General features: G+C 51.9%; 53 protein-coding genes (2 of these 53 running past the window's edge). 23 read left to right on the forward strand and 30 right to left on the reverse strand.

The window, feature by feature from the left end; genetic code table 11:
- Positions 1-803 carry the 3' portion of a CDP-glycerol glycerophosphotransferase family protein gene (locus tag VSR74_RS08505; protein WP_347794261.1) on the forward strand. The gene continues 256 nt to the left of window position 1, outside the view, so 803 of the gene's 1,059 nt are visible here — the last part of the coding sequence; its start codon lies beyond the left edge, outside the window; it ends in the stop codon at positions 801-803.
- 34 nt (positions 804-837) lie between these two features.
- On the opposite strand, the gene VSR74_RS08510 is transcribed toward VSR74_RS08505, so the two are convergent.
- The 10 genes from VSR74_RS08510 to VSR74_RS08555 are packed head-to-tail and all read right to left on the reverse strand — an operon-like array spanning position 838 to position 10,269.
- Positions 838-1,230 (reverse strand): adenylyltransferase/cytidyltransferase family protein, encoded by a 393-nt coding sequence (locus VSR74_RS08510; protein WP_347794262.1) that lies wholly within the window; start codon positions 1,228-1,230, stop codon positions 838-840.
- Positions 1,231-1,243: 13 nt separating this feature from the next.
- Positions 1,244-2,188, reverse strand: coding sequence for a hypothetical protein (locus tag VSR74_RS08515; protein WP_347794263.1), 945 nt, complete (start codon positions 2,186-2,188; stop codon positions 1,244-1,246).
- Between the two features lie 26 nt (positions 2,189-2,214).
- Positions 2,215-3,621 carry a glycosyltransferase family 2 protein gene (locus VSR74_RS08520; protein ID WP_347794264.1) on the reverse strand — a complete coding sequence of 469 codons (1,407 nt, stop codon included), beginning with the start codon at positions 3,619-3,621 and terminating at the stop codon, positions 2,215-2,217.
- 5 nt (positions 3,622-3,626) lie between these two features.
- Positions 3,627-4,070 (reverse strand): flagellar export protein FliJ, encoded by a 444-nt coding sequence (fliJ, locus tag VSR74_RS08525; protein ID WP_347794265.1) that lies wholly within the window; start codon positions 4,068-4,070, stop codon positions 3,627-3,629.
- A gap of 9 nt (positions 4,071-4,079) precedes the next feature.
- Positions 4,080-5,399 carry a flagellar protein export ATPase FliI gene (gene fliI, locus VSR74_RS08530; RefSeq protein WP_347794266.1) on the reverse strand — a complete coding sequence of 440 codons (1,320 nt, stop codon included), beginning with the start codon at positions 5,397-5,399 and terminating at the stop codon, positions 4,080-4,082.
- The gene (gene fliH / locus VSR74_RS08535; protein WP_347794267.1) at positions 5,386-6,144 is read right to left on the reverse strand and encodes a flagellar assembly protein FliH; all 759 of its coding nucleotides are present in this window, start codon (positions 6,142-6,144) and stop codon (positions 5,386-5,388) included. Before fliH ends, fliI begins: the two co-directional genes overlap by 14 nt.
- A gap of 3 nt (positions 6,145-6,147) precedes the next feature.
- The gene (locus VSR74_RS08540; protein ID WP_347794268.1) at positions 6,148-7,179 is read right to left on the reverse strand and encodes a flagellar motor switch protein FliG; all 1,032 of its coding nucleotides are present in this window, start codon (positions 7,177-7,179) and stop codon (positions 6,148-6,150) included.
- Positions 7,151-8,836 carry a flagellar basal-body MS-ring/collar protein FliF gene (gene fliF / locus VSR74_RS08545; protein WP_411914231.1) on the reverse strand — a complete coding sequence of 562 codons (1,686 nt, stop codon included), beginning with the start codon at positions 8,834-8,836 and terminating at the stop codon, positions 7,151-7,153. Before fliF ends, VSR74_RS08540 begins: the two co-directional genes overlap by 29 nt.
- 10 nt (positions 8,837-8,846) lie before the next feature.
- Positions 8,847-9,215 (reverse strand): flagellar hook-basal body complex protein FliE, encoded by a 369-nt coding sequence (fliE, locus tag VSR74_RS08550; protein WP_347794269.1) that lies wholly within the window; start codon positions 9,213-9,215, stop codon positions 8,847-8,849.
- 19 nt (positions 9,216-9,234) lie between these two features.
- Positions 9,235-10,269, reverse strand: a complete 1,035-nt coding sequence (locus VSR74_RS08555; protein ID WP_411914232.1) for a sigma-54 interaction domain-containing protein — start codon at positions 10,267-10,269, stop codon at positions 9,235-9,237.
- Between the two features lie 515 nt (positions 10,270-10,784).
- On the opposite strand from VSR74_RS08555, the gene VSR74_RS08560 reads away from it, so the two are divergent.
- Genes VSR74_RS08560 through VSR74_RS08590 form a run of 7 tightly spaced genes read left to right on the forward strand, consistent with a single transcriptional unit; the run spans position 10,785 to position 17,083 of the window.
- A complete protein-coding gene (locus tag VSR74_RS08560) occupies positions 10,785-11,666 on the forward strand; it encodes a FliM/FliN family flagellar motor switch protein (protein WP_347794270.1) in 882 nt (293 codons plus the stop codon).
- Positions 11,659-12,057, forward strand: a complete 399-nt coding sequence (gene fliN, locus VSR74_RS08565; protein WP_347794271.1) for a flagellar motor switch protein FliN — start codon at positions 11,659-11,661, stop codon at positions 12,055-12,057. The genes VSR74_RS08560 and fliN overlap by 8 nt, the downstream gene beginning before the upstream one ends.
- Positions 12,054-12,809, forward strand: a complete 756-nt coding sequence (fliP, locus tag VSR74_RS08570) for a flagellar type III secretion system pore protein FliP (RefSeq protein ID WP_347794272.1) — start codon at positions 12,054-12,056, stop codon at positions 12,807-12,809. The genes fliN and fliP overlap by 4 nt, the downstream gene beginning before the upstream one ends.
- A gap of 2 nt (positions 12,810-12,811) precedes the next feature.
- Positions 12,812-13,084, forward strand: a complete 273-nt coding sequence (gene fliQ, locus VSR74_RS08575; protein ID WP_347794273.1) for a flagellar biosynthesis protein FliQ — start codon at positions 12,812-12,814, stop codon at positions 13,082-13,084.
- Positions 13,085-13,090: 6 nt separating this feature from the next.
- Positions 13,091-13,864 (forward strand): flagellar biosynthetic protein FliR, encoded by a 774-nt coding sequence (gene fliR, locus VSR74_RS08580; protein ID WP_347794274.1) that lies wholly within the window; start codon positions 13,091-13,093, stop codon positions 13,862-13,864.
- Positions 13,864-15,000: a flagellar biosynthesis protein FlhB gene (flhB, locus tag VSR74_RS08585; protein WP_347794275.1), complete on the forward strand. Its 1,137-nt coding sequence runs from the start codon at positions 13,864-13,866 to the stop codon at positions 14,998-15,000. The genes fliR and flhB overlap by 1 nt, the downstream gene beginning before the upstream one ends.
- Positions 14,987-17,083: a flagellar biosynthesis protein FlhA gene (locus VSR74_RS08590; RefSeq protein WP_347794276.1), complete on the forward strand. Its 2,097-nt coding sequence runs from the start codon at positions 14,987-14,989 to the stop codon at positions 17,081-17,083. The genes flhB and VSR74_RS08590 overlap by 14 nt, the downstream gene beginning before the upstream one ends.
- A 63-nt stretch (positions 17,084-17,146) precedes the next feature.
- Here the strand turns inward: VSR74_RS08590 and VSR74_RS08595 are convergent, their stop codons facing one another.
- Positions 17,147-18,121 (reverse strand): lysozyme inhibitor LprI family protein, encoded by a 975-nt coding sequence (locus tag VSR74_RS08595; protein ID WP_411914240.1) that lies wholly within the window; start codon positions 18,119-18,121, stop codon positions 17,147-17,149.
- Between the two features lie 183 nt (positions 18,122-18,304).
- Here VSR74_RS08595 and VSR74_RS08600 point away from each other — a divergent pair, with 183 nt between their 5' ends.
- Positions 18,305-18,562 carry a hypothetical protein gene (locus VSR74_RS08600; protein ID WP_347794278.1) on the forward strand — a complete coding sequence of 86 codons (258 nt, stop codon included), beginning with the start codon at positions 18,305-18,307 and terminating at the stop codon, positions 18,560-18,562.
- Positions 18,563-18,657: 95 nt separating this feature from the next.
- On the opposite strand, the gene VSR74_RS08605 is transcribed toward VSR74_RS08600, so the two are convergent.
- Positions 18,658-20,211 (reverse strand): peptide MFS transporter, encoded by a 1,554-nt coding sequence (locus tag VSR74_RS08605; RefSeq protein ID WP_347794279.1) that lies wholly within the window; start codon positions 20,209-20,211, stop codon positions 18,658-18,660.
- Positions 20,212-20,678: 467 nt separating this feature from the next.
- Between VSR74_RS08605 and VSR74_RS08610 the strand changes: the two genes are divergently transcribed.
- Positions 20,679-21,869, forward strand: a complete 1,191-nt coding sequence (locus VSR74_RS08610) for an L-dopachrome tautomerase-related protein (protein WP_347794280.1) — start codon at positions 20,679-20,681, stop codon at positions 21,867-21,869.
- A 171-nt stretch (positions 21,870-22,040) separates the two neighbouring features.
- Positions 22,041-22,925, forward strand: a complete 885-nt coding sequence (locus VSR74_RS08615) for an SDR family oxidoreductase (RefSeq protein ID WP_347794281.1) — start codon at positions 22,041-22,043, stop codon at positions 22,923-22,925.
- Between the two features lie 37 nt (positions 22,926-22,962).
- On the opposite strand, the gene arsC is transcribed toward VSR74_RS08615, so the two are convergent.
- From arsC to VSR74_RS08645, 6 genes are all read right to left on the reverse strand, one after another.
- Entirely contained in the window at positions 22,963-23,391 is a 429-nt protein-coding gene (arsC, locus tag VSR74_RS08620) for a glutaredoxin-dependent arsenate reductase (RefSeq protein WP_347794282.1), read from the reverse strand.
- A gap of 12 nt (positions 23,392-23,403) precedes the next feature.
- A complete protein-coding gene (locus VSR74_RS08625; RefSeq protein WP_347794283.1) occupies positions 23,404-24,693 on the reverse strand; it encodes an arsenic transporter in 1,290 nt (429 codons plus the stop codon).
- A 56-nt stretch (positions 24,694-24,749) separates the two neighbouring features.
- Positions 24,750-25,088, reverse strand: a complete 339-nt coding sequence (locus VSR74_RS08630; protein WP_347794284.1) for a metalloregulator ArsR/SmtB family transcription factor — start codon at positions 25,086-25,088, stop codon at positions 24,750-24,752.
- 168 nt (positions 25,089-25,256) lie between these two features.
- Positions 25,257-25,781 (reverse strand): 2-oxo-tetronate isomerase, encoded by a 525-nt coding sequence (locus VSR74_RS08635; RefSeq protein ID WP_347794285.1) that lies wholly within the window; start codon positions 25,779-25,781, stop codon positions 25,257-25,259.
- 12 nt (positions 25,782-25,793) lie between these two features.
- Positions 25,794-26,240, reverse strand: a complete 447-nt coding sequence (locus VSR74_RS08640; protein WP_347794286.1) for a DUF421 domain-containing protein — start codon at positions 26,238-26,240, stop codon at positions 25,794-25,796.
- Between the two features lie 9 nt (positions 26,241-26,249).
- The gene (locus VSR74_RS08645) at positions 26,250-26,753 is read right to left on the reverse strand and encodes a hypothetical protein (protein ID WP_347794287.1); all 504 of its coding nucleotides are present in this window, start codon (positions 26,751-26,753) and stop codon (positions 26,250-26,252) included.
- 139 nt (positions 26,754-26,892) lie between these two features.
- On the opposite strand from VSR74_RS08645, the gene VSR74_RS08650 reads away from it, so the two are divergent.
- Positions 26,893-27,285 (forward strand): YdeI family stress tolerance OB fold protein, encoded by a 393-nt coding sequence (locus tag VSR74_RS08650; RefSeq protein WP_347794288.1) that lies wholly within the window; start codon positions 26,893-26,895, stop codon positions 27,283-27,285.
- Between the two features lie 41 nt (positions 27,286-27,326).
- On the opposite strand, the gene betT is transcribed toward VSR74_RS08650, so the two are convergent.
- Positions 27,327-29,360, reverse strand: a complete 2,034-nt coding sequence (betT, locus tag VSR74_RS08655; RefSeq protein ID WP_347794289.1) for a choline BCCT transporter BetT — start codon at positions 29,358-29,360, stop codon at positions 27,327-27,329.
- Between the two features lie 128 nt (positions 29,361-29,488).
- Between betT and betI the strand changes: the two genes are divergently transcribed.
- The 10 genes from betI (at position 29,489) to VSR74_RS08705 (ending at position 41,433) form a co-directional block, all read left to right on the forward strand.
- The gene (gene betI, locus VSR74_RS08660) at positions 29,489-30,076 is read left to right on the forward strand and encodes a transcriptional regulator BetI (protein ID WP_347794290.1); all 588 of its coding nucleotides are present in this window, start codon (positions 29,489-29,491) and stop codon (positions 30,074-30,076) included.
- A 13-nt stretch (positions 30,077-30,089) separates the two neighbouring features.
- Positions 30,090-31,562, forward strand: a complete 1,473-nt coding sequence (gene betB, locus VSR74_RS08665; RefSeq protein WP_347794291.1) for a betaine-aldehyde dehydrogenase — start codon at positions 30,090-30,092, stop codon at positions 31,560-31,562.
- A gap of 13 nt (positions 31,563-31,575) precedes the next feature.
- Complete coding sequence (betA, locus tag VSR74_RS08670) at positions 31,576-33,258, forward strand: choline dehydrogenase (RefSeq protein WP_347794292.1); 1,683 nt, start codon at positions 31,576-31,578, stop codon at positions 33,256-33,258.
- Between the two features lie 722 nt (positions 33,259-33,980).
- Positions 33,981-34,547, forward strand: coding sequence for a fimbrial protein (locus tag VSR74_RS08675; RefSeq protein ID WP_347794293.1), 567 nt, complete (start codon positions 33,981-33,983; stop codon positions 34,545-34,547).
- Positions 34,548-34,722: 175 nt separating this feature from the next.
- The gene (locus VSR74_RS08680; protein ID WP_347794294.1) at positions 34,723-35,421 is read left to right on the forward strand and encodes a fimbrial biogenesis chaperone; all 699 of its coding nucleotides are present in this window, start codon (positions 34,723-34,725) and stop codon (positions 35,419-35,421) included.
- 31 nt (positions 35,422-35,452) lie between these two features.
- A complete protein-coding gene (locus tag VSR74_RS08685) occupies positions 35,453-37,891 on the forward strand; it encodes a fimbria/pilus outer membrane usher protein (RefSeq protein ID WP_347794295.1) in 2,439 nt (812 codons plus the stop codon).
- Positions 37,892-37,906: 15 nt separating this feature from the next.
- Positions 37,907-38,983 carry a fimbrial protein gene (locus VSR74_RS08690; protein WP_347794296.1) on the forward strand — a complete coding sequence of 359 codons (1,077 nt, stop codon included), beginning with the start codon at positions 37,907-37,909 and terminating at the stop codon, positions 38,981-38,983.
- A gap of 199 nt (positions 38,984-39,182) precedes the next feature.
- Positions 39,183-39,968: a hypothetical protein gene (locus VSR74_RS08695; RefSeq protein ID WP_347794297.1), complete on the forward strand. Its 786-nt coding sequence runs from the start codon at positions 39,183-39,185 to the stop codon at positions 39,966-39,968.
- Positions 39,969-40,058: 90 nt separating this feature from the next.
- The gene (locus tag VSR74_RS08700; RefSeq protein WP_347794298.1) at positions 40,059-40,778 is read left to right on the forward strand and encodes an EAL domain-containing protein; all 720 of its coding nucleotides are present in this window, start codon (positions 40,059-40,061) and stop codon (positions 40,776-40,778) included.
- Positions 40,753-41,433: a hypothetical protein gene (locus tag VSR74_RS08705; protein WP_347794299.1), complete on the forward strand. Its 681-nt coding sequence runs from the start codon at positions 40,753-40,755 to the stop codon at positions 41,431-41,433. Before VSR74_RS08700 ends, VSR74_RS08705 begins: the two co-directional genes overlap by 26 nt.
- Before the next feature lie 67 nt (positions 41,434-41,500).
- On the opposite strand, the gene VSR74_RS08710 is transcribed toward VSR74_RS08705, so the two are convergent.
- The 11 genes from VSR74_RS08710 to VSR74_RS08760 form a co-directional block, all read right to left on the reverse strand.
- Positions 41,501-41,842 (reverse strand): colicin V synthesis protein, encoded by a 342-nt coding sequence (locus tag VSR74_RS08710; RefSeq protein ID WP_347794300.1) that lies wholly within the window; start codon positions 41,840-41,842, stop codon positions 41,501-41,503.
- A 38-nt stretch (positions 41,843-41,880) separates the two neighbouring features.
- Entirely contained in the window at positions 41,881-42,222 is a 342-nt protein-coding gene (locus VSR74_RS08715; protein WP_347794301.1) for a colicin V synthesis protein, read from the reverse strand.
- 203 nt (positions 42,223-42,425) lie between these two features.
- Complete coding sequence (locus VSR74_RS08720; RefSeq protein WP_347794302.1) at positions 42,426-44,585, reverse strand: peptidase domain-containing ABC transporter; 2,160 nt, start codon at positions 44,583-44,585, stop codon at positions 42,426-42,428.
- A 14-nt stretch (positions 44,586-44,599) separates the two neighbouring features.
- On the reverse strand, positions 44,600-45,853 hold the full coding sequence (locus VSR74_RS08725; RefSeq protein ID WP_347794303.1) for an HlyD family secretion protein: 1,254 nt from the start codon (positions 45,851-45,853) through the stop codon (positions 44,600-44,602).
- A 17-nt stretch (positions 45,854-45,870) separates the two neighbouring features.
- Positions 45,871-47,190 (reverse strand): TolC family outer membrane protein, encoded by a 1,320-nt coding sequence (locus VSR74_RS08730; protein ID WP_347794304.1) that lies wholly within the window; start codon positions 47,188-47,190, stop codon positions 45,871-45,873.
- A gap of 10 nt (positions 47,191-47,200) precedes the next feature.
- Positions 47,201-47,863 carry a LuxR C-terminal-related transcriptional regulator gene (locus VSR74_RS08735; protein ID WP_347794305.1) on the reverse strand — a complete coding sequence of 221 codons (663 nt, stop codon included), beginning with the start codon at positions 47,861-47,863 and terminating at the stop codon, positions 47,201-47,203.
- Between the two features lie 299 nt (positions 47,864-48,162).
- Positions 48,163-48,894, reverse strand: coding sequence for a fimbrial biogenesis chaperone (locus VSR74_RS08740; RefSeq protein WP_347794306.1), 732 nt, complete (start codon positions 48,892-48,894; stop codon positions 48,163-48,165).
- The gene (gene stbD, locus VSR74_RS08745) at positions 48,860-50,188 is read right to left on the reverse strand and encodes a fimbrial usher protein StbD (protein ID WP_347794307.1); all 1,329 of its coding nucleotides are present in this window, start codon (positions 50,186-50,188) and stop codon (positions 48,860-48,862) included. Before stbD ends, VSR74_RS08740 begins: the two co-directional genes overlap by 35 nt.
- Positions 50,185-52,803 (reverse strand): fimbrial outer membrane usher protein, encoded by a 2,619-nt coding sequence (locus VSR74_RS08750; protein ID WP_347794308.1) that lies wholly within the window; start codon positions 52,801-52,803, stop codon positions 50,185-50,187. Before VSR74_RS08750 ends, stbD begins: the two co-directional genes overlap by 4 nt.
- Positions 52,781-53,512 carry a fimbrial biogenesis chaperone gene (locus VSR74_RS08755; RefSeq protein ID WP_347794309.1) on the reverse strand — a complete coding sequence of 244 codons (732 nt, stop codon included), beginning with the start codon at positions 53,510-53,512 and terminating at the stop codon, positions 52,781-52,783. Before VSR74_RS08755 ends, VSR74_RS08750 begins: the two co-directional genes overlap by 23 nt.
- A gap of 99 nt (positions 53,513-53,611) precedes the next feature.
- Positions 53,612-54,145 carry a fimbrial protein gene (locus tag VSR74_RS08760; protein ID WP_347794382.1) on the reverse strand — a complete coding sequence of 178 codons (534 nt, stop codon included), beginning with the start codon at positions 54,143-54,145 and terminating at the stop codon, positions 53,612-53,614.
- 851 nt (positions 54,146-54,996) lie between these two features.
- On the opposite strand from VSR74_RS08760, the gene VSR74_RS08765 reads away from it, so the two are divergent.
- On the forward strand, positions 54,997-57,671 hold the 5' portion of the coding sequence (locus VSR74_RS08765) for an autotransporter outer membrane beta-barrel domain-containing protein (protein WP_347794310.1). It continues 619 nt past the right edge of the window; the window shows 2,675 of its 3,294 coding nt (coding positions 1-2,675); the start codon lies at positions 54,997-54,999; its stop codon lies off the right edge, out of view.

The raw sequence follows: 57,671 nt of genomic DNA on the forward strand, positions 1-57,671 counted from the left end.
ATCTACAGTATCTTGAAAAAACGGCAGATATTCATATACGCACACTGTACGGCCTGGCGAAAAATCAGTGGAATCATGCCGAATGGAATACTCAGTATGACTATATTTTATGCTACAGCCACTATACGCAGGCATCCTTGCAGTGTGGCGATAAAGCCATCGTGGTCGGCAATCCGCGTTTTGACGACTGGCATAATAAAACGTATCAAAAAGCGCTCCCGTCTGAATTAAACATCAACCCCGCCAAACCGACGCTGCTTTATGCTCCGACCTATGGCGATCTCAGTTCTCTTCCCCACTGGGCGGAAAAGCTGGGGCGTTTACGTCAGGAGTACAATATTATTGCCAAACTGCATCATGGCACCCTGTACCGGGAGAGTGAGCGTAGCGCCCTGAAGCTGGCGCAGCGTTATCTGAAAAATATCGTCAGCGATAATGACCTGACGCTGACCCTGCTCGAACAGGCCGATTACGTCGTCACCGACAACAGCGGCTTTATTTTTGATGCCATCCATGCCGACAAAAAAGTGATTCTTCTTAACTGGAAGGAGATGGGGAAATTACTGGCCGATAACGCGTCTTATAGCTCCCCCGACAGCCCGGAACAGAAAGTTCGTGCATACCTGCCAGTTGCTGAAGATATGCAGGAAATACGCGACTATTTATCAGCAGACTGGCCCTGGGGCGAAATAGCGCCCGCGCTGCAAAACATTAAAACCGAATATTGCGATGCCTTTAATGATGGAATGGCCGGACTTCGCGCCGCGCTGGTCATTATTGAAGCGCTACGCGAGCAGCGTTAAAAAAGATCGGGCCACGATATCGTGGCCTGATGGTTCAGAGATGTTTAATGACTTCAATCACCGCCGTTGTGGAAACGGCGGGCGTGCGAGGGAGATAAACCACCTTCACCGAGTCGCAGAGATGATCAAATTTTCCCTGCCAGTCATCTCCCATCACTAAGGTATCTGCGGCGTAGCGTTTAATATATTCCGCCTTTAATTCCAGAGACTCCTCAAGAAAGACCGCATCAACATATTTTATTCCGGCAACAATCGACAGCCGCTCCTGTTCTGCATAGATGGGATAACGCCCTTTTTTTTGGTAATTCAGGGCATCCGATGAGACGCCCACCACCAGCCGTCCGCCCAGCGCTTTTGCCCGGCGCAGAATATGCAGGTGGCCGACATGAAACACATCAAACGTGCCAAAGGTAATGATATTTGTCATGTGCGTCAGGCCATTACAGCAGAGACAGCCCGCATAACAGGCTGTAATCCGCCGTGGTATCCCCTTTTGGCGGGAAAGGATGCTGCTGTTTCCACGCTTCGAATGCGCTCACCAGCATCGCTGCCTCTTCTGCCGTCAGTTGATGGTTATCAGCGCTGCGAATAGCGCAGAGCATTTTGATGCAGAAAAAATCACGCGCCAGGGCGAGGAATGCTTCACCGTAGTTGTCGCAGGCAATGCCCGGGAAAACCTGATGGTAGAGCTGATAAATCAGCGCATTCGTCAGGATCCACGGCTGTTCATCAAACAAGGTGATCGCCTGCCATTGGGCAGCCATCGCCTGATGACGCTCCGCCAGGCGTGAAGGCGAGAGGATCGCCAGTTCGCTCAGCTTCAGCGCCATCGCCATTTTTTCGGCCATCGGCACATCCAGATTCAGGCGAATCGCTCCCATCTCTTTTAACGCCGCCACCTGGTGCTCAGGAATGGCGGGCAACAGGGCAAACTGCTGTGCCAGCACGCCCTTCTCCGCCAGGTCAGCAAGTTGTTCAGCCATCGCGCTTAACAGGGCGGGCTCCTGCTCACCCTGGTCTCGATACTGCTGCGCTTTACTCAGCAGCACGCCGATTGCATAAAGACGCCCTTCCAGCGTCAGCGCCGGATGGATTGCCAGGTTAATACAGTGCTGATTCAGCGCTTCATGCCAGGCATCCAGTACGGTTTCACTCTCCGCGGGTTTCGGTTCAGTGTGCAGTACAAAGGCTTCCGGGTTAAGCAAGGCCTGGCGGGCTGCCGTCTCGCAGGCGAGATTCAGGCTTTCGCGCTGCTGATTTTTCAGCCTGATGCTGACATACGGAAAACCGGGCTGCGCGTGGCGGCAGGCCAGGCAAGTGCAGGCACTCTCCTGCGCCGCATAGCCTTTAACAAACTCAGGGTGATAATGTTCGATCGATTCCATCTTGCTCTCTCAGGGGCATAATCTGTTTAACGGTGTTTACGGAAAAACCAGTGTGTGCAATCAACCACCTCGCCGCTTTGCGGGTCAGGGTGGTGATGTAAAAAGGCGAAGCCAGGGCTAAAGCCCAGCCAGACGTCGCCACGATTCATCACCGCCGCCCAGCAGCGATCCAGACTGGCGTTCAGTTCAATTCCCTGGCGGTAAGCGTTTAACAGCTCAGCGTAATAACCGGCGTTCACCGCGTAAGCACAGCCGCAGCCCGCGTTAAAGATCCGCGCTACGCCTGGCATGGCCTGCGTAGGGGTAAAATTCTCATAGCGTGCGCCGAGGGTAAGCCCCTGCCAGGCGATGTGCTCCAGCCCGTTGAGCAATTTATTCACGTAGAGAACCGTATTCTCTTTTTTGACAAACTGAATATCGGCATCCAGCAGCAGGACGTTGCGCCAGCCCTTTTGCTGCGCCTCTTCCAGCACCTGGCAGTGGGTTTTCAGTTCCACATCCTGCTTCATCACCAGCCACAGTTGTTCCGCGCGGATACCAAACGCCAGCAGCGCTTCACAGCGTTTTTCCAGTTCAGCGGAGTCTTTGTCATCAAACAGCAGCGCGATTTTTTCAAATACCGCCCAGTTCACCTGGGTATTGACCGGGGCATTGCTCAGTCGGCGGTAGTGCGCCAGTAAATTCGGGTCGCTGACAAAATCCTCAAGGGTAAGATCCACCGGCTGAGAACTGCTCATGACAAAATCTTTATCGTAGGTGTTCTGGCTGTGCGAAATGCACAGAATGGCCTGTTTCGGGTCTATCTGATGAACTGGCGTGGTAAAACCATTGAGGAACGAGGACTCTTCCGCCCGCGTTGCCGTATCGTCATAGCGATGTTTTTTCAGGTAATTACGATGAAAACCGAACGTACCATTCAGCGCATGATTCGGGCCGAACGCATGGGTAAGATAAATTTTATTCAGGTGGCTGTACCAGATGTAGATCTGATCGGAGGCGGAGAAACGGGCGTTATTCTCCTGCATTTGCGCCACCTGCCAGGAGATTTTATTTGGCGGATAGTAGTCGTCATCGTCGAAACAGAGGATGTACTCCCCTGTAGCCAGGTCGTTGAGCATATTGCGCTTTTGCCCCAGCACCAGCCGCTCTTCGCTGTGAATATAGCGCACATTGGGCAGCGCCGGGTCAACCATCATCTCAATCAGGTCGGCATTGCTTGTCGGCGAGTCGTCGAGGATCACCAGCTCGCGCCTGTCGGCCGGATAGTCCTGGTACTGCCAGATGTAGAGCAAATAGGGCAGAAATTCACGGCGGTTATACGTTGGGCAGACAACGCTGACAAACGGTGTGCGCTGAGGCGATGACGCCTGCTGGCGCTTCATCAACGCGTCCATTAGCGTGGCGCCGCGCGGAGGATTTTTTATCGTAGACATAGTTCTTATCGCTGTCGTGATACGCGTTGCTGACGCAGCCAGCACTGGGTGGAAAGAGAATCGGTGGTTTTCTGTTCGCGACGCAACTGGGCGGTCTGACGATCGACGCGTTTCGCATCCAGCACCAGTTCAAGGCTTTTTTCCCGTCGCGACTCGGACAGCAGATTACCCTGAAGCTTCTGCGCCTCCAGTTGTGCCAGCGCCTGTTCCTGCTTCTGCCAGTCAATGACGCGCTGAATATTGTGTTTATATTTTGCCTGGTTAAACATCATGGCCGCGCTGCCGCCCTGGGTGGTTGCCAGTTCACCCGCCAGTGAAGTCAAGGTGGCGATATTTTTCTCGAAACGCTGGCAAATCTGATTCTGTGAAGCCAGTTGGCTGCTTAAATCATCCACCGCACGGCTGCGCAGCAGGTGAAGTTGCTCAAGCGTTGAGATCAGTTTGTTCATGGTTCAGCCCTATCCTGCCTGCGCCAGCGCGCACAAATCGTCGACCACGGCGGCAATAGGCGCCGGGTTCTGCACTTCCTGCTGTAAAAATTGGTTGATGGCCGGAGATAAGCGCACGGCTCTGTCCGCCAGCGCATCCGCGCCAGCCACATATCCGCCAAGGGGGATCAATGGCTTAATGCTTTGATATTCCGCGTAAAGCTGCTTCAGGGTGCGTGCGGCAAGCTGGTGCTCGCGCGGCGTAATCTGGCTCATACAGCGGCTGATCGACTGGCCGATATCAATGGCCGGATAGTGTCCGGCTTCCGCCAGATGGCGCGAGAGGACAATGTGCCCGTCCAGTACCGCGCGGGCGCAGTCCACAATCGGATCCTGTTGATCGTCCCCCTCCGCCAGTACGGTGTAGATTGCGGTCATCGAGCCTTCGCCTTCGCTGTTGCCCGCGCTCTCAACCAGACGGGGGATCATGCCAAATGCCGACGGCGGATAGCCTTTCGTCGCGGGCGGTTCGCCAAGCGACAGGGCAATTTCACGCTGCGCCATGGCGTAGCGCGTCAGGGAGTCCACCAGCAGCAGAACGTCTTTACCTTTGTCGCGATAGTAGCTGGCGATGGTATGGCACAGTTCGGTGGCTTTAATACGCATCAATGGCGATTCATCCGCCGGGGCGGCGACAATCACCGATTTCGCCAGCCCTTCGGCCTGCAAGGCGTTTTCAATAAACTCCTTTACTTCACGCCCGCGCTCGCCAATCAGCCCGACCACCACCACTTCCGCCTGGGTGTAGCGGGTGATCATTCCCAGCAAGACACTTTTACCGACGCCGCTACCCGCCATCAGGCCGACGCGCTGGCCTTTGCCGATGGTCAGCAGGCCGTTAATCGCGCGCACGCCGACGTCCAGCGGTGAATCCACCGGCTGGCGTTTCAGGGGATGAATTTGCGGCAACTGCTGCGCCAGCGGGGTATCGCCGCCGAGTTTTCCGTTGCCATCCAGCGGCTCGCCCAGACCGTTGACCACGCGCCCGAGCCACTGATCGCCAATCATCACGCCGTCGCTTTTCCCGGCGGGAAAAACGCGCGCCCCGGCAATCAGCCCGGAAGGCTGTTTGAAGGGCATCAGATAAGTGACCTCACGGTCAAAACCGACGACCTGCGCATCCATCGTTTCACCGTCCACGCCTTCCACGTGGCAGAGCTGACCGACGGCCAGACGACAACCGACGCACTCCAGCAGAATACCGTTAACACGTACCAGCCGACCCGCGACACGCGCCAGATCGATCTGTTCAATCGACTTCAGCGCCTGTTCGAAATCAAGGCTGCTCATGGGTCGTATCCGCCAGCAGATTCTCTTTCAGCACCTCGACGCACTGGTCGAGACGGTGCTGGCAACCGACGTCCATTTCGGTGGTATCCGTCACTACGCGGCATTCGCCAGGCTCAAGCGTAGCGTCTGCCGAAAGCCCCCATTCGCGGGCTTTCTCCGGCTCAGCTTCGCTAATACGCTGAAACTCTTCGCTGTTGAGCAACACGCGCACCTGCTCTGGAGGCTGTGGCAGGCTGGTCAACGCCTCCTCCACCAGCGCCAGCAACTGCGTGGGGTGCAGCGCCAGTTCACAACGAATCACCTGGCGGGTGACTTTCTCCACCAGTTGGAGCAGCTCTTCGCGACGGCGCTGTTCGTAACTTTCCAGATAGTGCTTTACGTCGGCAGTGATGCGTTCGAACGGCGCGGCGGCGTCGATAAACTGCTGGCGCGCCTGCTGTTTACCTTCTGCCAGTCCTTTGCGCATCCCCTCGTCAAAGCCCAGACGCACGCCCTCCTGATAGCCTTCCTCTTTCCCTTCCGCCATGCCCTGGGCAAATCCCTGGTTCATGCCGTCGTGAAATCCCTCTTTCATCTGTTGCTGATATTCCGCCGGGTCGAGAGTGCGAGTGCCCTCTTCTTCAGGCGGCGTGCCGGTCTGAAGCCAGCGTTTACGCAGCGGCGGAAATTTATGCAGGCGCGGCTTCACCACCGCCTGTCGGCGTGGGGTTAAGGCATCCAATGGCAGGTTTCGGCGTTTAAACATGGCTTAATCCACCGTCTGCTCGGCAAAGAGCTGTACCTGAATCTCACCCTCTTCGGCAAGCTGGCGTACCACCTGCATGATCTCTTTACGCACCTGCTCAATGCGGCTGACCGGCACCGGCCCCAGGCGCGCGGTAGTACTTTGCAGCAGCGTCACCTGGCGTTTCGGCATCACGTTGAAAATAGCCTGACGCAGCACCGGCTCGGTGCCTTTCAATGCCACCGCCCAGTCTTCAAGCGGAATTTCATCCATCAGATGCTGCAACGTCGCTGGCGTCTGACGGCTGAGGATGTAGAACTCGTACATCTCATCTTTGAGTTCATCCACCACTTTCTCATCGCGCTCGCGCAGTTGATCCAGCAGTAGCTGCTGGTTGCTCGGAATACGGTTGACGATGTTGGCCGCGTGTTTAATGCCGACCACCTTCGAGCCATGCTCTGAGAGCACGGCGACGCCGCGATCGATCAGGCGGTCAAGCTCGTCAATGACGTCGCGGTTGATATCATCCAGACGCGCGATACGATAAATGATCTCGTCCTGACGCTCGCCTGGTAGAGCATCCAGCACGCTGGCAGCAATATCCGGCGGCAGAAACGCGAGGAATACCGCCTGAAGCTGTAAGTGCTCCTGGTCGATCAGCGCCGCCAGTTGCGGGGTATCAACCCATTGCAAACGCGCCATGCGGTAGCGAATTTCATCACCGTAGATGCCGTTGATGACGCTACGGGCGATTTCCCCGCCCAGCGCTTTCTCCAGAATACTGCGCAGATAAGTGCGCGATGCGCCGTTGATGCCGCTTTGTTCGCGGTAATCGGAGAAGAAGTTATTCATCGCCTGCCGCGCCTGATTCACCTTCACGTCATGCAGGCGCGCCATGGTTTCGCTCAGCAGAACCACCTCTTCGCGATCCATCTTACGCATGACCTGCGCGGCCGCTTCTTCACCTACGCTCAGTAGCAGGATCGCCGCCTGCTCCAGGCGGCTACGCCCGGCCTGGCTGGCATTATCATTCTGATTTGGTCGTGCTTCGCTCATTGCTGTTGATCCATTGTTTCAGTACGTCTGCTACGCGCTCGGTTTCGCTCTGCGCCAGCACCTGGAGATATTCCACCTTCGCTTCCAGACCAGAACTCTGCGGCGGCAGGTTGTCATCATTATTGAAACCAACTTTCGGCAGGCCAGCCGCCAGGCCGTCTTCCGTCGTGACCATTTCATTGGCCAGCAACACCTGGTCTTTGTGGGCTTCGCTATCAATCGCCACAAGTTCACGGCGGCTAAAGCGCTGCGCCAGCGGGCGCACGCCAAACAGTAAGGTGAGCAGCGCCAGCAAGGCGATGCCGCCGTTCTGCCCCCAGAATTGCGTCGCCGGATCCTGCCACCATTTCAGTTCAGGCATCACCTGGCTTTCCGGTGCGGTAAAGGCCAGCACGTCCATCGTCAGCACATCGCCGCGCGATTTCTCAATACCGGCGGCGCTTTCCACCAGACGCGTCATTGAGGCGAGTTGTTCCGGCGTGATTTTCGCCAGCGCAGGCGCCGTCTGGTTCAGGGCAACGGCGACGTTAAGTTTTTCCAGCTTGTAAGCCGGGTGGCGGATGTGGCGAATATCGCGGTCAAAAGCATATTTACGCTGCTGTTGGCTGCGGCTGGAAAGCGAACGCGGGTCGGAACCGGTCGTCGTTGTGGCATTGGCTTCAGGCTGCGCGCCTGCGGCCTGATTTGCTGCCGCTTCCGGCGCCTGATTCACCGGGCGATTGCTTAGGGAGCCCGGAATGCCGAACGCCATCTCATTGGTGGTGTTTTCCGAGGAGAGTTGTTCATCGCTGATGCGCGGGTCTTTCCCCAGACGTTCCTGGGTCTCTTCCACGCGGCTCAAATTCACATCGGGCGCTACACTTATCCGGAAATTGCCCGCGCCGACCAGCGAGGTCAGCAGGCTGGCTATATTCTGGCTGGTATCCGCGCGGATACGCTGCACCGCGTCATTACCGGCGCGATTGCCTGCCAGTGCGCCATCCGGCCCTTCGATCCCCGCAGACAACAAATTGCCCTCCTGGTCGACAACGCGCACGTTCGCAGGCTGCATGCCCGGAACGCTGCCCGCCACCAGTTGTACAATCGAGCCGACCTGCTGTTCATCAAGCTGTTTGCCGTAGCGCAGTTGCACCATCACCGAAGCGCTGCTGCCTGGTTTATTGGCGAGGACAAAAGAGCTGGCTTCGCTGATCCCCAGATGCACACGGGCGTTTTCCACCGCATCCAGCGCCATAATGCTTTTCGCCAGCTCGCCTTCCATGCTGCGCTTGTAGCGCACATTCTGGATAAACTGGCTGCTGCCGAGCATCTCTTCTTTGTCCATCAGCTCATAGCCATCCGGCGTCACTGCGCTGATGCCTTTGGCCGCCAGCGCCATGCGCGCCTGAGACAGTTTGCTTTCGCTGACCAGAATCTGGCCGTTGTCCGGGTTAATGCGATAAGGGATGGTTTCCGCCCCCAGCACCTCAACCACCTGAGCAACCGGCAGATGCTCCTGCGAGCCATACAGGGCGACATAGCCCTGATTGCGGTTCCACAGGGAGAGTACGATGGCGAGCGCCAGCACGCCGCCGCCAACAATGGCCAGCAGTTGCGTTTTGTTCAGCCCGGAGGGCAATGACATAGCGGGAAGACGAGATTTGATCTTGTTTAACACGATAAAAACCTTAGAGCGGAGTATTCATCACTTCGTCCAGCGCGCTGGTGAGTTTATTGCGCACCTGCATCATGGCTGAGAAGGCTACGCTTGCTTTCTGACTTTCGATCATCGCACCGGCTAAATCGTCGCTTTGACCCATTTCGATAGCTTTTTGCTTCGCGCCAGCGCTGTGCTGCACAGCATCGACGTTGTCGATAGCGTGATTCAGCACCTGGCCGAAAGAGAGACGTTCGCTGGCAGCAAAAGTTGTACTGGCGGGTTGAATCGCCGCCTGACTCTCAAGCGAGCCGGCTCCGGCCAGCGCGGCGGTCTGCTGCATGCGGCTCAGAATTTCAAGCTGCGTGGCATTCACGCCTGTTGCATTTATTACATCCATGACTCAATCCTTCCTGGCTTCAGGAGTAACACTCAAAATCGATGCCTTCATCGCGCATTGAGGCGAGGCGATAACGCAGGGCGCGCGGGGTGATACCTAAAAATTCGGCCGTTTTCGACTTATTGCCTTTATGGCGCTTCAGCAGGTCGATGATGTACTGATACTCCGCCAGGCGACCATGCAGCTTGACGTCGCGGATCGCCGATGCGCCGCTATTATCCTGTTCGCGGTAAGCAGGCATCATATCGATGGCGGGCGTTTCCGGCAGTCTGACGCGAGCGACCAGGCCAAAATCTGCCGCACTCACCTCTTCACTGTTGCTTAAAATCATCCCGCGCTGGATAACGTTTTCCAGCTCACGCACATTGCCCGGCCAGTCGTAGCCCAGCAGTGCGGCGCGGGCATCGTCGCTCAGGCGCAGATTGCCTTTGTGGAAGGCGCGGTACTTGGCGATAAAACGCTGGGCCAGCGGCAAAATATCCTGTTTGCGTTCACGCAGCGGCGTAATATGAATTGGCACTACCGAGATACGATAAAAGAGATCCTGACGAAAACGCCCTTCGGCAATTTCCTGCTGCAAATCTTTATTGGTGGAAGCTATCAGGCGAATATCCAGCGGAATGCGTTTATGGCTACCAAGGCGTTCCACCTCTTGTTCCTGTAATACGCGCAGTAATTTCGCCTGTAGCGCCAACGGCATATCGCCAATTTCATCAAGCAATAACGTGCCGCCATTTGCCTGTTCAAATTTACCGGCGACGCTTGCGACTGCGCCGGTAAACGCGCCTTTTTCGTAGCCGAATAAAATCGCCTCCAGCATACTTTCCGGAATCGCGGCGCAGTTGACCCCAACATAAGGGGAATCACTACCACAGGCATGTTCGTGTATATATTTCGCTACGCACTCTTTGCCCGTTCCTGTTTCACCAGTAATAAGCACTGAAACATTATAGTTAGCAACACGGCGGGCCAACGACATGACGTTAACGCTGGCTGGAGAAACGGCGATAAAACCGTTTTCATTGCGTTCTTCACGCTCAATGATAATGCTCATCAGGAGTACCAACAGAAAGAACAGAATTAAAATAATGGACTGCAAAACCTTTATTAACCACATCACCAAAAAATTACCAAACAACATAAATAATAAAACAAAAACGAAATGTTAATAAAGATAAGTAGTTTGTTATACTTTCTTAAACTTACGCCATCCAGGAAAGTGAGCGCAGTATAGCGAGGGGGTAGGAATTGTCTTGTTTTTAATGGGTATTAAAACTTTAATCTATACTTATCAAGTAGTTATAAAAAACATTAATCACGTCAAATAGCGATAAATAATAGATTAATAACTCATACACGCTTGCAAATAATAGCCTACAATTGTCTAATCACTGTCCCTGATAAATGGTATACGCACCTTCGCCTCGCGAAGCCCCCGATGTTGTAGTAGAGCGACACGAGTTTTTCAAAACTCAAATGCTCCCGGAAGTTTTTTTTCGATAGCACGGCTCCGTGTAGGCAAAAATGCTATTGCTCATTTTTTATTAATACAGTGAACCCGGAATAACCATGTACTCAGTTTCACCGCGAATCAGAATCCATCATCACGATGATTTGCCCGATCTCGTTAAACCGGAGATCAGCAAACTTGGTCGCCCGTGGCATAAGCTACCAAGGCTGATGAATGACAGCTTTGATATTCTTGATGCCAGACTGAGTATCTACTTTTTGAAAAAGCTCCGGGTTAATGCCGCGTTAAAATCGATGACCTTTGCGATAGATCAACACTATAAAAATGCGCAAATTTTCTCGACCCCCTTTGGCAATATTGCTTTCGTGATTGACCGTATTCTGCTGCTCAATATTCTTCATGATTATTATGGCCTGAGCAAAGACAGTAATCATGTTGTCCCCGATGAGACATTGCCGGTAACAAAAACAGAAGAGCGTCTGAAGAGTAAACTCGGCCTGGAATTAACCTCGCTGGTCATCAGTAAAGAGACCTTCGGTGAAGACCTCGATATTAAAGTCGATTACTCCACGGTGATAAGCCTGTGGTCATGGTGTATCACCTTTACGCTTGAAGGTTATGACCACGGCAGCTTTACGGTATTGCTTGACCATCGTCACGTTGACCAGATGCTGGCGTCGTTGCGTTCGCCGGAAGGCAATCAGGCCAGCGCACCGAGCACCCCGTTAAGCCCGGCGCAAATTGAGCGTCTGTTTGAGACGCTGCCGCTCAGGCTTAATGGCCGCTTAGCCAGCCTGAACCTCACCGTCGCGCAAATCGCCGACATTAAACCCGGGGATATTATTCCCATCGCCGTCAATGAACCTTTGCCGGTATTTATCGGCAAAGAGCAGATTTTTGAAGCGGCTATTGCAGAAGATCGCAGCAAGTTGTTCTTGTGCGATATCTATGACAAAACAACCGAGAAACACTATGAGTGATTTGCAACACGAGCTGAGTCAGTCGCTCGATCTGGACGACCTGAACCTCAGCGATATGCCACAGGAAGAGACCGTTGAAGGCAATATTCGCCTCGATTTACAGCAGGAAACCCGCTCTGCGCCAATGACGGATATGCGCAAAATGGCACTGTTCCGCCGCATTCCTGTCACCCTGACGCTGGAAGTCGCTTCCGTTGATATTTCGCTGGCGGAACTGATGACCGTGAACAGCGATTCGGTCATTGAACTGGATAAAATGGCCGGCGAACCGCTGGACATCAAGGTAAACGGCATTCTGTTCGGCAAGGCTGAAGTGGTGGTGCTCAACGATAAATACGGCCTGCGCATTATCGAGTTTAACGCCAAAGAACTTGGTGAGTTGACGCGATGAAACCGCCGTTTTACAGAAGCGGCATCGCCCTGTTGCTGCTCCTGGGCCTGCTGTTTGCCCAGCCGGTGCTGGCGGCAAATGGCGATGTCACCCTCTTCAGCACCACAACGACGCAGGCAGGCCAGGATTACAACGTTAAGATTGAAATTCTGATCCTGATGACCCTGCTCGGCCTGCTGCCGATCATGGTGCTGATGATGACCTGCTTCACCCGCTTTATCATCGTGCTGGCGATTCTGCGCCAGGCGCTGGGGTTGCAGCAGAGTCCGCCGAACAAAATCCTCACCGGGATCGCCCTGGCGCTGACGCTGCTGGTGATGCGCCCGGTGTGGACGACTATCTATGATGAGGCCATCACCCCGTTTCAGAATGATGAAATAACCCTGAAACAGGCGCTGGCGAAGGCGGAAGCGCCGCTGAAGAAATATATGCTGGCGCAGACCAGCAATAAAGCGATGGCGCAGATGATGGGCATTGCAGGCGTTGAGGGCGATGCGCGTGAACAGGATTTAACCGTTGTCACGCCCGCCTATTTGCTGAGCGAGCTGAAAACCGCCTTCCAGATTGGCTTTATGATTTACATTCCCTTCCTGGTGATTGACCTGATCGTCGCCAGCGTGCTGATGGCGATGGGGATGATGATGCTCTCGCCGCTTATCGTTTCGCTGCCCTTTAAGCTGATGCTGTTCGTGCTCTGCGACGGCTGGACGCTGATTGTCGGCACTTTAACCTCCAGCGTGCAGGGGCTTTAGCGATGATGAATATGGATACCGCCGGCGACATTATGGCTTCCGGCATTCATCTGGTGCTGCTTATCTCCGCCGTGGCGATTGTGCCCAGCCTGATTGTCGGGCTGTGCGTCAGTATTTTCCAGGCCACCACCCAGATTAACGAACAGACCCTGAGCTTCCTGCCGCGACTGGTGGTAACGCTGGGGGTGCTGATTTTTGCCGGCAAGTGGATGCTGACGCAACTGGTGGACTTCACGACGCAAATCTTTCAGCAGGCGGCGGGGCTGGTAGGTTAACGCGCCATGGGAATCGACATTCAGGCGCTGCTGACGCCATTAATGGCGCTGGTGCTGCCCTTTATTCGCATCCTCGCCTTCCTGCAGTTTGCGCCCGTTCTGGATAACAAGGCGTTTTCCCGTCGGGTAAAAATCGCTACTGCGCTGGCGCTGTCGGTGATTATTACGCCAATGCTGCCGAACAACGTCGTCCTGAGCGAACTGCTGTCGCTGCGCACCCTCCTGCTGATTGGCGAGCAACTGTTATGGGGCATTCTGTTTGCCAGCGCGCTGCAACTGGTGTTTGTCACCCTGCAAACCGCCGGACACATTCTGTCGATGAATATGGGTCTGGGGATGGCGATGATGAATGACCCGATCAACGGCAACTCCACCACCGTGATTTCGCAGATTATCTATGTCTTCTGCGGTCTGCTGTTTTTTATTATGGATGGGCATCTGCTGCTGGTGACGATTCTGTTTAAGGGTTTCAGCTACTGGCCCATCGGCCAGGCTATCAACCAACCGACGCTGCTGCTTATCGCCCAGGGGCTGGGCTGGATCATGGCCTCCGCGACGCTTATCGCCCTGCCCACCACCTTTGTGATGCTGATCGTGCAGGGCGGTTTTGGCCTGCTTAACCGCGTTTCGCCAACCTTAAACCTGTTCTCCCTTGGTTTTCCAATCAGCATGCTGTTCGGGCTGCTCTGTATTTCGATGCTGGTGACTAACATTCCCGATCACTATCTCAATCTGACCAATGAAATTCTGGCGAAGCTCGACGCCATAAGGGTGCATTAATGGCCTCCTCCAGCGGCGATAAAAGCGAAAAACCTACCGCAGGGAAACTGCGTAAAGCGCGCGATAAGGGGGATATTCCCCGTTCGAAAGACCTCACCATGGCGGTGGGTCTGGTGGCGTCATTTTTCACCCTGGCCGCGTTCCTGCCCTACTATCGTCAGTTGATTGGCGAGTCGTTTATTGCCGTGGGCGAGATGGGAGCGAAAATTGACGATCCCGGCGCTATCAATCAGTTTCTGCTGCTGAATGTCTGGATACTGATACGGTTTATCGCCACCCTGATACCGATCCCCGTCGCCTGCGTTATTGCAAGCCTGGTTCCCGGCGGCTGGATCTTTACGCCCTCAAAGTTGAAGCCAGATTTTAAAAAGCTGTCGCCAATAAGCGGCCTGAAGCGGATGTTCTCCGCCAGTCACTATACGGATGTCGGCAAGATGATGCTAAAATGCGGCATTATCCTCGCCGTTATCTACACGATGGTGCATGACTCCATGCATGAGTTACTGCATCTTCAGCGCCTCTACTTACACCAGGCGATCACCCAAGGTTTCGCCATTTTTCATCACGTTGTGACCTGGTTCATTGCTGTTATCGTCATTTTTGCCCTGCTCGATGTGCCACTGAGCAAGTTTATGTTCACGCGAAAAATGCGCATGACGAAACAGGAAGTGAAGGAAGAACATAAAAACAACGACGGCAACCCACAGATTAAGGGGCGAATCCGCCAGCTTCAGCGCCAGATGGCGATGGGGCAAATCAGCCGTACCGTTCCTGAAGCGGATGTGATTATCACCAACCCGACCCACTACGCGGTAGCACTCAAATATGACCCACAGAAAGCGGAAGCGCCCTATATCGTGGCGAAAGGCATCGACGACGTCGCGCTGTGGATCCGTGAAGTCGGCTGCGCCAACAATATCGAAGTGGTGGAGTTTCCCCCCCTGGCGCGCGCGGTGTACTACACCACGCGCGTGAATCAGCAAATTCCGGCGCCGCTGTTCCGCGCCATCGCCCACGTTCTGACCTATGTGATGCAGTTGAAATCCTGGCGCGCAGGCAGCGTGGAGCAAAAACCCCGTTTGAACCGGCAGATAGCAATCCCTCAGGAGGTATTAAAAGCCAATGGCGAACAGTAAATTGCGCAATGCGCTCGGCGTGATCCGTCAGGGGCACATCGGCGTACCAATCCTGCTTCTTTGCGTGCTGGCAATGGTGATTCTGCCGCTGTCGCCGTTGATGCTGGATATCTTCTTCACCTTCAACATCGTACTGGCGGTGATCGTGCTGCTGGTATCGGTCAACATGCAGCGTCCGCTCGATTTTGCCATCTTCCCGACGCTTTTGCTTATCACCACGTTGATGCGTTTGACCCTGAACGTCGCCTCTACGCGCGTGGTGTTGCTGCACGGCCATGAAGGCGAAGGCGCAGCCGGTAAGGTGATTGAAGCCTTTGGCCAGGTGGTGATTGGCGGCGACTTCGTCGTCGGCTTCGTGGTGTTTATCATCCTGATGATCATCAACTTTGTGGTGGTCACTAAAGGCGCTGAGCGTATCTCGGAAGTCTCCGCGCGCTTTACCCTTGATGCCCTGCCGGGTAAACAGATGGCGATCGACGCCGATCTGAATGCCGGTTTGATTAATCAGCAACAGGCGCGCGCCCGTCGTCAGGAAGTGGCGAAAGAGGCTGACTTCTACGGTTCAATGGACGGCGCGTCGAAGTTTGTTCGCGGCGACGCCATCGCCGGGATCATGGTGCTTATCATCAACGTGATCGGTGGGATCTGTATCGGTATCTTCAAATACGATCTCGATGCCGGTCACGCATTTCGTCAATATGTCCTGCTGACCATCGGTGATGGCCTGGTCGCGCAGATCCCCTCACTGCTGTTAGCTACCGCCGCGGCGATTATCGTCACCCGCGTCAGCGAAGGCACGGATGTCAGCGACGAAATCAAAACCCAGTTGTTGTCAAAACCGAAGGTGCTCTACACCGCCGCCTTCGTGATGTTTATTCTCGCCATCGTGCCGGGCATGCCGCACATCGCCTTCCTGAGCTTTACGGCCCTGCTGCTGTTCGCCGCCTGGCGACAGAGTAAAGTTGTTCAGCCCGCACAGCCCGAAAGCGAGATGGATGCGCTCTCTGAAGTTCTGGCTCCGGATGAGACGCAGGCAATCAGTTGGGACAGCATTCCGCTGGTCGAGCCCATCGGCCTGAACCTGGGCTACAAGCTGGTGACGATGGTGGATGATGCCAAAGGTAGCCCACTGTCGCAGCGTATCCGCGGCGTGCGGCAGGTGATTTCCGAACACTGCGGCGTGCTGCTGCCGGAAATTCGCGTGCGGGAAAACTTCCGCCTGAAACCCGCGCAATATGCGATACATATTAACGGTATTCGTACCGCGCTGGGGGAAGTGCATGCGGAAAAACTGATGGCGATCCCCGGTGCGGAACTCTACGGTGAGATCGACGGCGTGCTGGATACCGATCCCGCTTACGGCATGGCCATTGTCTGGATCGACGCTGAACAAAAAGCCAAAGCGCTGAATCTGGGGTATCAGGTGGTGGACTGCGCAAGCGTCGTCGCCACCCACGTAAACAAAGTCGCCCGTGAACATCTGCCGGATCTGTTTAACTACGACGATATCACGCATCTGCACGCCCGCCTGGCGCAGCAGGCGCCAAAACTGGCGGAGGATCTGAATGCCGCGCTCAACTACAGTCAGTTGCTGCGCATCTATCGCCAGCTTCTGCTGGAACAGGTATCGCTGAAGGATATTGTCACCATCGCCTCGACGCTGCTGGAGAGCGCGGCGGTGACGAAAGACCCGGTACTGCTGACCTCAGATGTGCGTTTTGCGCTGCGTCGGGCAATCATCCACAACATCAACGCCGACCGTCCGCAACTGGTGGCATATACCATTGATAGCCAACTGGAGAATATGCTGCTGGGTGCGCTTAATCAGGCGCAGCAGGCGGGGAAAGTGGCGCTGGACAGCTTCCCGGTAGATCCGAATATTTTGACCCAGTTACAGAACACCATGCCGATGATCTACGAGCAGATGAAGGCGAAAAGTCTGCCGCCTCTGCTGTTGGTGACACCGCAGTTGCGCCCGGTTATCTCACGTTATGGGCGGCTCTTTGCCCGCGGGCTGCATGTGCTTTCCTACAATGAAGTGCCGGATGATGCGGATTTGAATGTGGTGGGCACGCTGGGGTAATCCTGGTACTCGCGCCCGGTAACGCTGCGCTTACCGGGCCTGTTCTTTACTGTGGCTCAGGGGCTACTTATCCATAAACCGGAGCTTCCACCCGGCTATGGTGCGCGGCATGGTGCGCAAGTCATTCCCTTTGGTACTGAAATAGCTCAGTACCAGTTTGCCGTTTTTATCCGGCGCGACCCGTGCCGCCCAGATATCGCTTTTGGTGTACATCACAATAGCCGTCTGACGATTGGCCGCGCCGCGTACCCACATGGAGACAACCGTCGCTCCAATATTATCGATATCATCCTGATAAATATAAACATTCGCCGTATCAACAAACTTTTGATAATCGTCGCCGACCAGCACGCGGAATCGTTCATCCATCTTCGGGTCGGCGAAAACCGCCAGCGACAACAGGGTCGCTTTTGGCCGCGGGTCGGTATCGGAGCGCATATAGCGGCCATCAATAAATGCCCCGCTCGGCATCGAAAGCCCACAGCTCCAGTCGGCGTTGCTGAATACCTGAATCGCACCGCTTTTGCGTGGAATAAACAACAGGCGGCAGTTACTGGTGTCGGCAATGCGTTCAACCAACGCCATACCATATATTTTGCGGGCTTCTGCGGTGAACTCGTCTTTATTCAGCCCTGACCATACGCGTATATCCGTGGTAACTGACCACTCCGCACTACGGCTGAACTGAATGGTGCCGCCGCTCATATTGGACACGCTGGTATTCCACCAGCGCCCTTCCCAGTCGAAATCCGTTGCAACGTCAGAAATGGTGCTAATACCTTCGTAATAGGCGCGTTCAATGCAGTTATCGGTGGTGCAATTTTCCAGCGACGCTTCCCATTCGGCGTAGCGCTGTTGAACATCGCGGGCATTGCCTCTTACCAGCATAGTGCGATAAATGACGCTCATCGTGCTGTCCAGCCAGTGCAGGTTATCGTTGCTACAAATGGTATTTTCCAGCGGCGTCGACGCGCGCAGACAGTTCACCGCAAAGGCGCTGGTAGAAAAAAACGTAAGGGTCAGCAATAAGCAATTAATCGCACGACTAATCATTTTGTGTGTTCTTTAACCAAAAAGGTCGGTCATTTTGGCGAATACCGCATTTATTTGCAATAAGTCACATATATTAATTTATCAGACAAATAGAAATATCAGTCATTTAAGTCCTCCCTTCCCTTTACCGCTTATTGAAGTATGTACTTTTTATTGGAACGTTATGTTATGAAAATTGATAGTAGTAATTACACGCTTTCGGTACTTTCTGCCACGCTTCAACAAGATGATACTCACCGCAAACCACTCGGCATCATACGAAACAGCGGCCAGTCCAGCCCACAAAGCGGTTACTGGCAACTTTCCAGCGAGGCGATTTCCGCCGTCGTTAATTTAAATAAAGGTGAGATGATGCCTTATTATCAGGGAAAGCCGGTTCAATGGACGTTGATAGAATATGATATGAGTAAAGAGATGGAGATTTAATTGCTGCCGGCCAGAGATTGCGTTTTCAGGCATCGCTAAGATTTTACGCAAAAAAAACCGGCACATTACGCGCCGGTCTTTTCTGAGCCTATTTATCAGGCATTCGTTACGGTTTTTTGCTCGTTTGGCGCCTGCGCGTTCGCCAGCATACGACGTACCGGCACAATCAGCACCATCAGTACCGCCGCACAAATCAGCAGCGCAATTGAGCAACGTGCAAAGAGGTCTGGCAGCATGTCGAGCTGGTCGGCCTTCACATGGCCGCCAATCAGGCCCGCCGCGAGATTACCCAGCGCGCTGGCGCAGAACCACAGTCCCATCATCTGACCACGCATTCTTTCCGGTGCCAGCAGGGTCATGGTCGCCAGTCCAATTGGGCTCAGGCAAAGTTCGCCCAGCGTCAGCATCAGAATGCTGCCCACCAGCCAGAACGGCGATACGCCTGCGCCACCGTTGCTCAGTACGTTTTGCGCGGCCAGCATCATCAGGCCAAAGCCCGCAGCCGCACACAGAATACCAATCACAAACTTGGTGATACTGCCTGGACGGATGTTTTTGCGCGCCAGCATCGGCCACGCCCAGCTAAATACCGGGGCCAGCAGGATGATGAACAGGGCATTGATTGACTGGAACCACACGGCTGGGATCTCAAAATCGCCGATCATGCGGTTGGTGTAGTCGTTGGCAAACAGGTTGAACGAGGTCGGTTTCTGCTCAAAGGCAGACCAGAAGAAGGCGGCGGAGACCAGCAGGATAAAGCACACCAGCAAACGCGCGCGCTCTTTACGGTTCAGGCCGGCAAAGACGAACAGATAGATAAAGTAGAGTGCGACCGATGCCGCAATGACATACACCAGCACGCTGGCGACCGCCACCGGGTTAATCACAATGACGCCCTGCGCAATCAGCGTGATGATGATCGCCACGCCAACAGCCAGCGCCAGCAGCCACGCCCCGACGCCATTTTTCTTCGCGACAGGATTATTCCAGGTGGAATCGAGCCCCACTTCGCTGTCATAACGTTTCATCGACGGAACAGCAAAGACGCGGAAAATGATCAACGCGACCAGCATTCCGATACCGCCAATACCGAAGCCCCAGTGCCAGCCATGAGATTTTATCAGCCAGCCGGAAATCAACGGCGCGATGAACGAGCCCATGTTGATGCCCATATAAAACAGCGAGAAACCGCCGTCACGACGGGCATCGCCCTTTTTATACAGCGTACCGACCATCACTGAGATACAGGTCTTGAACAGGCCGGAACCCAGCACGATGAACATCAGGCCGATAAAGAACAGGTTGTCGCCCATAAATGCTGACAGCGCGATAGATAAATGACCAAGCGCAATCAGAATGGAACCGTACCAGACTGCTTTTTGCTGGCCGAGCCAGTTATCCGCCAGCCAGCCACCCGGCAGCGCTGCCAGATACATCGTACCGGCAAAAATCCCCACAATCGCCGAGGCGTTTTCACGCGCCAGCCCCATCCCGCCGTCGTACACCGTCGCCGCCATAAACAGGATCAGTAGCGGACGAATGCCGTAAAACGAAAACCGCTCCCACATCTCCGTAAAGAAGAGTGAGCCGAGCGGATAAGGATGGCCGAAGAACGTTCGGCTTTCGGTGTTATTCACAGAGGAACGCATAGATTCTCCCAAAGAGGTGTGTCGTCATGCTTGCAAGCGCCAGATGCATGCCAGCCTTTTATCTGGCGGGCTGGTTCTTTACATAAGGCAAAATATTATTTAACCATTTAGCAACCGGATACTAATTTTGTCCGGTTGAGAACACAAAACTTTAAGATAAAAAGTCGACAACTGTCTAGTTTTACATATTTTATGCCAGTATTAACTTAAGGGGGATTGACATTGGTTAGTGAAAAGAAGGGTTCGGAGGGGTAATGTTTTTCAGTTAAGCGCGAAATTCCGTTCACTTTATGTTTTGCTGAACATGAAACATCTGCGCCAGTGAACGGGCAAAGATCAACTCAGATCATCCATTTTCACTTTTCGCGTGTAAGTCCTGTCTGTTTTAACGGCTTTTTCCTCCTCTTCCCGCCCCCTATCCTTCCGCTCGTTCCCTAACAAACTCTCCCATTACAGGCAGGAAAGAGATGAACACCGTTAAAACACGTAAAACCCTTATCGCGCTGGCAATAGCATTTGCCGCGGCAACGTCCCCGTTTAGCGCCATCGCTGCACAGCCGGCTTCGCTGACGCAACTGCCAGCCGACCGGGCCATCGGGCAGCCTGAAGTTGTGGCAACCTTTACAGGTGCCATGCCTACGGGCGTCACCGTGACAGAGACCGGGCGTATTTTTGTTAATTTCCCGCGCTGGGGAGATGATGTTCCCTTTACCGTCGCCGAAGTTAAGGGTGGTAAAGTCGTGCCATATCCAGATTTGGCCGTCAACAAAGCCGATAGCGCCCATCCCGGCGACCATTTTTTGAGCGTACAGAGCGTGGTGGCGGATGGTCAGGGAAAACTCTGGGTGCTTGATACCGCGGCCCCCGGTTTTTCCAAACCCGTCGAAGGTGGCGCAAAGCTGGTCGCTATCGATTTGAAAAGCAATAAAATTGTCAAAACGATCGTCATGCCTTCGGACGTCATTCTGCCCGCAACCTACATTAATGATGTGCGTTTTGATTACCGGGCAGGGAAAGCGGGCGTCGCCTACATTACCGACTCTTCACTGTCTGGCATCGGCGGGATTATCATTGTTGACCTTGATTCCGGCAACGCGGTACGTCGCTTAACCGGCGATCGCTCGACATCGGCAGAAAAAGGATTCGTTCCCGTCGTTGAGGGAGAAACGCTGCTTCAGCGTCATGCGGACGGTACAACTGCCCCCTTTAGCGTCGCGTCGGATGGTATTGCACTCTCACCTGACGGTAAGACTCTTTACTACTGCCCGCTCTCCAGCCGTCATCTGTATTCCATCTCCACGGAGATGCTGCGTGACCCTGCCGTTAGCGAGGCTGAACTCTCCGCCGCGGTAAAAGACCTGGGGGAGAAAGGGGCGTCCGATGGACTGGAAGCTGATGCCACGGGTGCAGTATATGCCGGGGATTATGAGCGCAATGCCATTCGCAAAATGGATAAAGACGGAAACTGGCAAACCATCGCGCACGGCCCGCAGATCCTGTGGCCGGATACGCTGTCCGTAGGGCATGACGGCTATCTCTATTTCACGGCGAACCAGTTGCATCGTCAGCCAGGCTTCCACAAAGGCAAAGATATGCGCCAGAAACCTTATTCGCTGCTGCGGATAAAAATTGATGCCGCGCCGGTCAGTACACATTAATCATTTTTAGCCCCTCAATGAGGGGCTAAACATTTCCCGCCAGACAAAGAAAAATCTCAAATAACTATCTGCTGAAACGATTTCGTATAGGCTTAATAGTTCATGATATTCATGTCACTGCCATTAAGGAAACCATTCACGGCGAATAGCTTTTATAGCGAGGAGATATTTATGGCCGATCGCGACACACTGAACCCGCAATTTCCACGTCCCCCTTTCCAGACGCAAACCCAGCAACCACCGGGGCTGGATTCCAGAATGATCCCCGAGCCCGATCATGGTGAAAAAAGCTACCGTGGAAGTGGACGGCTGAAAGGCAAATGCGCATTAATCACCGGTGGCGATTCAGGTATCGGCCGGGCCGTTGCTATTGCCTACGCCCTCGAAGGTGCGAATGTCGCCATTAACTATCTGCCGGAAGAAGAATCAGACGCCAAAAGCGTAATAGAGGTGATGAAGGCGGAAGGTGTAAAAGCCGTGGCGATCCCGGGCGACCTGCGAGATGAAGATTTCTGCCATTCACTGATTGAACAGACGGTTGAGCAGTTGGGGAAACTGGATATTCTGGTCAACAACGCCGGGCGGCAGCAATATTGCGAGTCGCTGGAAGATCTCACCACCGAGGCCTTTGACGCGACATTTAAAACCAACGTCTATGCCGCCTTTTGGCTGACCAAAGCCGCACTTCGTCATCTGAAGGCGGGCGCTTCTGTCATCAACACCACCTCAGTCCAGGCGTTCAAACCCAGCCCGATTCTGGTTGATTATGCGCAAACCAAAGCGTGTCTGGTGGCGTTAACCAAATCACTGGCAAAACAGCTTGGGCCGCGAGGTATTCGGGTCAACGCGGTAGCACCAGGGCCTTACTGGAGCGTGCTGCAAACCAGCGGCGGGCAGCCGCAGGAAAAAGTAGAGCAGTTCGGCGCAGACTCTCCACTGGGTCGTCCGGGCCAACCGGTGGAGATTGCCCCGCTGTATGTGCTGTTTGCCTCCGATGAGTGTTCATATGCGTCCGGGCAGGTATGGTGTTCGGATGGCGGAACCGGGACACTGTAATTGCAAAGGGCGATAATTCGCCCTTTTTTGATATACCCTATGGCTTCAGCCACTGGCCCTGTTCATCGACCACCTTTTCACCATCCTCTTTACTGAAGGCGTGTTTCTGCGCATCCGGCAAGATATCCAGTACCGTTTCGGACGGGCGGCACAGAAGCGTTCCCAGCGGAGTCACCACGATCGGGCGGTTGATTAAAATGGGGTATTGCAGCATGAAGGTCATAAGTTCGGCATCGCTAAACCTTTCGTCGGCCAGCCCTAACGTTTCATACGGTTCCACGTTTTGACGTAGCAGTGCCCGCGCGGAGATCCCCATATCGGCAATCAGTTTGCTTAGCTCATCACGCGAAGGTGGATTCTCGAGGTAAAGGATAACCGTTGGCTCTGTGCCGCTATTACGGATCATCTCCAGCGTATTACGCGACGTACCGCAGGCCGGGTTGTGATAGATGATGATATTGCTCATTTCAGTATCTCGTTACAGTGTGAGTGAGAGACGTAATGCCAATGCGGACAAGGTAACAAACAGCACTGGCAAGGTCATGATAATCCCGACGCGGAAATAATATCCCCAGCTAATCGTCATATTTTTCTGCGAAAGCACATGCAGCCACAGCAGCGTCGCCAGGCTGCCGATGGGGGTAATTTTTGGCCCCAGATCGCAACCAATCACGTTGGCATAAATCATCGCCTCTTTAATGACACCGGACGCGCTACTGCCATCAATAGAAAGCGCACCGACCAGCACCGTCGGCATATTATTCATCACTGAAGAGAGGAACGCGGTCAGGAAGCCCGTTCCCAGCGTCGCCACCCAAAGGCCACTCTTCGCCAGCATGTCCAATACGCCGGAAAGATATTCCGTCAGCCCCGCGTTGCGTAAACCGTAGACCACCAGATACATGCCCAGCGAGAAGATAACAATTTGCCACGGCGCGCCGCGCAGCACTTTTCCGGTATTAATGGCATGGCTCCTTTTCGCTACCGCAAAAAGGATTAGCGCCCCAACGGCCGCGATGGCGCTGACGGGAATGCCCATCGGCTCCAGCACAAAAAATCCAGCCAGCAGCAGAAGCAGGACAACCCAGCCGGTGCGAAATGTCGCCGGATCTTTAATCGCTTTTGCGGGTTCTTTCAGGCGTTCAAGATCGTAGGTAGCCGGAATATCTTTGCGAAAGAATAGATGTAACATCACAAGCGTGGCGACAATGGCGGCGATATCGACCGGCACCATCACCGATGCGTATTGCGTGAAGCCCAGGCGGAAGAAATCTGCCGAGACGATATTGACCAGGTTAGAGACAATGAGCGGCAGGCTGGCGGTATCGGCAATAAATCCCGCGGCCATCACAAACGCCAGCGTTGTACTTTTACTGAACCCAAGCGCCAGTAGCATCGCAATAACGATTGGCGTGAGTATTAACGCTGCGCCATCATTGGCGAACAGCGCTGCCACAGCAGCGCCGAGCAACACGATATATGTGAATAACAAACGCCCTCGCCCTTTGCCCCATCGTGAAACATGCAGCGCGGCCCATTCAAAAAAGCCCGATTCATCCAGCAGCAGGCTGATGATAATCACCGCGATAAAGGTTGCGGTGGCATTCCAGACGATATTCCACACTACCGGAATATCATTAACATGCACCACACCGAGCCCCAGTGCCAGCACCGCGCCAAGCGTTGCGCTCCAGCCAATGCCTAATCCTTTCGGCTGCCAGATAACCAAAATAATGGTCAGGACAAAAATCGCGCCCGCCAGTAACATACAACCTCCCCGAATTAATACATATGAAAAATCAGATATGTTTAGTTAAATTTTTTTTAGCAACAGTTTGCCGTACCGCCGTTCGTCCCCAGCTTTTGGGCCATGAGTTGGAGGTCATCGCGTTGACTTGACCAGGCATGTTCAATCACCCGCGCCGCCCATACGGGAATATGAGGCGAGAGACAATAGTGCACCCATTTCCCCTGTTTCCGCCCCAGCAATAAGCCACTTTCGCGCAGCATAGCCAGATGGCGGGAGATCTTCGGCTGTGATTGTTGCAGCGCAGTACACAGATCGCAGACGCAGAGCTCGCCTGACTCTCTGAGTAACAGAACAATACTCAGCCGCGTTTCGTCAGAAAGTATTTTGAATAATTGCAGCGCGTTTAAAGGCATTCGTCCTCCTGTCAGATGCGCGATAGCCTACGCCTTATGAGGAGAAAATCAATAATACATATGAAAAGACATACGTATACATATTCATAGAATGCCATCTGATCTTTACCTGATAAACGCCAGTGTTAATTCCAGGCCAGGGAAAAAATCAATGCCGGAGAGGTCTTATTACGAGGCGTTATCGCGCCAGAGCAAAAGGCGATTCACCAGGACGGCCAGCGCATACCTTACCGCTTTTTCAACCACATCCTGGCAATCACCTGAGAAAAGTACGCGTTCTGTTTCGGTCATGCCGCGGAAATTCCAGGCAAACCAGACCGTCCCGGCAGGCGTGCCGTCCTCGCCACCGTCTGGCCCGGCATAGCCGCTGATGGCGATACTGATATCAGCCCCGGCATTCGCCAGCGCCCCGGCAGACATTTCCCGAACGCAGGGTTCGCTGACGGCGCTGTACTTTTCAAGGGTGGAGGGTTTCACGCGCAGCATTTTTTGCTTCGCCCGATCGCTGAAAGTAATTACGCCAGTGTCGTAAAAAGCCGCCGTATTCTCCTCCGCGCAGAGCGCTGTGGCCAGGTTTCCCCCCGTACAGGATTCCGCCGTGGTTAAGCGCCATCCCCGCTCACAGAGTACCTTAGCCGCCTGCTTCGTTAACTCTCCCGTTGTCTTAGCCTCGTTATAAACCGTTTTGTTCATCAGCTTTCCCTCTTATCGTTCAGCCGGAATAATTGAGATATGGCCGTTTCGCTCCAGAATGGCGTATTTAATTTTCTCCAGTTCAGCGATCCCCTGGTTTTGCCGCGCAGCCACGAGAATGTCGTCACAGGAAACATCGACCTTCTTGAGTTTATCGGTGAGCAACACGCCATTTTCCACCAGAATAACAGGCGATCCATCCAGCGCGGATTCTGCACCGGAAAGGTATTTTTTCATCAATCCAAACAGCATATCCACAACCACCAATGTGATAATGGTTAGCATCGCACCGGTAATTGAGAAATCGTTTCCCAGCAGAGCCTGCTGGGTAGCTTCGCTGATAATCAACAGTAAAATCAGATCAAAACTGGTCATTTGCAGCAGTGCGCGGCGTCCGGCAATTTTGAATACAATAAGCAAAATAAAATAAATCGCCAGCGCCCGAAATATCATCTCCATGTTCTTCTCCTACGGATAGATAAACTGCCAGACCGAAATTTCTGGCGTATCGTTAACTTGCAGTGTATTAATCGATTTACCGGGTTTGGTCGGTGTAATAAACAGCCAGATAGAAAATCCTGCTGATTGTCTGACATGGTCATAAACGAGGAAGAGCGTATTATTCTGGCTATACATACTATCGGGTTGCGGCCAAATAGTTCCGGTTTCAAAATTTTCGCTATAATCACCACCGATGCTGAATACATATTTACCGCTCTTCACAGGTACCGTAGAGAGCTGTAATTTAAACTCTGTTTGCAGACGCCCAAAACGTTCATAATCGACGCGCAAAGATTGCCCGGCGTTTGTTGCCTGCGTTTGGCTTAAATAACCGCCCGAAAACATCCCTGCGATGGCAAGCAACATTATGCCCAGCAAAAAAACCAACCCAAACCTGCGGCATATCGATTCAAAATTGAGAGCGCGTAAACTCTCTTTCACACCCGGCAATCTACTTATTTCGTTTGTCATATATCACCTCACCGCTTCGCTTATTTCCAGCAGACAGATGATTTAAAAGAACATTCTCATTTAAGATTCATCGCGTTGCCAGTTTAAGAAATAGCTACCAGGCTTAATAAGTCAAGCTGATAACGCTCAGGGAGGCCGCATGAAATTACCGTTAGTTGCACTGTTTTGTTCTTTGATTACTTTCGGGGTATACGCCGATGAAAAAGGGGGGCTGGAAAAAGATGCTGCGCCACCGCCGCCGCATGCCCTCAATGAGGGCTATCGAGGCACTGATAATGCACGAATCATGACCGTCGATCACGCCAAAACGATGCATGATGGCGCGACCATTTCACTTCGTGGGAATTTAATTGAGGATCAGGGCGGCGATAAGTTTGTATTCCGTGATAAAACGGGATCGATTCAGACAATTATTCCGCAGTCAGTGTTCGATGGCCGAACGGTGAAACCGGATAATATGATCAGCATTAACGGCAGCCTGGATAAGAAAATGGATCCGCCCGTTGTGCGAGTCGATATGCTTCAGAAATAATCAGCCAAAAAAGCAGGATCGCTACGATCCTGCTTTTTCTTTTACGCGTCCGGGAACATCACGCTATTGCCCGGCGCTTCGCGGTGTAAATGGATAAAGTTCAAATGCCGCTCGTACTGGTCGAGAATATCAGTGATCACCTGCTCTTTGCTGTAGTCCATCAGGTCGTTGCCCTGGCTACCCTCCAGCAGGAACGTTTCCAGTCGGTAGTAGGTCGATTTACCGCTGCGAGCACGATAGGTAAAGCCCGGTACCGAGTATTTCTGCGGCCAGATCTGATAAACAAAGTTCTGTTCTTCCCCCATGTGCACCAGCAGATCCAGGTGCCCAAGGTTTTCCCCCTCTTCCGGCGGCAGGCTCTTCAGTTCAACATACGCGCCACGTAGCCGCAGTTCCTGCGCAACTTCTTCCATTGCCGGATAACAGACCGTTTCCATCATCTGTTTGGTGTAGCGTGTGCCCGGATAATTCATCAGGCGCGACAGGCGTTTTTTCCAGCTCAGGCGATCCTGAAGCCCCAGCGGTCGCGGCGCAGTATCGCGATTCGCGCTCTCGCGGCGGTAGTCTTCCACTTTGAGGGATTTATACAGCCCCGCCATCACGAAGAAAATCACGAAACTGAACGGCAGCCCCATGATCACCGTGGTGTTCTGCAACGCCGAAATACCGTTAGTCATCAGCATTCCCAGCGTCAGCAGGCCAATCGCCACCGACCAGAAAACACGCAACCAGCCTGGCGCATCGCTGTTAATATCCTTCAGTTGCGAGGTGAAGTTCCCCAGTACCAGCGCACCGGAATCCGCCGACGTGACATAGAACAGCAGACCCGTGATCGTGGCGACAGAAGCGCTAAAGGTGAACGCCGGATACTGCGCCAGCAGGCTGTAGAAACCGCGCTCCGGGTGAACCATAGCTTCCTGGGCGAACGCCGCCCCGCCGTGGATGATTTCATACAGCGCGCTGTTACCAAATACTGACAGCCACAGCAGCGTGAAGGTGAACGGAATAATCAGCGTGCCCAGCACGAACTGGCGAATGGTGCGCCCGCGCGAGATACGCGCCAAAAACAGGCCAACAAACGGCGACCACGCCACCCACCACGCCCAGAAGAAGAGCGTCCAGTTGTTCATCCACTCAACCGGGCGGTCGAAGGCGAAGCTGTTGAGCGTCATGCCCATAAAGCGGTTTACGTAATCACCGACGTTCAGTACCAGCGCATTGAGCAGGAACGAGGTGTCGCCCATAAACAGCACGAACAGGATCAGCCCCAGCGCCAGCGCGACGTTGAGTTCCGACAAGACGCGAATGCCTTTATCAACTCCTGAGGTAACAGAAATGGTGGCAATAATCACCGACAGCGCAATCAGCGCCGCTTTCGCCGCCATCGAATCCGGGATATCAAACAGTACGCTCAGCCCGTAATTAAGCTGCACTACGCCAATACCGAGCGTGGTCGCGATGCCGAAGATGGTGCCGATCACCGCCGCGATATCTACCGTGTGACCAATCGGCCCGTTGATACGTTTACCGAAAATCGGATACAGCGCCGAGCGGATAGTGAGCGGCAAATTATAACGATAGCTGAAGTATCCCAGCGCCATCCCCATTAGCGCGTACATCGACCAGCCGGTTAAGCCGTAGTGGAACAACGTCCAGACCATCGCCTGACGCGCGGCCTCCATCGTCTGCCCCGCCCCTTCCGGCGGCTGCATATATTGCGTCACCGGCTCGGCCACGGAGAAGAACATCAGGTCAATACCGATGCCCGCGGCGAACAGCATCGCCGCCCAGCTCAACAGACTAAATTCAGGTTTGGACTGTTCAGGCCCGAGCTTCACCGAACCAAAACGCGAACAGGCGATGCAGACCACAAAGACAATATAGAGCGTTGCCGCTAGCAGATAATACCAGCCAAAGGTTTTAGAGACCCAGTCCAGGGTGCGGCCAATCCAGGCGGCAGAGAAGTCGCGAAAGAGGATTGTTGTCAGGGAAAACAACAAAATCAGTCCTGCGGATGTGTAAAACACAACAGGATTGATTTTGTCCTTTTCTCTGGTGTGTGAAAGGTCTGTCATCCAGTATCCCCACTGTTTTCATAACTATTAAAAATCAAATCCGCAACAATTAAGACACATTTTATATTGAACGTCCAATCAAAAACCGCTTTAATGTATAACCAACGCTGATGAATGGAGTGGCAAAAATGCCCAAACTGGGGATGCAGCCGATCCGGCGCAGGCAGCTTATTGATGCCACGCTGGAAGCAATAAATGAGGTGGGCATGCATGATGCGACGATCGCGCAGATCGCCCGTCGGGCGGGGGTTTCCACCGGGATCATTAGCCACTATTTCAAAGACAAAAACGGCCTGCTGGAAGCCACCATGCGTGACATTACCAGTCAGTTGCGCGACGCCGTTTTGAACCGGTTGCATGCCCTGCCGCACGGAAGCGCAGAACAACGTTTGCAGGCGATTGTCGGCGGCAACTTTGATGAAACGCAGGTCAGCAATGCGGCGATGAAAGCCTGGCTGGCCTTCTGGGCCAGCAGCATGCATCAACCGATGCTCTGGCGCTTACAGCAGGTGAGCAGCCGCCGTTTGTTATCGAACCTGGTGAGTGAGTTCCGTCGTGAACTGCCGCGGGAACAGGCGCAGGAAGCTGGCTACGGACTCGCCGCGCTGATTGACGGACTCTGGCTGCGTGCAGCGCTGAGCGGCAAACCGCTGGACAAAATCCGCGCCAGCTCCCTGACCAGCCACTTTATCAGTCAGCATCTACACACCGATTAACCGAGGAGACGTTATGTCCCGAATGGCAGAACAGCAGCTTTATATTCATGGTGGCTATACCTCCGCCACCAGCGGTCACACCTTCGAGACCCTCAACCCGGCCAACGGTGAACGCCTGGCAACGGTGCAGGCCGCCGGACGCGAGGATGTCGACCGCGCAGTCAAAAGCGCCCAACAGGGGCAAAAGGTCTGGGCGGCGATGACCGCAATGGAGCGTTCGCGCATTTTACGCCGCGCCGTCGATATTCTGCGTGAACGCAATGACGAACTCGCAAAACTGGAAACACTCGACACCGGCAAAGCCTATTCGGAAACGTCAACCGTCGATATTGTCACCGGCGCGGACGTGCTGGAGTATTACGCAGGGCTTATCCCGGCGCTGGAAGGCAGCCAGATCCCGCTGCGAGAGACCTCATTTGTCTATACCCGCCGTGAGCCGCTGGGCGTAGTCGCCGGCATTGGCGCATGGAACTACCCGATTCAGATAGCCCTGTGGAAATCCGCCCCGGCGCTGGCCGCGGGCAACGCGATGATCTTTAAGCCGAGCGAAGTCACCCCGCTTACCGCGTTAAAGCTGGCTGAAATTTATAGCGAAGCGGGCCTGCCGGACGGCGTGTTTAACGTTCTGCCAGGCACAGGCGCGGAAACCGGGCAGTACCTGACGGAACATCCTGGCATTGCCAAAGTGTCGTTCACCGGCGGCGTCGCCAGCGGTAAAAAAGTGATGGCCAACTCGGCGGCGTCCTCTCTGAAAGAAGTAACCATGGAACTGGGCGGTAAATCCCCGTTGGTCGTTTTCGACGATGCGGATCTCGACCTTGCCGCTGATATCGCCATGATGGCCAACTTCTTCAGTTCCGGGCAGGTGTGCACCAACGGCACCCGCGTATTTGTCCCCGCCAGATTCAAAACCGAATTTGAGCAGAGAATTGTCGAGCGCGTGAGCCGTATCCGCGCGGGCGACGTATTTGATGAGCAGACCAACTTCGGCCCGCTGGTCAGCTTTGCGCATCGCGACAACGTGCTGCGCTATATCGCCAAAGGCAAAGAAGAAGGCGCGCGTGTGCTGTGCGGCGGTAGTGTGCTGCAAGGCGAAGGCTTCGATAACGGCGCATGGGTGGCTCCCACCGTATTTACCGATTGCACAGATGAAATGACCATCGTGCGCGAAGAGATCTTCGGGCCGGTAATGTCCATCCTCAGCTATGAGAACGATGACGAGGTCATTCGCCGCGCCAACGCGACCGATTACGGCCTGGCGGCAGGTGTCGTCACCGCCGACCTGAACCGCGCGCACAGCGCCATCCACCAGCTTGAAGCCGGTATTTGCTGGGTAAACACCTGGGGCGAATCCCCGGCGGAGATGCCGGTTGGCGGCTATAAGCATTCCGGCATTGGTCGTGAGAACGGCGTGATGACGCTACAGAGTTATACCCAGGTGAAGTCCATCCAGGTTGAGATGGGTAAATTCCAGTCCATATTCTAACCGGGAGGTTTATTTGCAATTTGACTACATCATTATTGGTGCCGGCTCTGCCGGCAACGTCCTCGCGACACGTCTGACTGAAGATCCCAACACCACCGTGCTGCTGCTTGAAGCGGGCGGCCCGGATTACCGCTTTGACTTCCGCACCCAGATGCCCGCCGCGCTGGCTTTTCCGTTGCAGGGCAAGCGCTACAACTGGGCCTATGAGACCGAACCAGAACCGTATATGAATAACCGTCGCATGGAGTGCGGGCGCGGGAAAGGGCTGGGCGGATCGTCACTCATCAACGGGATGTGCTATATCCGCGGCAACGCGATGGATCTCGATAACTGGGCGAAAGAACCCGGCCTTGCACACTGGAGCTATCTCGATTGTCTGCCCTATTACCGCAAGGCGGAGAGCCGCGACGTAGGCGAAAACGACTACCACGGCGGCGATGGCCCGGTGAGCGTCACCACCTCAAAACCAGGTGTGAACCCGCTGTTTGAAGCGATGATAGAGGCAGGCGTACAGGCGGGCTACCCGCGCACGGAGGATCTCAACGGCTATCAGCAGGAAGGTTTCGGCCCGATGGACAGAACCGTCACGCCCCAGGGACGTCGCGCCAGCACGGCGCGCGGCTATCTCGATCAGGCAAAATCACGCCCGAATCTGACCATTCGTACCCACGCCATGACCGATCACATTATCTTTGACGGCAAACGCGCGGTGGGCGTGGAGTGGCTGGAAGGTGACAGCACCATCCCGACCCGCGCGACAGCGAACAAAGAAGTTCTGCTGAGCGCCGGGGCGATTGCCTCGCCGCAGATCCTGCAACGCTCCGGCGTCGGCAGTGCGGCACTGCTGGCGGAATTTGATATTCCGCTGGTGCATGATTTACCGGGCGTGGGCGAAAACCTTCAGGATCACCTGGAGATGTACCTGCAATATGAGTGCAAAGAGCCGGTTTCGCTCTACCCTGCCCTGCAGTGGTGGAACCAGCCTAAAATTGGCGCGGAATGGCTTTTTGGCGGTACCGGCGTCGGCGCAAGTAATCACTTTGAAGCGGGCGGATTTATCCGCAGCCGCGACGAGTTTACATGGCCGAATATTCAGTACCACTTCCTGCCGGTAGCGATTAACTACAACGGCTCGAATGCGGTGAAAGAGCACGGTTTCCAGTGCCATGTCGGTTCAATGCGTTCACCAAGCCGTGGGCATGTGCGGATTAAGTCCCGCGACCCACATCAGCATCCGGCAATTCTGTTCAACTATATGTCCCATGAACAGGACTGGCAGGAGTTCCGCGACGCCATTCGCATCACCCGTGAGATCATGCACCAACCCGCGCTGGACAAATACCGGGGCCGTGAAATCAGCCCGGGCGTCGAGTGCCAGACGGATGAGCAGCTCGATGAGTTTGTGCGTAATCATGCGGAAACCGCGTTCCACCCGTGCGGCACCTGTAAAATGGGCTATGACGAGATGGCCGTTGTCGATGGCGAAGGGCGCGTACACGGGCTGGAGGGATTGCGCGTGGTAGATGCGTCGATTATGCCGCAGATTATTACCGGAAACCTGAACGCGACGACGATTATGATCGGCGAAAAAATGGCGGACTTAATTCTCGGGCATGCGCCATTGCCGAAGAGCCTGGCGGCCTATTATGTGGCGAATGGCGCGCCGGTCAGGATTGGTTCGCAAAGCACACGGTAACGCAAAAAACTGAGTCGGACGTCAAAAACCCATACACCGTGATGTATGGGTTTTTTTGTGTTCATTCGTCACTACACAAGTCATAAGCGGCAGTCGTGCCTGAAATAGCATTGAGCTATCGTCCCCCTGACAAACTGCGGATGAATGAGTGAGAAATCTCTTTCTCGCTCCTCGCGGCACGAACTTAATCGAGCATAAGAATAAGCTTATTCATCATTTCCATCTTTAATTAATAAGAATAATTAAAATATCGCCCCCTGAAGCGATTAACAAAATAAAAACAAATAAGCAATATTTAACCTATAGTGATTAAAAAAATAACATTAGCAGACAATTTATTCTCATTTTTTGTCGATGTTTTGTTATGTAAAGCAATATTACTGAATGTAACTTAGCAAACTTTTTTATTTAATAGCTCGAATCATTAAAAATTTAAAACATTACATTATGCACCAAGCTTGCCAGCAGCATTTTACACTATTTTTATGGTGATTTTTAGGAACTACGCAGGCCAAAAACCTATATTTAATCAAATTTTAAATCTGATATTTTAAGGATGCGCTACATCAATTAGGATGCTCATCCAACCTGTGAGGAAAAATGATACACATCTAATTTTCTCTCTGAGGGGAATTTCACGGATATCGGCAGAGCCAGGAGGGTACTGTCACACGGAATGTAGGTTCCCAGGATGGGGGGCAAACTTATTAGGATTCATATCAATGAAAAAGATCGCTATCTCTGCTCTGTTTTTGTCCGCGTTCGCCGCAAACGCTGCAACAGACTCTTCCGGTGGGACAATCACCTTTACCGGCCAGGTTACGGATACCACCTGTACGATCAATGGCGGAAATTCTGCCGATCTGACCGTTGCGCTCGACCCGGTCGCGGTGAGCGATGTGGCAACCGCAGGCTTGATTCAGAAGAACCGCAAGCAATTCTCTCTGGAATTTACCGGTTGTAAATCCGCTTCTCTGGGTCAGGACGATGGCGCAGGTGCGAAAAATACGCTGAACCTGGTGCTGAGTTCAGACAACATTTCAAACGATGGCCTGTACCTGAACAACACTCAACTGAAAACCGATGGCACGAAAAAGAATGTCGGTATTGCGTTAAGCACTCTGGCCAGCAGTCAGACGCCTCTGAACCTGCATACCAACCTGGATACCAGCGTTGAAGGGGATACTGCAACGGTAGATCTGTACGCGAACTATTATAAAGTTGGTTCAGCCGCAGCGGACACGGGTGCAGTTAATACTATGCTGACCTATACCGTCGCTTATTTGTAAGCGATACGGAAACGCATGCAGATATAAACCAGGAGCCTGGTCCCTTCTCAATTATTTTTACACTGGCGCACTGATTTCATCGCCGGATACGGGCAGATTACGCCTGAAATCCGAGTCAGGCTGATGCCAGAAAAAGAGAGTAAGTACGATCAGGCTCTATTTCCTCCAGGTGAATATGAAATACGTCATTATTTTTCTTACCCTCATTATCACCAGCTTCAGCAGTCTGGCGAATGTGATTATTAGCAACACCCGGGTTATTTATCCTGAAGATCAAAAAGAGACGACCGTTCAGTTAATTAACCGCGGTACAAGCCCGGCGCTAATCCAGGCGTGGCTGGATGAAAATGACCCAAACTCTACCCCAGAAACAGCACAGGTGCCGTTTCTGCTGACGCCGCCGGTGGTGAAAATTGAGGGCGATAGCGGCCAGCAACTGCGCATCCGCTTTACCGGTGCGGCCGGTTCTCTGCCGCAGAATAAAGAGTCCGTTTATTACCTGAACGTCCTGGATATTCCACCGAAACAGGAAAACCTTGACGGTAAGAATTTAATGCAAATCGCGATTAAGTCGCGCATTAAGGTTTTCTATCGCCCGGCTAATTTAAAAATTGCGGTCAGCGATCTGCATACTTATTTATCGTTTAATGCACAAGGCAATCAGCTCATTGCCAGTAATAACGCCCCCTATTTCGCCTCGATCGCGACCATTAGCGCGCACGGCAAGGCGTTAATTCGCGAACCGGTTATGATCGCCCCTTTTTCAACACTGACCATCGGCACGACGGAACCCGTCTCTGGCGGACAGGCGCTGGATATTCTGCTGGTAGATGATTACGGCTCGTACCAGAAATATTCACTTACCACCAAATAATATTGTGATGTGCAAACGCGTGGAAACAGCGATGACAGGCAGAAAGAGTCAATACGCATTTTTATTGCTGGCACCGGCATTAATGTCTGTTTACGGTCGGGCCAGCGCCGTGACCTTCAATACCGACTTTTTAGCCGGCGGATCCAGAAATGCGGATATGTCGCGCTTTTACCGGGTTTCCGCTCTTCCTCCCGGTGAGTATCCATTTGACGTCTATATTAACGACGAGTGGAAGGGTCGTCTCCCCGTCCACATCACGGATAAAGGCGTTTTTTTGCAAAAAAACGATATTGAAAAGCTTGCGCTTTCACCAACGGTTCTCACCGAGGATGATCAATCCCGTGACCGTGTGGACGTAAATACGCTGGTACACGGCGGCAACGTGAAGCTGAACGCAGCGGATATGTCCCTGCGCATGAGCGTACCGCAGGCCTACGTTCGCCAGGCGCTGCGTGGGTATGTCGATCCCGCATTCTGGGACGAGGGGATCACCGCACTGACGCTCGGCTACAGCGCTAACTACAACTATAACGATGCCAAGGGCGCCGGGCACGATCAGGAAAATAGCTATTTCCAGTTGAACAGTGGCCTCAACGCCTTCGGCTGGGTTCTGCGCGACAGTTCCAGCTACAACAAAAGCAATGATACATCAGGCAAATGGAGCAACAGCACGCGCTATCTGGAACGCGGCATAGCTGCGCTCAAATCGATCGTGCGTATCGGCGATAGCTATTCCAGCAACGACCTGTTTGATTCGCTGCGCTTTCGCGGCATCAGCATGGGCACCGATATGCGCATGCTGCCCGATTCGCAGCAGAGCTTTTCACCAGTGGTACGCGGCGTCGCGCAGAGCAACGCGCTGGTAAAAATTAGCCAGAACGGCCAGGTGATTTACCAGAAAAACGTCTCACCGGGCCCGTTTGAAATTGCCGATATACTGCCAACTGGCTCCGGCGGCGATCTCGACGTTGAGGTCATCGAAGCCGACGGGCGCAGCAGCCGTTTTATCGTCCCCTTCTCTTCGGTGCCGAATATGCTGCAGGAGGGGCTGGGGAAATACGGCCTGCTGCTGGGTAAAGCCCGCGCCGAAGAGAGTCGCTATCGCCCGCAGTTTGCCCAGGCCAGCTACCAGTACGGTTTCAGCAACCTTATCACCGGTTACACCGGGGCAATTTACAGCGACGACTACAATGCTTTTTTGCTGGGTAGCGGCCTGAATCTCCCCTTCGGCGCAGTCTCGTTCGATGTGACCCAGTCGCAAACGCAGATCCCTGACGATAAAAAAGTGCGTGGGCAAAGTTACAAAGTCGCCTTCAGCCGCTTCTTTAATCTGACCGGCACCAACTTTGCGCTGGCGGCCTACCGCTATTCCACTAAAAACTACTATAGCTTCAACGATGCTATCGCCTTGCACAACTGGCAGAAAGAGAATACGGACAACCGCGACGCGCGCTTTATGCGCCAGAAAAACACCTTCAACATCAACCTGAGCCAGTCCCTGGGGGATGGGTTGGGTTCACTATATTTATCAGGAACATGGCGGGATTACTGGAACGGAAACGGCACAACGAAAGAGTATCAGTTGGGGTATTCCAACCATATAGGGAAAGTTAGTTACACCCTGTCTGCCAGCAGCACCCGTAACGACAGCCAGCGCGAAGAGAGACGCTACTACCTGACGTTATCCGTGCCGCTTGAACTCTTTACACAGCCAGTGTTTCTCAACAGCGGAGTTACATTCAATCGCGACGGCTACGCCGACAGCAATCTGGGCGTGAGCGGAACCGCGGGGGCATTCAACCAGGCGACCTACAATCTGAGCGCCAGCAACCGTACCGGCGGCAAAAGCGCGGCCAGCGGCAGCCTGAGCTATCGCACTCCGTTCACCACCCTGAACGGCAGCTATAGCGAGTCTGGCGAGTATCGCCAGGCGGGCGTCGGCGCGAGCGGCAGCCTGGTCGCCTGGCGCGGCGGCGTGCTGACCTCAAGTCAGTTGGGCGATACCTTCGCTATTATCGACGCGCCGGGCGCGGCAGGGGCTACGCTTGGCGGAGACGGCACACGAACCACCAATAGCAGCGGAAAAGCGCTGGTGCCTTACCTGTCGCCTTACCGTAAAAACCGTATCCAACTGGATACCACCCATATGGTCGATGGCGTCGAGCTGAAGGGAAATATTCAGGAAGTCGTTCCTTACGCCGGATCGGTAACCTATGTTCGCTTCGAGACCGACCAACGGCGGCAGTTTATGCTGCCCGCCAGAGCGAGCAACGGCCAGCCGCTCCCGTTCGGCACCGAGATTGTCGACGACGCGGGTAACAGCGTGGGCTATGTGGCGCAGGGGGGAATGCTTTACCTGAAAGCCGAATCGCTTCCAGCGCGCCTGCATATTAAAACCAGTAGTGATGGCCGCCAGAGCTGCACGATCGTCCGACCAGCCTCAGATGGGCAAATCAATATTTGCCGCTAGCGGCAGGAGTGAACCATGAAAATTCGTGATGTGATTATTCTGACCCTCTGCCTGCTGGGAAGCGCTTATCAGGTTGCGCAGGCATCCTGTAAAAGCGACTCCGGGGCGCAAAAAGAGAGTACGGTGACGCTGACGCTGGATTCCCTTTCTCTGAGCAGCAAGACCACTAATTCCCCAAATTTGTCCCTTTCTTCGGGAACGTTCAGTTGTTCTGCCGAGTGGCTGGGCTCCGGCAACCGCATAGCGATCATTTCTGAACTCAGCAACAGCACGGCCTATGTGGATTACGGTAACTATATTTTGCAGTTCAACATCAGCAATATTTCCCCCAATAGCAAAAGCTACAGCGGATTGGGAGAGAGTCGTGTCTCCGGCACGTCATTAAATAACGTGACCTATACCTATGAGGCAAAACTGCTGAAAACACTGCCCGCTGGCGCCACCGCGATTAAAGCCGGGCCAGGCGTGACCAGCGTCACCCTGTCCCATGCGATTTCAGTGGTCGACTCTTCGGGGATCCAGTTCTGGTTTCCCGGCGTCAATTTCGCCGAATTTATTAAGTGGATCCTGGGATTGATTGGTTCAGATGAATCTAAACGCCTTTTCTATCAAAATATTACTATTAATTATCGCCCACGAGTGAGTACCTGCAGCATTCCGGATACCAACGTGACGCTGCCGGAAACGGATCTCACCAGCCTGAAGCTGGCCGGAAAAGAGGCGCAATTTTATACTAACTTTACCCTGCGCGCAGAATGCAGTGACCTGTTGGAAGGGATGACTACCCGCACTATTCAGTTCTATCTCAGCAGCAGTAACGTTGAAACGGATCACTACACGCTGAAAAATTCCCAGGGCACCGCGCGTAATATTGGCGTCCGCGTGATGCGCGCAGACACCAGCAAAAAAATCGCCATCAGCGCAAATGAGCTTAGCGCAGGCAATATTACCAGTGAATATGAGCTCTTTAAGATTGCCCAATGGGGGAACAACTTCAATATACCACTAAGAGCTTATTATTATATCTATGGTGCTAATCCCACAGAGGGCAGCATCCAGACAACGGCCAAAGTAAATATCGTCTATCCTTGACCCAAAATAAGAAACAGAGAATAATCTCAAATTAAAATTCTGTACGAAGTATACTTCTCAACAAACCACGAAATGGTATTTTTCAAGATTCATTACCATAATATTAGTTAGTGGCATAATTATAACCAAAAATATGACCCACAATCATATTATAAATTTATTATACTGTAATTATTCTGAGCATAGTAAGGCTAAAGAAATGATGTGTACATTGCGAAACACTAAATCACACGCTTTCAATAGTGAGAAGCAGCCAAACAGTAGCGCTTCAGCAATGTTCGATTTAGTTATGATTGAAAATTCGGTTAAATCATTGAACAGGGATGCACAGCCGACCCATGCAACGTTAATTATCGATACGGATAACTATCTGGTTAATTTTCTTTGCAAACATTTGATTAACCCTCTGGTGTTGTATACCTGCCCTTCGTTCAAAGAGGCGCAGTACCGAATACAGAACAGCATTATTGACCACATCGTGATGGAGGTTTTTACGCTTGATGAGAATGCGCTGGAAGCCCTGAATTTTATCTACCAGGTGCAGACTAAGCATCCAGATATGCGCATCACCGTTTTTACTGAGACACGGAACAGGTACCTGCTCCAGGTTTTACGCAGTTTCCCGCGTATAAATATCGTCTCTAAGTACGAAGCCATGCCGGAGTTGATTCATGCCGTACAGGCCTGCTGGGAGGAAGAACCGTTTTATAGTCAATATATTATCGATTTAATGTTTGATATAGCGCGCCCGGACGCATTTTCTGAAATTGAATGGACGGTATTGAACGCTCTGGCGAAAAGTATTCCAGCACAGGATGTGGCGAAAATAATTAACAAAAGCTATCACACTTTATTTTATTACATTAAAAAAATCGATAAAAAACTGCATATTAAAAGCAAAGGCGAGCATGTAAAAATGCTACAAGCACTCAATAGCAACCCTTTGAAAAATACGGTAGTTCCGTACATTGATCGTTTTAATTAATTATTATATCACACCCGACGCGGTAATTTACGCATAAACATTATTGATGCACGTCACGCATACCATGCTTTAAAAGGAGATAACTTCATCATGAAACTTATGTGCCGCATCGAGCCGATTATTAATCTACAAACGGGTCAAAGAATTGGCGGCGAAGTTCTCTGTCAGCCGGAGGGAGCAGACCCGGAAATGTTTTTTCGCTCCATCCCTATAGATATGTTATCACGCATTGTTCAGGATCAAATAACAATGGGGATGCCCAGACAGTACTACAGTAACGGCGTTCTTTTTTTAAACATCAGCATCCCGTTATTAATTAATATGGTATGGCTGAAATCGCTGCTGGCTATGCTGCCCGGCCCGAAGGCACTTGAATTAGATTGCCAACAAAGTGAATCTTTTTTTCCTCTGCTGGTACAGCACATTGAGGAGATACTAACCATTTTACGTGATTTCAATACACAACTCTGGTTGGATGATCTCTACGCCCAACATATTCCACTTATTGCCCAACTGCCTTTTCGTTTTGACGGCATAAAGATCGATAAACATGAGCTGTGGCGGCTGGCGAATAGTCAGGATGCATCCGCAATGACGTCGCTGATTAAACAGGCCGAGAGCCTGGCGGATAATGTTCTGGTGGAAGGGGTCGAAAATGAAGATCAGCACCACTTTGTAGCTGGCAGTGAGGTTCGCTATGCCCAGGGGTATCTCTGGCCTGTGGATGAGCGAGAGTCTTTTGTCATCACCCTTGAGCAGCACGATAAATATGATGGATATCAGTATGAAGGCAATAATCATATCGGATGACGTCTGGTATCTTTCTGGCATATCAGAAGGTATGAAAGCGCAAGAAATTGTCACCGAATGTTGGCTAATAAAAAATAGCGACGACTGGAAACAAGCGATTGCAGGGCTTGATCCTTATCAACCGAAAGAGAGACTGGTTCTCCTGTGCGTTAGCAATGCGACATTGTTAAGCGCATTGACACGCCATTTCTATGGTAAAACAAAACTGTGTATATCGCCGCCTGGGCTTAACTCCAGCCGCCCCTTTTTTTGCCAAAATGGGGTCTACTACTTTAATAAAAATATCGCGCTGGCCGAACTTATCGATATATTTATGCTGGTTTTGAAAACCAAAAACAGAAAAGAAAACACCCTCACTGAACGGGAAATGTTTATTCTCAATGAGCTTATTAGTGCTGGTAGCGTAAAGGGCGTCTACAATGCTGTCAGAGTTTCGTACAGAGTGGTGTCGTACTATAAAAGGTCAGCCCTGAAAAAGATGGGGTTGCCAGGCTGCCAAAACTATCTGACCATCTATCCGGCGATTGTGGCGGTCAAAAAGGTACTTCATTCCTGGCAGCATGAGGAGCAGGAATCTATTGTGACGCGACACACCTACCGTCTGAACAGCACGCTGGAACCGTTCGACGCAAAACCGTCTGCAATCAGCGCATGAGCTGGACGTAAAAAACCCATACACCGTGGTGTATGGGTTTTTTGTGTTCATGTCCGCACGACTACACTTAGATAGTGTTATTGGTGCTGGTGCCTGGGTAGAAGCTACCATTGATGACACTAGTCCAGAAGCTGGAAGTAATGCTTTCGACTTCTTCCGCATGGTTATAACCATACAGCGCACCGGCAATACCACCAGTGACAAGACCAATAGCCCCACCAACGACCATACCAACACCCTGGCCAATAGTACCGACACCAATCAGACCGCCGCCGTCACCGCCGTGAACACCACCGATGATTGCCCCACCTGCAGTTGCACTCGCAGCAAACAAGATGCTGGAATAGATAGAACTTCCGATAGAAGCACCAGATACTTCATTCATTTCAATTAAAGTTAATTCACGCACGATTATTTCTCCGTAAAATCTAAAAACATTATTCCCGATTAAATATTGTTATTTGTGCTAGTACCTGGATAGAAGCTACCATTAATAACACTAGTCCAGAAGCTGGTATTAATACTTTCAACTTCTTCTGCATGGTTATAACCATAAATCGTGCCAAAAATACCGGCTGTCACTAAACCAATAGCCCCGCCCGCAATCATACCGACGCCCTGACCAATTGACCCGACGCCCAGCAGGCCGCCGCCGTCACCACCATGAACGCCACCAATAATGGCGCCACCTGCAGTACCTGCTGCTGCGCTCAGAATCCCGGAATAAATTGCTGATCCCAATGAAGCACCGGCAACTTCGTTCATTTCAATAATTGTTAATTCACGCATATCTATCTCGTCCTTAGGATATTAAACACTCACGCTGTGGTAAGTGGTGTAATTATTTAACGGTTCACCAGGCATTGATATAGAAAAAACAATGAAAATGATAACTAAAGGTGGAAAAAGATTTAATCGGCCGTGTAAAAAAAAGAGGCCTTAAGTTAAAAAAAGGCCTTTTAAACGCTAAAAAAATGCGCATATGACAATTTTTAGCTTAATGCCGGTGTCATCTCTCTGTTTTGCCCACCAAACAGCGTGGCTTTATCGACTTCATTGATTTGACGATTCGCCACCACAAAAATACGATCGGCGCTCATTATCGTCTCTGGCCGATGGGCGATAATAATTCGGGTGATATTCATCTGGCGTATTGCGTCATTAATCGCTTTTTCACGGTAGATATCAAGATGGCTGGTCGCTTCATCAAGCAGCAATATTGCCGGCCTTTTATACAACGCCCTCGCCAACAGCAGCCGCTGAATTTGCCCGCCGGAAAGCGCAGAGCCCATGTCCCCTACCAGGCTGTTATAGCCCATCGGCATGGCCACGATGTCGGTATGCACTTGCGCAATTTTGGCCGCCTCTTCAACTCTTGCCATGTCAAAATCGGCGTCAAAAAAGCAGATATTATCCAGGATAGACCCGGCAAAAAGCTGGTCATCCTGCATCACGCTGCCGGTATTGTGACGCACCCACGTCATCCCCAGGCGCACATTTTCCACGCCATCAATCAGCACCATCCCCTCTTCGGCACGCAAAAGCCCGAGGAACAAACGCGCCAGCGTGGTTTTCCCTTGCCCGGAAGGGCCGACAATCGCCACTGATTCCCCGGCTTTAATTAGCATATTTGCTTTCTGTAAGATCCACGGTTCCGTTGGCGAATAACGAAATGAAAGATTTTTCACTTCCACAGAAACCGCTTTTTCGGGGTCGGGATGACCAGAAAGATTCAGCATGTCATCTTCACGTTCGCTGAGCACAATATCCGACAAACGTTCGCCGTGCAGACGCAGCATGCGAAATTCGATAAAGGCGTCAATCAGACCTGAAGCACGGCTGATAAACTGATCCGAGAAGGTGATAAATGACATCAGCATCCCGCTGGAGAAGTTGCCATCCAGCACCTGTAATGCCGCCAGCCAGATAAGGACAATACGCCCAACCCCCGATAACACCCCCTGCACCGTAGAGAAGAAAATGGTCAATCGCTGGATCTTGATGCCATTATTCGTCGCCTCCACCAGCTCATTGGTGTAGGTTGAAACGCGCATATTCTGCTTGTTGCTCAACATGATGGCCTGTGCGCCGCGGATCGATTCGATCAACTGGCTTTGCACCTGCGAGTTGGCGATCATCTGGTCTTCACTGGCCTGACGAAAAGGACGGAATGCCACCAGACGTACAGTGGTGTAGGCAAGGAAAAGCCCCACCACAATCAGCGCCAGCGAAGGGCTATACACGACGATGATGCCAAGAGTAATAATCGACATCACCCCGTCAAAGACCGAGGCAATAAAACGTGTTGTCAGGGTGCTTTGAATATTATTAATAGAGCCGAAACGCGAGACGATATCGCCCATATGGCGCTCTTCAAACCAGGCGAGCGGCAGGTTGAGCAAATGAGCACAGATATTGCTTGACCACTGTACGCTCAGCAGGCTGGAAAACCATGTCGTCACCCAGGTTCTTAGCGCGGTGATCCCATTTTGTAACAGCACAACAATAATAAATGCGCAGCCCAGCAGGGTCATTAAATCGTAATCGGCAGAAACCAGCACCTGATCGAGTACCCACTGCATATAGAACGGGCTAATAATGCCGAATATTTCCAGCGCCAGCGTCAATACCATGAGCTGAGCAAACGCCGACTTAATACCCGACACGTTGCCAAGCAGTTTGAGCATCGAGAGAGACTCTTTCTCTTCTCGTTTTTCAAAATTCGCCTGCGGCACCAGCTCCAGCGCAATCCCTGTAAAGAAGGCGGATACCTCCTTCATTTTCAGTACGCGTCGCCCACGAGCGGGGTCGTGAATAACGACTTTATCGCCGTGAACTTCACTTAACACCACATAGTGTTTCATATCCCAGTGCAGGATAGCGGGCAGGCGAAGCTGGCTTAACTCTTCCACCTCAAGGCGCAGCGCGCGGCACACCAGCCCAAGGTTGCCCGCAAGATTAATCACATCCGTTAATGTGCTGCCTTTCAGCGACATCGCGAATTTTTTTCGCAACGTCAGCATATCCATTTTATGGCCATAATACCCGGCCACCATGCCAATGCAGGCCAGACCGCATTCCGCGGCCTGCGTCTGGCGTAATACCGGTAACGTTTTTCGCCCGGAAAAACGTAGTTTTTCAATAAAATCCATTTGCATACCTGAGGTTAAAAGCGTTTACCGAGCGCATAGAGCGGCTCAAGAACCCATTGATAGAGATGTCGCTTGTCGACAATAAAATCTGCATTGACTGCACTGCCCGGCGGCAGAGAATACTTTTCGCCGTAGGCGCTAATGGACTGTTTATTCAGCACTATTTTGACCTGATAAAACTGCTCCTGGGCCTGGTTATCGCCGGTGACGGAAGCCACATCTTTTGGTGTAAGCGCCGACTCAGATACTTCCAGAACCCTGCCATACTGCTGACCAAATTTCTGATATGGGAAGGATTCATAGCGCAACACCACCTTCTGCCCCGGTTTAATAAAACCAATCGCGCGACTGCTGAGCATCACGCGAGCCTGCAGGTCTCCCTCCCGCGGGATAAGCGACGCCAGCGTTTGCCCGCTCGCCACGATCTGCCCTCTCTTCACCAGTACCGACCCTACAATCGCGTCCGCAGGCGCAGTCAGGATCGTCGCCCGACGCGACTCGTTTTCCAGTAAGGATTGATTGAGTTCGGCTATTTTTTGGTTAACCTCATTCTTCTGTTTCAGAAAGTTGATGGGTTGTTCAATGCGCTGCTGCTGGAGTTGCGCCAGTTGCTGTTTCAGCTCCAGCAATTGCCGCCCCACATCCTGCATTCGCACGACGGCTTCGAGGCGCACGGAGTCCTGCTGATCGATTTGCGAGTTTGAGGCATACCCTTCAGCGAGCAACGCTTTGAGGTTTTTGAGCTTCTCCTGCTCAATGCCTATCTGGCTTCGCCGCTGGCTATTAATTAACTGCAACTGGGCGATTTGTTCTTTCAGCAGCCCGATGCGATCGTTAAGACCCTGCATCGTGCTGGTGTTAATCGCCTCCAGATTCTGCAACTCACTGTTAAGGACTTCTCGTTGATCGTGAAGCTGCCTGGCGATTTGCTCGCGCGTCTCCCCCAGAGAGGTTGAGATATCGCTGGAAAGAGAAGCCAGCTTCTCGCCTTTTTTTACCCTTTGCCCCTCATGGACAAAAATGCCGGTAAGCGTACCGCCGCCAACCGAGGCGATATCCAGTATCCCCTGCTCTGGCACCAGTGTGCCCTTTGCGGACTCGCGTTTGGTGTAGCTGCCAAAAATCAACAATGCGATGATGGCTGCCGCGATGCCGCCGACAAAGACAATCAACAGCCAGCGCCAGGGTGGGGTATATAACACCACCGTGCCGATAGATTTTGCGCGATTGTTATCGATCGCCTGCTGACGAAATAAAGGTTCTGACATTTTTCGGCTCCGTATCCTTACTGTGCGCAGCGATATTTTTTGAGCGCCGACATATCCAGTTCGCCAAGCGTGGCATCCAGTTCAGTGTGGGCGCGGATTAAGGCGAACTGCGCTTCAGATTTCTCACTCAAGGCAGAGGCGTATTCATTCAGGGAATCGAGCTCATCAATGAGCGTGCGCATACCTATCTCCCTGCCATAGCGGGTGGAATCAAGGCGTTCATGGGCAGAGTGAAGTAAACGCTCACTCGCGGCCAGACGCGTAAAGCCACTCTTCAGGGCATTCAGAGAGCCATTAAGACTCTGCTTTGCGCGAAGTTGCGCCAGCGCCAGCAGATCTTTCGACTGTGAGCGCCGTTTCGCCGCTTCAATACTTTGCGATACCGCGCCGCCTCCGGAGAAAAGAGGAATGGAAACATTCAGCGACACCATTGTGTCGCGTGTTTTATTCGTCGTACCGAAAAGTTCATCCAGCTCATTGCTGTCCTCCGCCCGGCTCCAGTTTGTGCCGTAACCGGCCTGCAGATTAACTACCGGCAGATGGGCGCTGGTCGCCGTGAGCACATCGGCATCACTCTGCCTGACGGAAAACTGCGCAGCGCGAATATCAAGGTTGTCTTTCATCATCGCTGCCTGCAGTTGTTCACGCGGAGTCGTGCGCAAAGAAGGTATGCAGGAAAGAGTCGCCTCATTAATTTCACTGGCATCGTGTCCGGTCAGGCTGATAAAAACTAATGCCGCATCATTGAGGTCACTTTCCGCATTCACAATATCAGCCTGTGCCTTATCAAAGCGGGCCTGGGCATCGCTGACATCAAGGCGCGTTGACTCCCCCAACGATAGCTGCGCTTTCGCCTGATTAAGCTTTTGCTGATAAAGCTGCAAAACCTGTTTTTTACTGTTCAGCAACTCCCGGCGATAGACCACATCCGTCCACGCCACGATGGTGCTCTTAATCAGTTTCTGCTGCGCCTGTAACAGTTTCGCATCCGCCAGATCGGCAATCGCATCCCCCTTTTTCCAGGCCGCATATTTGGCAAGATCAAATACAGGCTGCGTCAGATTAACCGTGGCGCTATGCCGGGTAACACCAGCGGCATAGCTGGCATCCGGCTGATCGGTTTTAGACCACGAGCCATTAAGGGAGACCGTCGGTAATAATCCGGCAAAACCCTGGTTTCGTTTTTCATTGTCCGCATCATGCTCATTACGAGCCGCATTCATTTCCGGGTCGAAACTATTGGCGGCTAATACGGACTCTTCTATATTAAGTGCATAACTATGCGCGATATTTAATGCATTAACCAACAGGCTTATTGCAATGCAGGTTCGTTTCATGTTTTTTCTTTTATAAAATACTGTGCATGTAGACATACTTCATCAATTCACCATTGTTATGAAGATTCAGCTTCTTCATCGCGCTGGTTTTTTGAGTCGCAATCGTGCTTATTGCCCGCGATCTTTTTTCAGCGATTTCCATCAGGCTATAGCCATCAGAAAACATTTTGATAACTTCCCACTCATTTTTAGAGAGTTTTTCACGCGGCAACGCCTGTGCGTTACTGTTTAATTGCTCCAGAATAGAATCAGAAATGTACTTATCTGATTTGTCCTGATCAAAGACATGCATAATTGCCTGTTTCAGTTCTCGGGAGTCGTCAGTCATACTAATAATGGCATTCACATTCATTTTTAGGATTTTATCGATAACGTTAATGTCCGAATCCTGTAAAATCAGAGCGACCTTGCTGTTAATTTTCGGCAATTCACCACGCATATTGGGCTGATTCACCTGCAGGTGATTCATCAGGTTAAACCAGCTTGCAAGATCGGTGATGATAAGGTCGAGATTTTCAACCTCCATTGCCTTTAACAAGACACTATCGTTCTTAAAAATGTTAATTGTCACATTAGACGTTGGGAACACCCTCTGGAAGTAATCCAACAGGAAATCATGAAAAACATTGAATCGATAAAGTAAAACAATATTTATGTTTTGCATTTCCATCATCGAATTTTCCTCCCGTAAGTCACGAACACAATGAATTAAACATAATTTTAAAAAGAAACTCAAACGTCAAAAAAACTGAAACATTAAAAAAACACAGCTTTCATATAAAAAAACCACAGCGTCTTTATAAAAAAAACTAAAATCGCACAAAAAACACCCGATAAATTTTAAAAATATTATTTTTAAACTTAAAAAAATCGAATAAACCGATTGCATCGCTTATCTAAGGCGGGTGGTATACCCGCTGGAGGGATTAATCCTAAAACCATCAAATGAGCAGTTTCACTGACAGTTAGACGTTAAATTTCACGTTTATACTCCCAATTTATACCCATATCGTTAACAATTGACCAGTATATTGTCTGCCTTCCGCCAGCAATATCCTTATTGGTAAGGCTAACTCTTTTTGTTTCACCGGGTAATAACGTCACACCGTTATAATTAACATTGCTAAATTTAATCCCGGAAAGGGAGAGCACACGCTTTCCAGGGTTCGAAAGAAGCAGCGCGGCATTTTCACCTTTTACCAGCGAGGCATTAATTATTTCTCCTTCGCTCTCTTCCAGAGCCTTCATCGCTACAGGGCGAACAATAAGTTTGATGCGTATCCGCAGCGGCATTACGATCTGCTGCATTGTGCCTGCTTTACGATTTGTATTCGGTGGAACCTGATAGATATTAATCCAGTACAGTTTTTCCACATTTTCTACAAAATTTTTGCGCAGCAGTTTAATTCGTACATCCCTTTGCTGTCCCGCCGCCAGCTTAAATACTGGCGGCAAAATCGCAATGGGCAGGTTTAAATTATCGGGTGATGCCAGCAGATTGCCATCATCGACCCATACCTGAATTAAAGACGGGATCGTGTCGGCATTCGTCAACAGTAGAGATTCTTCAGCGGGATCGGTCGATAAAATAACGCGTGAACGATCGGGACTCACGACAGCCCCGGCCGGGGGAATCCCCCCAGCCAGGGCCATAATAAGCAATACCGATTTACTGAAAACTAACCACCACCTGAAGTTGCGCATCGACAGTTCCTGCTGTTGCTTCATTGCCAGGGAGAGCTTCCAGGGCAGAGATAAAATCACCGGTATATTTAAGTGTCGTATCTTCATTGTCACCAACATATTCAGTAATATCTTTATAGGCATACCAGCCAGCACTTTCGCCGCCCCCTGTGACACGGGAAGACAACAAATTAATTAACTTCATCGAACTGTCATAAACCCGAATACCTACGCCACTGGCCACCCCTTCTGCACCGTAGTTATTATCTAGTAGCCAGGTAATGCCGCCGCTGGAATTTTTAAGGCCCAACGTTTCCGCTGCCTCCACAGCTATTTGCTGATTAACCAAAAAACCGACGGCGACATTTGGATTACTGGAGGAGCTTGTTACCCCTGATACCGCATCTTTATCGCAATCCAGCGTTATGGAGAATGGCTGTTGACTCACACCGCCACTATTGAGTTCACCGGTGCCGATTTTCGGGAATACTACCCGGTCGGTGTAATCTTTCAGAATACACATTGCACCACGGGTGACGGTAATCGAATTATACAAGCTCCAGGCTCCTGGCCAATACGTATAATAGCCATCTTTTTGGCTCCCACTGTCACCGCCCTCACTTATTGCCGTCGCCATACCGGGCCCTTTAAAGACCAAATAACCATTACTCGTCGGATTTTTGTAAACAACGGTACTCGCACCGCTTGAAAAGTAAGAGGTCTGATCGGTTTTAATCAGTTCAAGAAACGCATCACTGAATGCAGAAGCTGGAATAAAAATATACGTTCCGTCATCATACCATTCTGAAGATGAGAGTTTACGAGACTGCCAACGGTTCGTGTAGTAAAGCCCCGTTTTAAGGTTAGTAATTCGTAAAGCAACGTTTTTGGCATAGGTGTAATAACCCCCCTCGATATCCTCTACAGGATATTGACCCGCGTAGGGGTTACTACCTGCAGTCGCATACATTTCATACAGGCTATCTTCATCTGCTTTAGCGCAGCGAAAAAGTACACGATTCGCACTATAATCTGAATCTTTTACAGCTTGAGTAATAAAATTGCCCGTCGCCGCGGAGAGAACCGTTCCGCTGGGTAACGATGCGACTCCCGAACCGATACTTATCATCGGGGATAAGCCTAATTGCGCCGTACAGCCGTCGCATGCGCCTGTCCAACTGCTCGCAACATAACCGGCGTTGATAGCACTCGTGCTAAGCTGAGTCGTTGCGGTCACTTTTATACAATTTGCCCCTGCGACGGGCGCCAGCATTAACGCCAGCAATCCGGCAAAATAAACAGGTTTCAACGTCATGACTTATCTTCCTCACACACCGCGTTTAGCTGAACTGGCTCAGCCTCTTCATCAACAGGTTTATCCAGTTGATAGCGGATCCGACACTGGGCATTCGCCGCATCTCCCCACTTAACGAGCAGTACCCCGCTTTGTTCTGGCAGGCGCGCATAGGCCATCCCGGCCTGGCCGACCATCCCGATATTTTTACCTTCCGCGCTCAGGACATCCGCCCCCATAGGAACCAGCGTACCGTCCGGCGTTTTGGCAATAATCAGAACCGGGCGCCCATAGACTGTTTCAAAATCCACTCGCGCGACAGAACCGGCATACGGCACCAGACGCGCACTACCGCCATTGATTTCAACGTTCTGATTCATGGTACGCGTGTCCAGGCTGACCTGGTTTTTCCGATACGGCACCAGAGAAGGCAAAATCGCGTTGCCGAAACTATCAATGCGGGAACCTTGCCCGTTGCGTACCAGCGCGCCTTTCGCCCCATCCGCGTGAACCAGCGCAAAGGTCTCGCTGGCATAAGGCCCGTAAGTCACCCCTTTCTCATGAACAACTAACGTGCCGTTGGTGCCCAGCCCCAACTGTTTGAACCCCTGCCCCTGGGACCAGGAGGCGCTCATCGTCCCCACTGATGTGCGATCCTGCACGTTAGCTCCCCACGAGGTATCATGCCCGCTCGCGTTCTCGCGATACTGGTCGTAGCTGCCATAGATGGAATAAGAGTAACGGCTGTCATCCCCGGCCGACCCGGACAGGGTCGCGGTGGTGGTGCGGCTGTATTTATCCTGACTCATATCCATGGATACGCGTGATGAGGTATCACGCCATTCAAGCGGCATAGAGAAGTTTATTGAGATGATATTCTCGGTCGTTTTCTTATAATTATCCGTGTTGTAGTCGCTATCATTAACGCTATAAAGATTGCCATTATCCCAACTGGTGCGCTGACGTCCGGCGCTGATGTTGTAGTTCACTTTTCCCCAGTTGTTCCCATAGGTGAGTTGCAACTCGCTGACGCGCGGACGGCTTCCGTAATAGTCGGTGGTACTCGCGCTGAATCCCAACGTACCAAAGCCAAACATATCCTGGCTCATCGTCGCGGCCAGGCGATTTCTCTGCTGCAACGTATCGGAGTACCAGGTTTCGCCATTTTTATTCTCACGGCGCATCCCGAGGATATCCTGCAAATCACGATAGCCACTGGTTGAGTACCGGTAAGCCGCAAGCACGAGGTTAGTGCGGGTCGCAAAGCTTTTGCTGTAAGACAACTCAGCTCGCCAGCCGGTACTGGTCTCATCATTAGCCTCTTTTGCATGAGACCAGGTGGTATTCAACGCAATCGCCCCTGCCTGAGAAGCCCAAACCCCACCGAGGAGCAGTGCTTCATAATCATGGGCAAGGCGCATCCCGCTGTTCAATGTGAGGCTGTTATTCACACCGTATTGCAATACACCTTCCGTGAAATCGTTATCCACCGAGTAGTAATTGCGCACACGCCCGGCGGCAAATTCATAGGAGAGATTTCCCGGGCGAACGGAATCCGGCACCGCCGCGTATGGCACGGTAAAAGACGAGGTTTTCCCGTCTGCGGAAATTACATCAACATGAAGGTCGCCATTACTTTTGGTGTTATACAGATCGCTGATAACAAACGGCCCCGGCGGCACAGTTGTTTCATAAATGACGCGATCCTGCTGTTTGATCACCACGCGTGAGTTTGATGTGGCAGTACCAATCACCTCTGGCGCATATCCGCGTTTACCCTGCGGCCACATGCGCTGATCGGTTTCCAGTTTGATCCCGTTAAATGAGATCCCGCCGAACATACTGGTGCTGGTGTAGTTATCCCCCAGGCTCAACTGGCTGGAAATATCCGGCAGCGGACGCTGTACCCATGTCCGCACGGCATTCCATTTATAGGCGCTTCCGGCGGTATTGCTGTCCATATAACGCAGGTTAGCCTGATGGCGAGCCTGCCAAAGGCCCGCATTCGCCCCGATGTTCATCATGCTCCAGAGGTAGCTATAGGTGCTGCCGCTGGCGCTGTTTTCATTGTGATAATAGTTTGTACTATGACGAGCAAAAAGCACGGGGGCGCCGCTGTTCCATTCGGAAACAGGGATAAAGCCTCGTGGCTGACGGAAAAGCGAAACCTGTGGAACAACAAACTCCAGAACCAGGTTTGCGGTGTCGAAATGCCAGTTTGCACGCTTGACCCTTTGCGCCAGAAAAATGCACTCGTCCGTGGCGCTACTCGCGTCGGCATCCGGTTTTAACTGCAGGAGTTTTAGTAATGCCGGATCAAGACAAGGCGATGCGGAAGCGGCATCCGGAGTGATTTTCCTGAAAGTTACCGGCATTTCCGTTGCCAGGATTTCACCATTCAGTGAGATATCGACCAGTTGCTTACCTTCAGCGATAGCCACCTCTTTCTGGCTAAATTTATCCAGGTCAATATGGTGCTCAAGGGAAGTACCGGTAAGCAGGTTTGAGTCAAAGCGGTATTCTTCAGCCCGCGCGCTGTTCTGCATCGCGAGCTGTAAAAAGAACGCGACGGCGCTCAGGTAAAAGGCGACAGAATATCCTTTTTCATGTGCATTAGAGTTGAACGTCGTATTCATTTGCCACCCTGGCTCCGTAATCGTTTATATACGTTACTTTTACTTTCGACTGCCGGCCCTTTTGCGCCGTGCCGCCATTAAGAGAAATATCCTGCGATTCGAAAGGTGAAATCATCGGGATTTTTCCTTTCTGCGCATTGCCATCAACTTGCACATCCGTGAGCGACACAAAGAACGGTGAGTTATTTTTAATAGTGATACCGCCATTCGATGACACAAACGACAACATCTCGCCTATTTTTTTCGGGTTAGCCGTTATTTCTGCTGGACGATAAAAAACCTTCAGTCGATTTTTCAGCATAAGTACTATCTTATTCTTTTTCTCTCCCCCGAGATTTGACGGCGGGATCTGTAAGAAATTAAAATAAAATACACTTTCACGATCTGTAGGTAGTTGCGGATTACCCATTTTCGAAAGACGAAGTACCTGGCCTTCATTCGCGGCAATTCGAAACGACGCCGGGGTAATCATAAATGGCGATTTGCCTGTAGCCGGTGTTGACTCGGCATCACCGCTATCCAGCCATGCCTGAATAACATAAGGAAAGTTGTCACGATTACGCAGTTGAATATCGACAGATTGATCTTCTGCATGATAGACAACCCGCGAGCCAATCATAATTACAGTAGCGCTGGCATTTTTATAGACGAAAAGTGAAACCAATAAAGCGACAGCCACTACAGCCCGAACAAATCCATTACGCTGCATAATATTTCTCGCGAATTTTTATATTAAAGAGCCATCCCTGGCGATCTGATAAAAGCTAATGCTTATTCAGACCATTCCATTTTTTTTGCATCATGCAAATTATTCGTATACAACGGCATACTGCATAGTACCTTCAACTTCACCGGCAGTAGATGCAGCAGTTGCATAGTACTGAGCGGTATAAGTTGCAGAAGCTTCGCTTTCGCCAGATGCCAGAGACAGGTCGCCATCAGCAGTAAATTCAGAAGTCAGGTCAATAACGGTATTCGCGGTATCCAGGATCTGAACTTCAACGTTTGCAGCAGCATCGCTGGCGATGTTGCCCAGGTTACCGTTAGTGCTAACGTTATTACCTGCAAAACGCGTAGAGATGGTTTTACCATCCAGCGCAGCCGGGCAATCAGTTACAGCGATATCGAAAGTCGTTTGACCTGCAGTATCAGCCGCAGCAGCCAGGTCTGAAGTGCTTACAGTTGGCAGAAGCACCAGCGGAGAGCTGGAATTACCATTTACGGTTACAGAACAGGTTTCGTCTGCGACTTCACCTTTAAAAGTAATGGTGTTATCAGAAGCTGCGAAAGCCTGAGACGCGAACAGAACACTTAATGCTGATGCAATAACCAGTTTTTTCATTTTTATTACTCCATGTATTAGATTGCGCTCGCTATTGGAGCGCTTGAACTCAAACTTATATGATATATGAAAGCTGCCCTTTAATGCTTTATTCATCGCATCGCCACCGCAAGCTGACGTAAATATAATTGCACCCATGTTGTTTTTTGTAAATAAGACTAAAAGATGCAACTTTTTAAGCTTGATAAAAAATTAGAATTAATACGATCTATTAAATAAAAACTAAATTAATTAACTGCAATGACATTATTAACGCGAAGCAGACCCGCAATCGCACAAAAAAAAAGTGGATAATAATTCCTACAAAAGATAACAAAAACAATCAAAGGTTTTATTGTAGATATAAAATAGTTAATCGAAATAATCAGATATGATCTTTTTGCGATCTAACATGTTAAAATTAAGTTAAAAAATGACCAATAACATCACCATACGAGATGTTTTACCCAGACCCAGGGTAAAGAATCCATATAATTAATTGATTTTAAAAGGTTATCTTTTAATATGGCGATTTATATCGCCATGCTTTTCTTTTGCAGTCATTACGTCTGCAAAGGTGAGAATCAATAGAATTTCATTAAATGACATCAATGGAAATGGTTCTGGATTGCAGTCAAATGTAAAAGCGACCCGGTAAAAACTCCGCAAATAAATATTGCGCTGTGAATATGCTTTCTTTGATTTCCGTGTACTCGTATACTGAAACTAAGTAATAATACCAGTCTAATATTTTTAGAATTATTACTAAATCCATCAGCATAAATAGAATTATTGCTATTTCACCCGTTTTTGAATAAAAAAACCTGGCATGCAGCCATCGCCTTTAATGGCAGGTATATAAGGAACGAGATATGCTCAAGAGAAATAAAAAACGGCTATTAAATAAAATCAGCTTACTGAATTGCATTTGTTTAATACCGGTGTCGACGTTTGCAGTATCGTATTCACCCTGGCAAGTCAGCGATGGCTCAGCACTTGATGTCACCAGTAGCTATCGCGCTACGCAACAGGGTGATTATGAGCTTTACAGCTATGGCGATGGGAGCAAACTCACAACGACGGCACCTGGTCTGGTTTTTAGTTCCAGCTATGCCAGTACCAATGTTGCACAGGCGCTTAAAGGGGGCGAAATATCACTGACCGACGCGATACTCCAGAGTACTGGCGCCTCCTCCTCGGTGTTATTAGCGCAGGGGGGAACCCTCGATGTCACCGGTGGCAGCATTATTAGCAACGGCAGCGGTACCTCATGGGGTATCAATGCCCAGTCATCCTCCATCGTGACGCTCAATGGCACGGGGCTAACCTATACCAGCGGTGGTTCCGGCGCAGCTATTTCGCTCGCATCCAGTGAGCTGCAGGCCCAGGACGTGACGATTACATCCAACGGCAACTCTGCGGTATTAATCAACCGCGGTTCAAACGCCAGTTTTGATAACAGCAGTATCAGTGCGCAGGGGAACGCCACCGGGATCGCCGCAACCGGGAGCAACGCCAATGTGCTGGCGCAGGTCAGCCTTACTGACAGTAAAATCACTACGGAAAACGCCACCGGTATAAGGGGCATGTATTCCGACATCACGCTTAATAATACAAATGTGGAAACGCACGGCGACGCGGCACATGCGCTGGATGTCAATGTGGCCACACAAATGAATGTGACCGGCGGGACGTTCCAGACTTCGGGCAGTAAAAGTTTTGCCGCGTGGGTAGTGGACGAAGCATCGTCGTTGACGGCTCAGGATGCTTCCTTCGTGACGACCGGCGAAGGCGCACATGCAGTCGCCGTGCAAAAAGGTAGCGCAACGCTCAGCGACAGCGCCCTGACCACCAGCGGTAATGATGCTTATGCGTTATATAGTGAAACCGCCGTTACAGGCAGCAGGTTAACCCTCAATACTTATGGCGATAATGGGATCGGCATGATGGCCGCTCGTGGTGGGAGCGCGACGCTCACTGACAGCACCATAACCACCCACAGCGATGGCGCAGCCGGCGCACTGGCTTATCCACAATCAACCGTGAATCTGGATAACGTTACCGTTACCACCTACGGTGACAACGCATATGGGCTGTGGGATTACGCTGGCACAATCAATGCATCGAACAGCACCGTCAGCACCACAGGTAACAGTGCCGGTCTGTATGCCAACGGCTATTCGGAGACGTTAAGTAACGACGTATCGCTGAAAAATGTGCAACTGAGCAGCGAAAAAGCTCAGGCAGTCAGCGCATCAGCGACAACACTGAATCTCGATCTACAGGACTCCACCTTAACGGGGGGAAATCAACAGGCTATCACCGTACAAAGTTCGCAGGATGACGACGCGAGCTACTACAGCACCGTCAGCGTTACTGCCAATAACACCGTGCTTAATGGCGCCACCCAAAACATCTCCACCCTCTCCCTTGATAGCAGCAGCGTCTGGAATGTCAGCGCGGACTCCACACTGGCTTCACTGACTAACAACGGCACGATTAACTACAGCAGCGACGGACAGGCCCGAACGATCACCGTTTCGGGAAATTACGCAGGCGATGGCGGGACGCTGGTGCTGAATACCGTGCTGGGAGACGATAGCTCGCAAACGGATAAACTGGTTGTTCTGGGCGATGTAGAAGCCGGGACAACGGCGACATCCATTAATAACCTTGGCGGTTCAGGCGCGCAAACCGTTGAAGGCATAGAAATTGTCAGCGTCTCCGGGACATCCTGGGGGGAATTTACCAAAGCGGGCCGTATTGTCGCCGGGGCCTATGATTACGATATCGTTAAAAAGGGACAGAGCTGGTATCTCACAAGCAGTACTGAAGAAACCGATCCGGGCGATAACGGCGGCGGCGATAACGGCGGCGGTGATAACGGCGGCGGTGACAACGGCGGCGGTGACAACGGCGGCGGTGACAACGGCGGCAGTGATAACGGCGGCAGTGATAACGGCGGCAGTGACAACGGCGGCAGTGACAACGGCGGCAGTGACAACGGCGGCAGTGACAACGGCGGCAGTGACAACGGCGGCAGTGACAACGGCGGCAGTGACAACGGCGGCAGTGATAACGGCGGCAGTGATAACGGCGGCAGTGATAACGGCGGCAGTGATAACGGCGGCAGTGATAACGGCGGCAGTGATAACGGCGGCAGTGATAACGGCGGCAGTGATAACGGCGGCGGCACGGCCATAACCCCTGTCGTCCGCCCTGAAATGGGGGCATGGCTGGCAAACCAGCAGGCCGCAAACACGCTCTTTATGATGCAACTTCATGACCGCGAAGGCGCTCGTTATTTAAGCCAGAACGATCATGGTGCCGGGATGTGGCTGCGTCAGGTCGGTGAGCATAATCGCTCCCACGACAGCAGCGGACAACTGAAAACCCAGTCAAATCGCTACACGGTACAGATCGGTGCCGATCTTGCTCAGTGGAATTTCACTGCGAAAGACCGCCTTTACGCAGGGATGATGGCAGGCTACGGTCATAGCGACAGCCGTACCGACTCTGGTGTTTCCGGCTACTCAGCGAAAGGTCG

Source organism: Pseudocitrobacter cyperus (assembly GCF_039889165.1).
Lineage (GTDB): Bacteria > Pseudomonadota > Gammaproteobacteria > Enterobacterales > Enterobacteriaceae > Pseudocitrobacter > Pseudocitrobacter cyperus.

Excerpts from the sequence above, each read along its gene's own strand:
- VSR74_RS08510 (WP_347794262.1), bottom strand. The coding sequence starts at position 1,230 with ATGACAAATATCATTACCTTTGGCACGTTTGATGTGTTTCATGTCGGC.
- VSR74_RS08515 (WP_347794263.1), bottom strand. The coding sequence starts at position 2,188 with ATGGAATCGATCGAACATTATCACCCTGAGTTTGTTAAAGGCTATGCG.
- VSR74_RS08520 (WP_347794264.1), bottom strand. The coding sequence starts at position 3,621 with ATGTCTACGATAAAAAATCCTCCGCGCGGCGCCACGCTAATGGACGCG.
- fliJ (WP_347794265.1), bottom strand. The coding sequence starts at position 4,070 with ATGAACAAACTGATCTCAACGCTTGAGCAACTTCACCTGCTGCGCAGC.
- fliI (WP_347794266.1), bottom strand. The coding sequence starts at position 5,399 with ATGAGCAGCCTTGATTTCGAACAGGCGCTGAAGTCGATTGAACAGATC.
- fliH (WP_347794267.1), bottom strand. The coding sequence starts at position 6,144 with ATGTTTAAACGCCGAAACCTGCCATTGGATGCCTTAACCCCACGCCGA.
- VSR74_RS08540 (WP_347794268.1), bottom strand. The coding sequence starts at position 7,179 with ATGAGCGAAGCACGACCAAATCAGAATGATAATGCCAGCCAGGCCGGG.
- fliE (WP_347794269.1), bottom strand. The coding sequence starts at position 9,215 with ATGGATGTAATAAATGCAACAGGCGTGAATGCCACGCAGCTTGAAATT.
- VSR74_RS08555 (WP_411914232.1), bottom strand. The coding sequence starts at position 10,269 with ATGAGCATTATCATTGAGCGTGAAGAACGCAATGAAAACGGTTTTATC.
- VSR74_RS08560 (WP_347794270.1), top strand. The coding sequence starts at position 10,785 with ATGTACTCAGTTTCACCGCGAATCAGAATCCATCATCACGATGATTTG.
- fliN (WP_347794271.1), top strand. The coding sequence starts at position 11,659 with ATGAGTGATTTGCAACACGAGCTGAGTCAGTCGCTCGATCTGGACGAC.
- fliP (WP_347794272.1), top strand. The coding sequence starts at position 12,054 with ATGAAACCGCCGTTTTACAGAAGCGGCATCGCCCTGTTGCTGCTCCTG.
- fliQ (WP_347794273.1), top strand. The coding sequence starts at position 12,812 with ATGATGAATATGGATACCGCCGGCGACATTATGGCTTCCGGCATTCAT.
- fliR (WP_347794274.1), top strand. The coding sequence starts at position 13,091 with ATGGGAATCGACATTCAGGCGCTGCTGACGCCATTAATGGCGCTGGTG.
- flhB (WP_347794275.1), top strand. The coding sequence starts at position 13,864 with ATGGCCTCCTCCAGCGGCGATAAAAGCGAAAAACCTACCGCAGGGAAA.
- VSR74_RS08590 (WP_347794276.1), top strand. The coding sequence starts at position 14,987 with ATGGCGAACAGTAAATTGCGCAATGCGCTCGGCGTGATCCGTCAGGGG.
- VSR74_RS08600 (WP_347794278.1), top strand. The coding sequence starts at position 18,305 with ATGAAAATTGATAGTAGTAATTACACGCTTTCGGTACTTTCTGCCACG.
- VSR74_RS08605 (WP_347794279.1), bottom strand. The coding sequence starts at position 20,211 with ATGCGTTCCTCTGTGAATAACACCGAAAGCCGAACGTTCTTCGGCCAT.
- VSR74_RS08610 (WP_347794280.1), top strand. The coding sequence starts at position 20,679 with ATGAACACCGTTAAAACACGTAAAACCCTTATCGCGCTGGCAATAGCA.
- VSR74_RS08615 (WP_347794281.1), top strand. The coding sequence starts at position 22,041 with ATGGCCGATCGCGACACACTGAACCCGCAATTTCCACGTCCCCCTTTC.
- arsC (WP_347794282.1), bottom strand. The coding sequence starts at position 23,391 with ATGAGCAATATCATCATCTATCACAACCCGGCCTGCGGTACGTCGCGT.
- VSR74_RS08625 (WP_347794283.1), bottom strand. The coding sequence starts at position 24,693 with ATGTTACTGGCGGGCGCGATTTTTGTCCTGACCATTATTTTGGTTATC.
- VSR74_RS08630 (WP_347794284.1), bottom strand. The coding sequence starts at position 25,088 with ATGCCTTTAAACGCGCTGCAATTATTCAAAATACTTTCTGACGAAACG.
- VSR74_RS08635 (WP_347794285.1), bottom strand. The coding sequence starts at position 25,781 with ATGAACAAAACGGTTTATAACGAGGCTAAGACAACGGGAGAGTTAACG.
- VSR74_RS08640 (WP_347794286.1), bottom strand. The coding sequence starts at position 26,240 with ATGGAGATGATATTTCGGGCGCTGGCGATTTATTTTATTTTGCTTATT.
- VSR74_RS08645 (WP_347794287.1), bottom strand. The coding sequence starts at position 26,753 with ATGACAAACGAAATAAGTAGATTGCCGGGTGTGAAAGAGAGTTTACGC.
- VSR74_RS08650 (WP_347794288.1), top strand. The coding sequence starts at position 26,893 with ATGAAATTACCGTTAGTTGCACTGTTTTGTTCTTTGATTACTTTCGGG.
- betT (WP_347794289.1), bottom strand. The coding sequence starts at position 29,360 with ATGACAGACCTTTCACACACCAGAGAAAAGGACAAAATCAATCCTGTT.
- betI (WP_347794290.1), top strand. The coding sequence starts at position 29,489 with ATGCCCAAACTGGGGATGCAGCCGATCCGGCGCAGGCAGCTTATTGAT.
- betB (WP_347794291.1), top strand. The coding sequence starts at position 30,090 with ATGTCCCGAATGGCAGAACAGCAGCTTTATATTCATGGTGGCTATACC.
- VSR74_RS08675 (WP_347794293.1), top strand. The coding sequence starts at position 33,981 with ATGAAAAAGATCGCTATCTCTGCTCTGTTTTTGTCCGCGTTCGCCGCA.
- VSR74_RS08680 (WP_347794294.1), top strand. The coding sequence starts at position 34,723 with ATGAAATACGTCATTATTTTTCTTACCCTCATTATCACCAGCTTCAGC.
- VSR74_RS08685 (WP_347794295.1), top strand. The coding sequence starts at position 35,453 with ATGACAGGCAGAAAGAGTCAATACGCATTTTTATTGCTGGCACCGGCA.
- VSR74_RS08690 (WP_347794296.1), top strand. The coding sequence starts at position 37,907 with ATGAAAATTCGTGATGTGATTATTCTGACCCTCTGCCTGCTGGGAAGC.
- VSR74_RS08695 (WP_347794297.1), top strand. The coding sequence starts at position 39,183 with ATGATGTGTACATTGCGAAACACTAAATCACACGCTTTCAATAGTGAG.
- VSR74_RS08700 (WP_347794298.1), top strand. The coding sequence starts at position 40,059 with ATGAAACTTATGTGCCGCATCGAGCCGATTATTAATCTACAAACGGGT.
- VSR74_RS08705 (WP_347794299.1), top strand. The coding sequence starts at position 40,753 with ATGAAGGCAATAATCATATCGGATGACGTCTGGTATCTTTCTGGCATA.
- VSR74_RS08715 (WP_347794301.1), bottom strand. The coding sequence starts at position 42,222 with ATGCGTGAATTAACAATTATTGAAATGAACGAAGTTGCCGGTGCTTCA.
- VSR74_RS08720 (WP_347794302.1), bottom strand. The coding sequence starts at position 44,585 with ATGGATTTTATTGAAAAACTACGTTTTTCCGGGCGAAAAACGTTACCG.
- VSR74_RS08725 (WP_347794303.1), bottom strand. The coding sequence starts at position 45,853 with ATGTCAGAACCTTTATTTCGTCAGCAGGCGATCGATAACAATCGCGCA.
- VSR74_RS08730 (WP_347794304.1), bottom strand. The coding sequence starts at position 47,190 with ATGAAACGAACCTGCATTGCAATAAGCCTGTTGGTTAATGCATTAAAT.
- VSR74_RS08735 (WP_347794305.1), bottom strand. The coding sequence starts at position 47,863 with ATGATGGAAATGCAAAACATAAATATTGTTTTACTTTATCGATTCAAT.
- VSR74_RS08740 (WP_347794306.1), bottom strand. The coding sequence starts at position 48,894 with ATGCGCAACTTCAGGTGGTGGTTAGTTTTCAGTAAATCGGTATTGCTT.
- stbD (WP_347794307.1), bottom strand. The coding sequence starts at position 50,188 with ATGACGTTGAAACCTGTTTATTTTGCCGGATTGCTGGCGTTAATGCTG.
- VSR74_RS08750 (WP_347794308.1), bottom strand. The coding sequence starts at position 52,803 with ATGAATACGACGTTCAACTCTAATGCACATGAAAAAGGATATTCTGTC.
- VSR74_RS08755 (WP_347794309.1), bottom strand. The coding sequence starts at position 53,512 with ATGCAGCGTAATGGATTTGTTCGGGCTGTAGTGGCTGTCGCTTTATTG.
- VSR74_RS08760 (WP_347794382.1), bottom strand. The coding sequence starts at position 54,145 with ATGAAAAAACTGGTTATTGCATCAGCATTAAGTGTTCTGTTCGCGTCT.